General features: G+C 59.2%; 55 protein-coding genes and 2 pseudogenes (1 of these 57 running past the window's edge). 17 read left to right on the top strand and 40 right to left on the bottom strand.

Translation table 11 applies throughout. The features are described from left to right. Positions 1-180, bottom strand: the beginning of a protein-coding gene (locus DK391_RS16055) for a hypothetical protein (RefSeq protein ID WP_239482848.1). The gene continues 279 nt to the left of window position 1, outside the view; the window shows 180 of its 459 coding nt (coding positions 1-180); its start codon is at positions 178-180; its stop codon lies beyond the left edge, outside the window. 139 nt (positions 181-319) lie between these two features. Here DK391_RS16055 and DK391_RS16050 point away from each other — a divergent pair, with 139 nt between their 5' ends. Further along, on the top strand, positions 320-1420 hold the full coding sequence (locus DK391_RS16050; RefSeq protein ID WP_109478955.1) for a glycosyltransferase: 1101 nt from the start codon (positions 320-322) through the stop codon (positions 1418-1420). A 54-nt stretch (positions 1421-1474) separates the two neighbouring features. Here DK391_RS16050 and DK391_RS16045 read toward each other — a convergent pair whose 3' ends face one another. The 6 genes from DK391_RS16045 to DK391_RS16020 all read right to left on the bottom strand — a co-directional run bounded on the left by DK391_RS16045 (position 1475) and on the right by DK391_RS16020 (position 9411). Beyond that, the gene (locus DK391_RS16045; protein WP_109478987.1) at positions 1475-3364 is read right to left on the bottom strand and encodes a nucleoside-diphosphate sugar epimerase/dehydratase; all 1890 of its coding nucleotides are present in this window, start codon (positions 3362-3364) and stop codon (positions 1475-1477) included. 5 nt (positions 3365-3369) lie between these two features. Beyond that, the gene (locus tag DK391_RS16040) at positions 3370-4398 is read right to left on the bottom strand and encodes a glycosyltransferase family 4 protein (RefSeq protein WP_109478954.1); all 1029 of its coding nucleotides are present in this window, start codon (positions 4396-4398) and stop codon (positions 3370-3372) included. An 8-nt stretch (positions 4399-4406) separates the two neighbouring features. Then, on the bottom strand, positions 4407-5363 hold the full coding sequence (locus DK391_RS16035) for an SDR family oxidoreductase (protein WP_109478953.1): 957 nt from the start codon (positions 5361-5363) through the stop codon (positions 4407-4409). Further along, entirely contained in the window at positions 5360-6205 is an 846-nt protein-coding gene (locus DK391_RS16030) for a glycosyltransferase family 2 protein (RefSeq protein WP_109478952.1), read from the bottom strand. The genes DK391_RS16035 and DK391_RS16030 overlap by 4 nt, the downstream gene beginning before the upstream one ends. A 198-nt stretch (positions 6206-6403) precedes the next feature. Then, positions 6404-8425 carry a hypothetical protein gene (locus DK391_RS16025; RefSeq protein WP_162600816.1) on the bottom strand — a complete coding sequence of 674 codons (2022 nt, stop codon included), beginning with the start codon at positions 8423-8425 and terminating at the stop codon, positions 6404-6406. Beyond that, positions 8416-9411 carry a glycosyltransferase family 2 protein gene (locus DK391_RS16020; protein WP_204117372.1) on the bottom strand — a complete coding sequence of 332 codons (996 nt, stop codon included), beginning with the start codon at positions 9409-9411 and terminating at the stop codon, positions 8416-8418. Before DK391_RS16020 ends, DK391_RS16025 begins: the two co-directional genes overlap by 10 nt. Positions 9412-9953: 542 nt before the next feature. Here DK391_RS16020 and DK391_RS16015 point away from each other — a divergent pair. The 11 genes and pseudogenes from DK391_RS16015 (at position 9954) to DK391_RS15965 (ending at position 19543) form a co-directional block, all read left to right on the top strand. Next, positions 9954-10799, top strand: coding sequence for a sulfotransferase family 2 domain-containing protein (locus DK391_RS16015; protein WP_109478950.1), 846 nt, complete (start codon positions 9954-9956; stop codon positions 10797-10799). A gap of 268 nt (positions 10800-11067) precedes the next feature. Beyond that, a complete protein-coding gene (locus DK391_RS44290; protein ID WP_162600815.1) occupies positions 11068-12006 on the top strand; it encodes a methyltransferase domain-containing protein in 939 nt (312 codons plus the stop codon). 154 nt (positions 12007-12160) lie between these two features. Further along, positions 12161-12283, top strand: coding sequence for a hypothetical protein (locus DK391_RS45605; RefSeq protein ID WP_275426825.1), 123 nt, complete (start codon positions 12161-12163; stop codon positions 12281-12283). A gap of 287 nt (positions 12284-12570) precedes the next feature. Then, positions 12571-13917 (top strand): 2OG-Fe(II) oxygenase, encoded by a 1347-nt coding sequence (locus DK391_RS16000; protein ID WP_109478947.1) that lies wholly within the window; start codon positions 12571-12573, stop codon positions 13915-13917. 154 nt (positions 13918-14071) lie between these two features. Continuing rightward, complete coding sequence (locus DK391_RS15995) at positions 14072-15805, top strand: hypothetical protein (RefSeq protein ID WP_109478946.1); 1734 nt, start codon at positions 14072-14074, stop codon at positions 15803-15805. 227 nt (positions 15806-16032) lie between these two features. Further along, complete coding sequence (locus DK391_RS15990) at positions 16033-16461, top strand: transposase (protein WP_109478945.1); 429 nt, start codon at positions 16033-16035, stop codon at positions 16459-16461. Beyond that, positions 16406-16621, top strand: a pseudogene (locus DK391_RS15985) (transposase); the annotation flags it as partial. The gene DK391_RS15990 and the pseudogene DK391_RS15985, both read left to right, overlap by 56 nt. Positions 16622-16675: 54 nt before the next feature. Beyond that, positions 16676-17134: a transposase gene (locus DK391_RS15980; protein ID WP_343225424.1), complete on the top strand. Its 459-nt coding sequence runs from the start codon at positions 16676-16678 to the stop codon at positions 17132-17134. Next, complete coding sequence (gene tnpB, locus DK391_RS15975) at positions 17131-17478, top strand: IS66 family insertion sequence element accessory protein TnpB (RefSeq protein ID WP_109478944.1); 348 nt, start codon at positions 17131-17133, stop codon at positions 17476-17478. The genes DK391_RS15980 and tnpB overlap by 4 nt, the downstream gene beginning before the upstream one ends. A 29-nt stretch (positions 17479-17507) precedes the next feature. Further along, positions 17508-19100 (top strand): IS66 family transposase, encoded by a 1593-nt coding sequence (locus DK391_RS15970; RefSeq protein WP_109478943.1) that lies wholly within the window; start codon positions 17508-17510, stop codon positions 19098-19100. Further along, entirely contained in the window at positions 19097-19543 is a 447-nt protein-coding gene (locus DK391_RS15965; RefSeq protein ID WP_275426826.1) for a transposase, read from the top strand. Before DK391_RS15970 ends, DK391_RS15965 begins: the two co-directional genes overlap by 4 nt. A 379-nt stretch (positions 19544-19922) precedes the next feature. Here DK391_RS15965 and DK391_RS15960 read toward each other — a convergent pair whose 3' ends face one another. The 21 genes from DK391_RS15960 to DK391_RS15860 all read right to left on the bottom strand — a co-directional run bounded on the left by DK391_RS15960 (position 19923) and on the right by DK391_RS15860 (position 40999). Continuing rightward, on the bottom strand, positions 19923-20852 hold the full coding sequence (locus tag DK391_RS15960; RefSeq protein ID WP_109478942.1) for a glycosyltransferase family 2 protein: 930 nt from the start codon (positions 20850-20852) through the stop codon (positions 19923-19925). Beyond that, on the bottom strand, positions 20849-21250 hold the full coding sequence (locus DK391_RS15955) for a GtrA family protein (RefSeq protein ID WP_109478984.1): 402 nt from the start codon (positions 21248-21250) through the stop codon (positions 20849-20851). The genes DK391_RS15960 and DK391_RS15955 overlap by 4 nt, the downstream gene beginning before the upstream one ends. 11 nt (positions 21251-21261) lie before the next feature. After that, a complete protein-coding gene (locus DK391_RS15950; RefSeq protein ID WP_109478941.1) occupies positions 21262-22179 on the bottom strand; it encodes a transketolase C-terminal domain-containing protein in 918 nt (305 codons plus the stop codon). Next, positions 22179-22988 (bottom strand): transketolase, encoded by an 810-nt coding sequence (locus tag DK391_RS15945; protein WP_109478983.1) that lies wholly within the window; start codon positions 22986-22988, stop codon positions 22179-22181. The genes DK391_RS15950 and DK391_RS15945 overlap by 1 nt, the downstream gene beginning before the upstream one ends. Positions 22989-23002: 14 nt before the next feature. Then, positions 23003-24037, bottom strand: a complete 1035-nt coding sequence (locus DK391_RS15940) for an NAD(P)-dependent oxidoreductase (RefSeq protein WP_109478940.1) — start codon at positions 24035-24037, stop codon at positions 23003-23005. A 22-nt stretch (positions 24038-24059) separates the two neighbouring features. Continuing rightward, the gene (locus DK391_RS15935; RefSeq protein ID WP_162600814.1) at positions 24060-24950 is read right to left on the bottom strand and encodes an aminoglycoside phosphotransferase family protein; all 891 of its coding nucleotides are present in this window, start codon (positions 24948-24950) and stop codon (positions 24060-24062) included. Beyond that, a complete protein-coding gene (locus tag DK391_RS15930; protein ID WP_109478938.1) occupies positions 24940-25893 on the bottom strand; it encodes a sulfotransferase in 954 nt (317 codons plus the stop codon). Before DK391_RS15930 ends, DK391_RS15935 begins: the two co-directional genes overlap by 11 nt. Before the next feature lie 39 nt (positions 25894-25932). Continuing rightward, positions 25933-27021 carry a CDP-glucose 4,6-dehydratase gene (rfbG, locus tag DK391_RS15925; protein ID WP_109478937.1) on the bottom strand — a complete coding sequence of 363 codons (1089 nt, stop codon included), beginning with the start codon at positions 27019-27021 and terminating at the stop codon, positions 25933-25935. Then, positions 27000-27779 carry a glucose-1-phosphate cytidylyltransferase gene (rfbF, locus tag DK391_RS15920; protein ID WP_109478936.1) on the bottom strand — a complete coding sequence of 260 codons (780 nt, stop codon included), beginning with the start codon at positions 27777-27779 and terminating at the stop codon, positions 27000-27002. The genes rfbG and rfbF overlap by 22 nt, the downstream gene beginning before the upstream one ends. 358 nt (positions 27780-28137) lie before the next feature. Further along, positions 28138-28689: a D-glycero-beta-D-manno-heptose 1,7-bisphosphate 7-phosphatase gene (gene gmhB / locus DK391_RS15915; RefSeq protein WP_109478935.1), complete on the bottom strand. Its 552-nt coding sequence runs from the start codon at positions 28687-28689 to the stop codon at positions 28138-28140. 2 nt (positions 28690-28691) lie between these two features. Beyond that, positions 28692-29399 (bottom strand): nucleotidyltransferase family protein, encoded by a 708-nt coding sequence (locus DK391_RS15910; protein WP_109478934.1) that lies wholly within the window; start codon positions 29397-29399, stop codon positions 28692-28694. After that, positions 29396-29977 (bottom strand): D-sedoheptulose 7-phosphate isomerase, encoded by a 582-nt coding sequence (locus DK391_RS15905; protein WP_109478933.1) that lies wholly within the window; start codon positions 29975-29977, stop codon positions 29396-29398. Before DK391_RS15905 ends, DK391_RS15910 begins: the two co-directional genes overlap by 4 nt. Further along, positions 29974-31020 carry a dehydrogenase gene (locus tag DK391_RS15900; protein ID WP_109478932.1) on the bottom strand — a complete coding sequence of 349 codons (1047 nt, stop codon included), beginning with the start codon at positions 31018-31020 and terminating at the stop codon, positions 29974-29976. The genes DK391_RS15905 and DK391_RS15900 overlap by 4 nt, the downstream gene beginning before the upstream one ends. After that, positions 31013-34276: a methyltransferase domain-containing protein gene (locus DK391_RS15895; protein WP_109478931.1), complete on the bottom strand. Its 3264-nt coding sequence runs from the start codon at positions 34274-34276 to the stop codon at positions 31013-31015. Before DK391_RS15895 ends, DK391_RS15900 begins: the two co-directional genes overlap by 8 nt. After that, a complete protein-coding gene (locus tag DK391_RS15890) occupies positions 34276-35658 on the bottom strand; it encodes an ABC transporter ATP-binding protein (RefSeq protein WP_109478930.1) in 1383 nt (460 codons plus the stop codon). The genes DK391_RS15895 and DK391_RS15890 overlap by 1 nt, the downstream gene beginning before the upstream one ends. Next, positions 35648-36472 (bottom strand): ABC transporter permease, encoded by an 825-nt coding sequence (locus DK391_RS15885; protein WP_239482845.1) that lies wholly within the window; start codon positions 36470-36472, stop codon positions 35648-35650. Before DK391_RS15885 ends, DK391_RS15890 begins: the two co-directional genes overlap by 11 nt. 31 nt (positions 36473-36503) lie before the next feature. Continuing rightward, positions 36504-37397, bottom strand: coding sequence for a dTDP-4-dehydrorhamnose reductase (gene rfbD, locus DK391_RS15880; RefSeq protein ID WP_109478928.1), 894 nt, complete (start codon positions 37395-37397; stop codon positions 36504-36506). Beyond that, positions 37394-37945 carry a dTDP-4-dehydrorhamnose 3,5-epimerase gene (rfbC, locus tag DK391_RS15875; protein ID WP_109478927.1) on the bottom strand — a complete coding sequence of 184 codons (552 nt, stop codon included), beginning with the start codon at positions 37943-37945 and terminating at the stop codon, positions 37394-37396. Before rfbC ends, rfbD begins: the two co-directional genes overlap by 4 nt. Continuing rightward, complete coding sequence (gene rfbA, locus DK391_RS15870; protein ID WP_109478926.1) at positions 37930-38823, bottom strand: glucose-1-phosphate thymidylyltransferase RfbA; 894 nt, start codon at positions 38821-38823, stop codon at positions 37930-37932. The genes rfbC and rfbA overlap by 16 nt, the downstream gene beginning before the upstream one ends. An 11-nt stretch (positions 38824-38834) precedes the next feature. Beyond that, the gene (rfbB, locus tag DK391_RS15865) at positions 38835-39896 is read right to left on the bottom strand and encodes a dTDP-glucose 4,6-dehydratase (protein WP_109478925.1); all 1062 of its coding nucleotides are present in this window, start codon (positions 39894-39896) and stop codon (positions 38835-38837) included. 200 nt (positions 39897-40096) lie between these two features. Continuing rightward, the gene (locus DK391_RS15860; RefSeq protein WP_109478982.1) at positions 40097-40999 is read right to left on the bottom strand and encodes an NAD-dependent epimerase/dehydratase family protein; all 903 of its coding nucleotides are present in this window, start codon (positions 40997-40999) and stop codon (positions 40097-40099) included. 383 nt (positions 41000-41382) lie between these two features. On the opposite strand from DK391_RS15860, the gene DK391_RS15855 reads away from it, so the two are divergent. Further along, positions 41383-42231 (top strand): symmetrical bis(5'-nucleosyl)-tetraphosphatase, encoded by an 849-nt coding sequence (locus tag DK391_RS15855; RefSeq protein WP_109478924.1) that lies wholly within the window; start codon positions 41383-41385, stop codon positions 42229-42231. A gap of 21 nt (positions 42232-42252) precedes the next feature. Here the strand turns inward: DK391_RS15855 and DK391_RS15850 are convergent, their stop codons facing one another. From DK391_RS15850 to DK391_RS15815, 8 genes are all read right to left on the bottom strand, one after another. Next, positions 42253-43104, bottom strand: a complete 852-nt coding sequence (locus DK391_RS15850) for a lysophospholipid acyltransferase family protein (protein ID WP_109478923.1) — start codon at positions 43102-43104, stop codon at positions 42253-42255. Positions 43105-43152: 48 nt separating this feature from the next. Beyond that, positions 43153-44430, bottom strand: a complete 1278-nt coding sequence (locus DK391_RS15845) for a dihydroorotase (protein WP_109478922.1) — start codon at positions 44428-44430, stop codon at positions 43153-43155. Positions 44431-44490: 60 nt separating this feature from the next. After that, positions 44491-45531, bottom strand: a complete 1041-nt coding sequence (locus tag DK391_RS15840; RefSeq protein WP_109478921.1) for an aspartate carbamoyltransferase catalytic subunit — start codon at positions 45529-45531, stop codon at positions 44491-44493. 95 nt (positions 45532-45626) lie between these two features. Beyond that, the gene (gene pyrR / locus DK391_RS15835; RefSeq protein ID WP_109478920.1) at positions 45627-46139 is read right to left on the bottom strand and encodes a bifunctional pyr operon transcriptional regulator/uracil phosphoribosyltransferase PyrR; all 513 of its coding nucleotides are present in this window, start codon (positions 46137-46139) and stop codon (positions 45627-45629) included. Continuing rightward, positions 46126-46566 (bottom strand): Holliday junction resolvase RuvX, encoded by a 441-nt coding sequence (ruvX, locus tag DK391_RS15830; protein WP_109478919.1) that lies wholly within the window; start codon positions 46564-46566, stop codon positions 46126-46128. Before ruvX ends, pyrR begins: the two co-directional genes overlap by 14 nt. Further along, positions 46563-47141 (bottom strand): YqgE/AlgH family protein, encoded by a 579-nt coding sequence (locus tag DK391_RS15825; protein WP_109478918.1) that lies wholly within the window; start codon positions 47139-47141, stop codon positions 46563-46565. Before DK391_RS15825 ends, ruvX begins: the two co-directional genes overlap by 4 nt. Positions 47142-47390: 249 nt before the next feature. Further along, positions 47391-48800: a hypothetical protein gene (locus tag DK391_RS15820; RefSeq protein ID WP_109478917.1), complete on the bottom strand. Its 1410-nt coding sequence runs from the start codon at positions 48798-48800 to the stop codon at positions 47391-47393. 289 nt (positions 48801-49089) lie between these two features. Beyond that, positions 49090-49260, bottom strand: coding sequence for a rubredoxin (locus tag DK391_RS15815; RefSeq protein ID WP_109478916.1), 171 nt, complete (start codon positions 49258-49260; stop codon positions 49090-49092). Positions 49261-49523: 263 nt separating this feature from the next. Here DK391_RS15815 and DK391_RS15810 point away from each other — a divergent pair, with 263 nt between their 5' ends. Together DK391_RS15810 and cysC are read left to right on the top strand one after the other, a co-directional pair. Further along, positions 49524-50384, top strand: a complete 861-nt coding sequence (locus DK391_RS15810) for a hydroxymethylpyrimidine/phosphomethylpyrimidine kinase (RefSeq protein WP_109478915.1) — start codon at positions 49524-49526, stop codon at positions 50382-50384. Positions 50385-50792: 408 nt separating this feature from the next. Then, a complete protein-coding gene (gene cysC, locus DK391_RS15805; RefSeq protein ID WP_239482850.1) occupies positions 50793-51380 on the top strand; it encodes an adenylyl-sulfate kinase in 588 nt (195 codons plus the stop codon). Positions 51381-51513: 133 nt separating this feature from the next. On the opposite strand, the gene groL is transcribed toward cysC, so the two are convergent. Continuing rightward, on the bottom strand, positions 51514-53154 hold the full coding sequence (groL, locus tag DK391_RS15800) for a chaperonin GroEL (RefSeq protein WP_109478914.1): 1641 nt from the start codon (positions 53152-53154) through the stop codon (positions 51514-51516). A gap of 44 nt (positions 53155-53198) precedes the next feature. Next, entirely contained in the window at positions 53199-53489 is a 291-nt protein-coding gene (locus DK391_RS15795; protein ID WP_028372031.1) for a co-chaperone GroES, read from the bottom strand. A 585-nt stretch (positions 53490-54074) separates the two neighbouring features. Here DK391_RS15795 and DK391_RS15790 point away from each other — a divergent pair. Further along, the gene (locus DK391_RS15790; protein ID WP_109478913.1) at positions 54075-54896 is read left to right on the top strand and encodes a GAF domain-containing protein; all 822 of its coding nucleotides are present in this window, start codon (positions 54075-54077) and stop codon (positions 54894-54896) included. Positions 54897-55155: 259 nt separating this feature from the next. Then, positions 55156-55368, top strand: coding sequence for a hypothetical protein (locus tag DK391_RS15785; protein WP_109478912.1), 213 nt, complete (start codon positions 55156-55158; stop codon positions 55366-55368). A gap of 85 nt (positions 55369-55453) precedes the next feature. Here DK391_RS15785 and DK391_RS15780 read toward each other — a convergent pair whose 3' ends face one another. Continuing rightward, entirely contained in the window at positions 55454-56512 is a 1059-nt protein-coding gene (locus tag DK391_RS15780) for a hypothetical protein (RefSeq protein ID WP_109478911.1), read from the bottom strand. A gap of 453 nt (positions 56513-56965) precedes the next feature. Continuing rightward, positions 56966-57671, bottom strand: a pseudogene (locus DK391_RS44880) (hypothetical protein); the annotation flags it as partial.

The raw sequence follows: 57671 nt of genomic DNA, 5'->3' as shown, positions 1-57671 counted from the left end.
GGACTTCGACGGCAACGCGTCGAAGCGCAATTCGACTGTGTCGCCCGTGTCGGAGACACCCGTCATGGAGATGGGGGCAAGCGGTTGTGCGGCGGCGGCCACGGCAGCAGCCGCTTTCGCTTCCGTGAGCGGCAACGCGAACAGCGCGGCGCTCAGGCATGCAACAAGTGTGGTGCGCATCTTCGGCAAGTCCTGCTCAAGCATGCTGGGCATTATCGGCGAAAACTTCTGTGCGCGCCGCGACGGCGCCGTCAACCCGTCCGGGCGCGCTGCGTTTCATTTGTATAATCCTTCGTTTGCCTTTTGTGGTCCGACCTTCATGCTTAGTTTCGCGCTCGGTTTCATAGTTTCCTTGCTGATCACACTCGTGATCGTGCGGTATGCGCATCTGCATGAAACGTTTGCGGACAACGATCTGGCGGGCGTGCAGAAATTCCACGCGCGGCCCGTGCCGCGTATCGGCGGAACTGGGATTCTGGTTGGCCTGATCGTATCGGCGATCCAGCTGTATGGCGCGTATCCGGCCGTTTCGGCGGGGATTCTCGGTGTGGTTGCTTGCGGCTTGCCTGCGTTTGCATCGGGTCTGATCGAAGATCTGACGAAAAAAGTGTCGCCGCTTGCACGGCTGATCTGCACGATGATCGCGGCGGCGCTCGCTTACTTCGTGATGGGTATCGCTGTCACGCGCATCAGCGTGCCGCCGCTCGATTTTCTGCTGTCATATGCCGCTATTTCCTGCGCGGTGACGGTGTTGGCCGTCGCGGCGCTGGCCAACGCGATCAATATCATCGACGGTTTCAACGGCCTTGCATCGATGGTCGCGTTCATGATGTTCGCGTCGCTCGCGTATGTCGCGTTCCAGGTGCATGACCCGATCGTGCTGTCGGCGTCGCTGATCATGATGGGCGCGGTGATGGGCTTCTTCATCTGGAACTTCCCCGCTGGCCTGATCTTTCTCGGCGACGGCGGCGCGTATTTCATCGGCTTCATGCTCGGCGAGCTGTCGATCATGCTCGTGATGCGCAATCGCGATGTGTCGGCGTGGTATCCCGTGCTGCTTTTCATGTATCCGATCTTCGAGACGTGTTTCTCGATCTACCGGAAGAAGTTTATTCGCGGGATGTCGCCAGGCATTCCAGACGGCGTGCATCTGCATATGCTCGTGTACAAGCGGTTGATGCGCTGGGCCGTGGGTGCAAGGACTGCGCGGGAGCTCACGCGGCGTAATTCGCTGACGTCGCCGTATCTGTGGCTGCTATGCCTGATTGCCGTGGTTCCCGCGACGCTGTTCTGGCGGCATACGGTGCATCTGTTTTGTTTCGTGGTGGTTTTTGCGGCGACGTATGTGTGGCTGTATGTGAGTATTGTGAGGTTCAAGGTGCCGCGGTGGCTGGTGGTGCGAAAGCGGCGGCATTCGTGATGACCGCTTAAGCGGGACATGAAAAAAGGCGCCTCGGCGCCTTTTTTTGTCACATCACATCGAAGCCCGCTGCCCCGGAAGCGAAGGCACGCTACGTAAGACGGGCGCAGTCAAAGCCGGCTGATACTCCGCGACCCAGCGGCGCAGATCGCGACGCACTTCATCATCCGTCAGCACGCGATGCTGCATGAGCCCCGGCAGCAACTCATCGAGCAGATTGTCGGGAACGCCGCGCGCAAGCGCCGTGCGCAACTTCGGATGCGGCGTGCGCGTGGTCGTCTCGTCATCGGCGAGCAGTTCTTCGTACAGCTTCTCGCCGGGCCGCAAGCCAGTGAACTCAATGCGGATCTGCTCTTCCGTAAAGCCATAAAGACGAATCAGATCGCGCGCGAGATCGACGATCTTCATCGGTTCGCCCATATCGAGAATAAAAATTTCGCCGCCGTGACCCATGCTCGACGCCTGCAGCACGAGCTGCGACGCTTCGGGAATCGTCATGAAGAAGCGCGTGATTTCCGGGTGCGTGACGGTAACGGGACCGCCCTTCGCAATCTGCTGCTGGAACTTCGGAATCACGCTGCCCGCGCTGCCGAGCACGTTGCCGAAGCGCACGATTTCGAATTGCGTGCGGCCGCTGGTTTGCTGCAGCGCCTGACAGGCCATTTCCGCGAGACGCTTGCTCGCGCCCATCACGTTGGTCGGATTGACCGCCTTATCCGTCGAGATCAGCACAAAGCGCTTTACGTCGTGACGAATCGCAGCACGCGCGACGCGGTATGTGCCGAGCACGTTGTTGCGCACGGCTTGCCACGCGTTCTGCTCTTCCATCAGCGGGACATGCTTATACGCTGCCGCGTGATACACGATGTGCGGCGTAAAGCGCGCCATCACCTGATCGAGCAGCAGCGAATCTTTCGCGTCGCCGATCACAGGCACGATCGATACGCCCGGAAAACGTTCGAGCAGTTCTTCGACGAGCTTGTACATCGCGTACTCGGAGATATCGAATGCGATCAGTTGCGCGGGATTGAAGCGCAAGATCTGACGGCACAGCTCCGAGCCGATCGAACCGCCCGCGCCTGTGACCATCACGACGCGCGCATGCAGCAGCGCTTCGACGTGCGGTGTGTCGATATGCACCGGCTCGCGGCCCAGCAGATCTTCGAGATCGATATGACGCACCTGCGACAGCGACGCCTGCCCTTCCGCAACATCCGTCAGCGCCGGCAGCACCATCGCGCGTACGCCGGCGCGCACGCACAATGTCGCGGCGCGACGCTGCTGTTCGACGGGCGCCGAGGGAATCGCAATGATCGCGTACTCGGCCTTGGTCGACTCCGCGATCTCCGGCAACTTGTTGATCGGACCGAGCACCTTGTAGCCGTAAATCTCACGGCCGTGCTTGGAGACGTCGTCGTCGAGCAGACCGATCAGGCGCCATTCGCTGGTGCGAGACAGTTCGCGCGCGAGCATCGCGCCCGCCGTGCCAGCACCGATCACGACAACCGGCTTGCCCTGCGCGACGAGGCCGCCGTACAGATAGAACTCTTTGGCCGCGCGATACAGCGCGCGCGAACCACCCATCGCGAGAAACAAAAACAGCGGCGACACGAGCAGCACGGAACGCGGCACGATCGGCACGGGCTGGATCATCACAGCGAGAATCATCGACAGCAAGGCGCCCGTCGCAACCGCCTTCGAGATACGCATCAGGTCAGGCAGGCTCGCGAACACCCACATGCCGCGATACAGGCCGAAGATGCGGAACATCACGCCATAGACGGGCAGCACCCAGATGAGCGCGTGCAGCGCGCCGTCGCGGAAATCGACGGGCATCGCGCCGTTGAAGCGGATCAGATACGCGACGAGCCACGCGCCGGCGACGGCGGCGAGGTCGAACAGGAAAGCGCTGAAGGATAGCCAGCTGGCTTTGGATCTGAGCATCAGCGTCATACCTCGGATTGTTTGGACAGTGTTGACTGGAACCGGCGCCAGCGCAGATCGACGATGCTTCCGATGACGACCAGCACGGCAGCCCAACCAGCGACGATGCCCCACTGAGCGGCCGCAGAACGGCCTAATGCGATTAGAGCAAGACCTATACCGATCACCATGATCGCGTACCACGCCCACGCGGTGCCCGCATGGCCGACACCCGAACGCACCATGCGCTGATAGTAATGCTCCCGGTGCGCTTGCCAAAACTTTTCGCCGCGCGCAAGCCGCCGCGCGAGCGTCACCGACGCGTCGCCGATGAACGGCGCGAACACCAGCGCCGGAAACCAGATGGGCCATGCGCCGCCGCGCCAGCCCCAGTAACCGAGAGCGCCTGCCAGGTAGCCGAGCGAGATCGAACCCGCGTCACCCAGAAAGATACGCGCCGGATGGAAATTGAAGAACAGAAAACCGAGCGCCGCCGCCGCGACAGCTAGCGACGCCAGCGCCAGTTCGGGCATCGGATGATCGGACAGCAGCGCGGCCGCCGCGTAACCCGCGAAACCGAACAGCGCCATGCCGCCCGCGAGGCCGTCCGCGCCGTCCATGAAATTGTAGAGATTGACCAGCCAGATCATCAAAAATGCCAACGCGCACAGCAGCCACCACGGCGCCGCAGCCGGAAACAGTGCGACCAGCGCGATCACGGCGACGGCATGCGCGGCGAAGCGCACGCGCGCGGGCAAACCGCGGCGGTCATCGACCTGCGAAACGGCGGCGAGAAACGCGGTGGCCAGCGCAGCGAACCACAGCGACGGCGCGGCCAGCAACATCGCCACGACAGCGACCGGGACGATGCCCCAGCCGCCGACGCGCGGCGTCGGACGGACGTGCAGCGAGCGGTCATTGGGGATATCGGTTGCGAGGCGCCAGGCGAGGCCCGTGCGCAGCAACAGGTGCAGGATCGCCGCGCATGCGCAGACGGCCGCGCCAGCGACGATCAGGAGTGTCCAGGGAGCCATCGGTGAAGCTTGCATCTGCATGAGCGGGCTCAATGAGTCGAACGGTACCAGTCGGCGGTTGCCGACAGGCCTTCGTCCGTTGAATACGGCGGTTGCCAGCCGAGGATGTCGTGAATTCGCGACGTATCGACCTGCAGACCGCCGATCAGACGGTCGACCTGCGCCGATTTGCCCGTCAGCCGGCCTGCCGTGCGCAGCCATGTGGCGGGAACGGGTAGCAGCCGCGCCGGCTTGCCGAGGTGGTGAGCCAGCGAGCGCACCAGTTCCGCGACAGTCGGCGCGTGGCCGTCGGCGACGTGGAAGCATTGCCCGGCCGCGCGCGGGTCCACTGCGCAATGCACGAGCGCATCGGCGAGATTGCCGACGTACACCATGCTGCGACGCGCGTTCGCCCCGCCCAGCGGCAGCGGCACACCGCGCCAGATGGCATCCATCAGACGCAGGAAGTTAGCGCGCACTTGCGGACCGTACACCAGCGGCGGCCTGACGATGACCGTTTCCAGGCCGGTTTCGCCACCCAGACGCGCGAGCGCTTCTTCGGCAGCGTGCTTCGAGCGGCCGTAGGCGTCTTCAGGACGCGGCGGACCGTCTTCACGCAGCGACTGCCCGCGATCGCCCTCCGCCACCGCCTTGATGCTGCTCACGAAAACGAAGCGGCACACGCCATGTTGCCGCGCCGCTGCTGCGAGGCGCAGCGTGCCGTCGACATTGGTCGCGCGGAATGCGGCGTCGGGGTCAGCGGCTGTGTCGTGCATCACGTGCACGCGCGCGGCCAGATGCACGACGCAGTCGGCATTCAGCCCGGCCGGCCAGTTGTGGGCGATGCCGCTGTAGTCGGTGCTGGCATCGACCCACTCCGTCACACCGTCGATACAGCCGCCGCCGCGACGCACCAGCCCCGTCACGCGGTGGCCCGCGTCGAGCAGCGCGCGGCACAGCACGCGTCCGACAAAGCCGTTCGCCCCGCTCACGACCACATGACTCATAGCCACTTCCAGCCGAAACGGTTAAAAAACTTGAACGCGGACGCGGCGAACATGCGGATGTGCGCGGAGCCTTTGCGGGCCGCGCCGCCGCCATGGTGCAGCACGCGCACGGCGGGCAGATAGGCGATGCGCGTGACTTCGTGCGTGCGCAGGCTCAGATCGTAATCTTCGAAGTAGAGAAAATAACGGGGATCAAAGCCGGCGAGCTTTTTCAGCACGCTCGTTCTGAACAGCATGAAGCAGCCGCTGACGATAGGCGGATCCCAGACGATGTCGCGTTCATTGATCACGTCCTGCATTTCGTAGCGTGCGAGGCGGCGTGTGAAAAAGCGTCGCACGCTCGCGGGCATGAAGCCACGCACGAACAGGTCGAGGAGCGTCGGGTAGCGGCGGCAGAGATACTGGATGTGCCCCGTTTCGTCGCCGATGCGCGGCGTGAGCAGGCCGACGTCAGGATGGCTTTCGAAGAACTCGACGGCGCGGATCAGCGCCTGCCCGTCCACGTCGATATCCGGGTTCAGGACGAGGTGGTAGCGGCTGGCGGCGCGCTCGATGGCCAGATTGTGGCCGCGACCGTAGCCGACGTTGCCCTGGCCCGCGATGATCGAGCTGGTGGCGCCGTGGGCGCGCAAGGCGTCCAGCGAGGCTGTCATGTCAGGCAGGCCACCGTTGTCGACGAGGCAGATGTCGAGCTCGAAGGCCGGGCGAGCGGCTTTGAGGGCGTCGTAGGCGGCGGCGAGGCTGTTCAGCGTCTGCGCGAGCTGCTGCACGTCCGGCCGGTAGACGACCACAGATACCGACAGGCTCTCGATTTCATAACCCGGCTCACGCGTAATATTCATGTGGGATGAAGCGACGTGTCTTATTGTCGACACTTGATTGTGCAACAGGGTCACATCGAAGGCGAAAGTTTGCTCAAAATGCTCGCATTCAGCAACCCGGTTTGCGATTTGTTACGTGGCGCAATATAGCCATTGTGCCCTTTATAACGGCAGGCGGGCCCTAAAGCTGAAGCCCGCTTTGCCGCGCTGCACCACGTTTTATCCCCCTGTCAGTTGCATCGAACGAAGCATGAACGTACGCAACCGGTTGTCGGAGTCGATTTGTACGATGAAGGGGACGGTCTGATCCACACTCATCGAAACCTCCAGCGGGCGAGCCTCCGGCCATGCAGCGCAAATCAACGGCACGTGAATGTCTTGCGTGGTATCCGGGATAAGGACTGTTTTCGAGTCCAGACAGCCACCGCCTGTTATGTGCAGCACTGGCGGGTTGGTGGCCCCGCCTTGGCGCAGATCGTGAGGAACATCGATTTTGATGTCCAAAGCGGTCTGCCCTTCGCGGCTCAACATGACGGCTGACTCCGGCCCCGCCCACGCATACTTGTCCTCTTCCCGTGAATAGAAGCCGCGCCGATGCGGGTAGTCGACCTCAGACAGATTGAATCCACTCGCTAGATCGGCAACGTTGACGTCGTCTTTTCCAAAGGGCGGATAAGGCTGCACAGAGCCAAGCCGGTATATCGCGCCACCCGTGTACGTCGCAATCTTGTCGTGTTGTGCGCGATCAAGCACCTTTTCGATGGAGGCCGGTGCGATGCCGGACGTGTACATATCCGCGACAAAATACTTGTCATCAACACCGTTGAGCCGAGCGTTGCGCCAATGCTCGAAGTTCGAAAGCTTGCGCCCGGAGAACAATGCGACGGCGGGCGCTTGCCACCAACCCGTTCCAAATATGGTGGCGTCCGAGGGCAACGCTTTGACCGCCTCAGCGAGTTTATATGTGTCGAGTTGATAGCCGGCCACCTGTGGCGGACGCGTGATCGACTCGCCACTGCGAATCAGCGCAAGCTGTCCAATTACGACGGGGATCAATGCAACCATGGCAAGCGCGTAGGCCGGCTTTCGGTTCGATGAACTTCCGTCGCCACGGGTGACGGACATCGTCCAGACAGCTGCGAGAACGACTGCGACCAGACATTGAAGCAGCAGCAGCGCGTCAACGATACGGCGCAGCCCCGCCATCGCGGTCGGGCTGATGAAAATCCACCAGAAGAAATACAGCCCCACGACTCCCGACAACACATATAGCGCGAGACGCAGCGAAAAGCGCGCGTTACGGTTCGACGCAAGCACAAGTCCAGCCACAACGGGCGCAACGATGGTGAAGCCCAGCAAGGCGGCTGGAACGCCCGTCAGATCCGAAAGGATCGACAGATGATGTGCTCCCTTGCGCAGTAATCCATCACTTGCACCGCCCGGCTGCGCGCCGGATTGCGCGCGCACCTGGCCCAACTGGAAACGCCACCAGTCCAGATACCCGCGGACGCTACCGATCTCTGTGAAACGGAAGATTTCCCAACACAGCACGGGAACGACAAACCCGGCACCGAGTGCAAACAGTCGTCGCCACCGATCGGGTTGAGTAACGATCACGCAGAACAGCACGAGCATTGCTGGTCCGACGCACACCAGTGCAACAACCTTCGTCAGATACGCAATACCGAACAAAAATCCCGTCCAGAACACGCGTCTGGCGGACGGATTAGCGCCGCCTCGACTCGACGCAAGCACCAGAATGCCGCTCAGGAACCACGTCAGCGCCGGGATCTCCCCGTATCCGTTCATCGCGTTCTCGACGAAACCAGGCATCGAGACGCAGGCCATCGTCGCAAACAGCGCAAGCCATACCGGTACGCCAACGCGCAGCATCAGTGCCAGAGCCACGAACACAAAAGCGGCGATGTAGATCAGGTTGACGACTTGCCCTGTGAAGGGCGTGACACCGCCAATCCAGAACGCCAACGCAGTTGGCAAGATAAACGGGCCGTCCGTTTGCGCGGGGAAGGGAAAGAATCGATCGTAGAAGAAGCCGTAACCTTCACCGTTCAGATCTGACGCTGCCGTGCGCAGATTCATCGCGCCGTCGAAGCTTGGCGGCGCAATCGTCGCGTAGCGCCACAGACCAATAAAGGTCCAGCCGATCACGCCGGCAAAAGCAAGACTGCCCAGCGCCGAAAACCACGGAAAGCGGCTTGAAGACGGTCGGTTCATCGGCACTCGTCGGTTGACTGCGGGGACTGTCCTTCCACCGGACTGTCGCTGCGAACAGCATCATCCTCGTCAGCCGAAGGGCCCGGCGTCGCAAGATACGCAAACCGTCTCGCCTCCAGACGGCCTCGCGTCACGGTATCCAGCACGAGACCGCAGATCAGGAACAGGAACCCCAGTTGCATCAGCGCGGCGCATAGCAACGCTGTGGGCATGCGCGGCACCAGGCCTGTCTCGATGTAGGTCACAAAGATAGGCACGGCGAGAATGATGGCTAACAGCGCACAAGCGGCGAAACAGATCGAAAAGAACGCCAGAGGCCTCTCGAGTTTGAACAGCTTGAGAATGGTGCTCAGAATCCTGAAGCCGTCGCGGTACGTATTAAGTTTGCTGACCGAACCCTCCGGACGGCTGCCGTAGTACGTGTCGACTTCTGCGACGGGCATGCGCAACTCGAGCGCATGGACCGCGAGTTCCGTCTCGGTCTCGAAACCACGCGCTTCGGCCGGGAACGATTTGACATATCGGCGGGAAAAAACGCGGTAACCCGATAGCATGTCGCGAAAGGTCCGTCCGAAAATCGTTGCGGCGAAACCAGTCAGCATGACGTTGCCCAAACGGTGCCCGCGCCGGTAAGCGGCCTCTTCGTCTGATACGCGGCAGCCGACCACCATGTCCAGCCCTTCGTTCATCAGCTTGTCGATAAGTTGCGGCGCGACGCTGGCGTCGTAGGTATTGTCACCATCGACCATCACGTACACGTCCGCCTCGACATCGGCGAACATCCGGCGAATCACATTGCCTTTGCCTTGAAGGGTGACGGAGCGCACCTTGGCGCCAGCAGCCAGAGCAACCGTGGATGTACCGTCGGTCGAATTGTTATCAAACACGTAGATTGCCGCGCCGGGCAAATACCGTTTGAAATCTGAAATAACCTGCCCGATCGTGCTCGCTTCGTTGTAGCACGGCAAGATAACCGCAACCTTCCGATTCAATTTGATCCCTCGAGTGTTCCGGCGGAGCACTGTCAACCGCCGTGGTCATTTTTCTCGCCGCAGGCGAGATGTAATGTTCTGCGCAATAATTGCAAGGTCGAAATGATACCTGCCCGACAGCTCGCCACGGACAAATGAGTCATCAGCGCAACACCTTTGCAGGTTTCGATATCGCCTCCTCATCGGCCACTATGGACGTGTGATCCACGGCCGCTCACGTCGAGGACTTCAGTGACTGGCTAATTTCGCCCCGGATATTGCCTGTCATTTGGTAATTATCAATAGCGCAAAATACGCTGTAAGGATAATTGACGGCCGGACCTGTTTTGCGGCGTCCGGCGCGACGGGTGTGGGTATCTCCAGACGTTATAATTGCGGCCTTCCGGCGGCGCCTGGCGAGACTCACGGAATTTCAATCCTCCTTGCGGTCTGCAGTCCCAGGCCGCCACGTCAGGTTTTCGGCAGCTGCATGTGGGACGTCTTGATACCGGCCCATTGGCTCCATTGCACCGCAATCACCCTTTCAAAGTCGTTCAAAAATCATGCGAACTGTTGTCGTCCACTATCACCTTTTCAAGAATGCAGGCACGACTATGGACGGCATTCTCGCGAAAAACTTTCCTGATGAAGCGCATGGCCATATTGAGGGCAATTACCCGTGGTCAACCGTGTCATCACAACAAGTGCTCGACTACGCTCGGGCGAACTCGCAATTGCGCGCGATTTCCAGCCATCAGGCGCGACTGCCCCTCCCGCAGGATCCGACGATCAGGTTCGTTCCCATTCTGTTTATCCGGCATCCGATCGATCGATTTGCGTCCGTGTATGAATTCGAGCGGCGGCAGCCAGCTGATAGCCTGAGTCCGAGCGTCTCGATTGCGCGAAACGGCGGCCTGGCTGCCTTCGCCGACTGGGTGGTGAGCCGCGAGGCAACTGCTGTGTGCCGCAATTTTCACGTGATTCACCTGGCGGGCGCGCAAGACGACATGCGTACTGCTCGGGCTACACACGCAGACTACGAACTGGCATTGTCGCGACTCGACGATTTGCCATTCTTCGGGATTGTCGATCGATTCGAGTCGTCGCTAGAGCAATTTGAACGGGTCGCGGAGCCGCTTCTCGGAAAGCTTGATTTCAATTACGTGTCCGACAACGTTACTCCCGGACGTCACGCGACGCTCGACGAGAGACTTGCGGCCGTCGAAGCTGAATTGGGCGTGTCGCTCTACCGCGAACTACTGGAGTGCAACGCGTTGGACATGCTTTTGTATCGCGAAGCACTGGCCCGATTTGAGAAGGTTGAAAAATCGGCAATAAATACATCCCTCCAAGTGACAAACGGAAGAACTTTCAGTTCTCGACTGATCAATGCCATTAAAAGGAAGTGAAATTGCCAGGTGCGCCGCGTTTGTAGCGCCGTGCTAACTCGAAACGCAATTGTTCAAAAGGGGTTTTTGTCCGCATATTTATTGTCACAACTTCCTTGTAATATGAGGCAACTATTTGCAAGGAGGCGCCGTGACGCAGTGTGCCGTTTGCTCGTTTCCGGATTCACAGCCGTATCGCGTTATCGATCAGGTCCAATTCCATGAGTGCCGGTCGTGTGGGTCGCTGTTTGCCGATCCCGCGTTCCTTGCAGATGTTGAAAGTGGAAAGGTGTCCAACTATCAACACGCCTATTGGGCGTCGGAAATGAAAGCTGCGCGAGAGCGCTCTTACGGCGCGTCGCTGCAGCGGATCGCGGAAACTTTTCTGTATTGCCGCATTCCAGTCAAACGATTTGTCGATATTGGCTCGGGCCCCGGCTATCTTCTCGACGCCATTTCGGACGCGTTGCCACAAGCGGCCGATACATTTTATGGCGTCGAGATGTTTCCTCCCGAGCAGGAGCTTCGCTCTCGCCATCCGAACTACAAGGTCTGCTCGATCGGGGATTTGAGCGAAAAGTTCGATGCCGGTGTGTGTATCGAGGTGATTGAACATCTGACACCTGCCATGCTGAGCGGACTCGCTGCACAACTCGCCAAGGCATCTACACCAGGCGCTCTTTATCTCATCAATTCAGGGCAACCGGAGTACGTCAAGACAGAAGATCCCGACTATATGGATCCACATGGCCGAGGCCACGTCGTTTCGTATTCACTGGCTGGCGCGGCTGCAATATTTAAGCCGCATGGTTTTTCGGTTGTTCCTCTACCCGGACGGCATTGGGCGTTCCTTATCGAATATTCGAACACCGCGGCGAAATATGAATCGCCCATAGAAGCAATCGAGAAACGACTATGGGCGCCCCTCGCGGAGAATGCGGAGACGCTACGGAACGGCAGACTCGGATCATTACTGCACGATGCCGGGCGCGACGCGGCCCGTGCATATCTGGAATATGCGACCGTCGTTCAACGGACCGAATGGGCACAGTCTTTACAGGTGCAAGTCGAACGACTCGAAGCTGAAGTTCGTCGGCTTCAGGCCAGCGCCGGGCGTGCGGACAGGATGGATGCCAGCGAACATTTCACTGGCGATAACCTCGGGCCTTCCAACGCCCACAATCTGTTTTCACGAGCGCGACGCTGGCTGGCGACTCATACTATTTGAGTGCTTTCAGCGCTCGATGCTAGCTACAGCGTCGGTTGAGGCGCTGTTATAACAGCGCAGTCAAATGGCAGCGCTGTTTTCGTTATTGAACTCACCCACATGCATTAAGTACTTCGACGAGCGCTTCCGGCGGCGACCGATCGGAGAGCGTCTCATGGCGCTGGCCAACAAAAACGAGTTCACCTCCCAAGGACAACGTGGGAGGGTTGATAATCGCGCGCTTCCCCGCGACAGCAAGCGGGTCGGCGGACAGGCAAAAGAGGTCATTGGCCGCTGATCAAGACAAATCCGCTCGTCGTGGCCATCCAGCGGGGGGCTACGGTTTGTCGGTCACACATCAACGCTCGGACATTCTCACGACTCTTTAACGGTGCTCGACGCTCACTGACGAGATTCACCCTAACGACGTGCGCTACCAGACCAAGGCACAAACCCCCCTTGAAGTGATAACGCCGATCTTCAAATCTCGGCACTGATACACCCTCGCGTGTCGAACCTATCCTTCCAGAGCCACGCTTGTTGTAATATTTCGTCGAAACAAAACTCGACTTGAGAGCCCCCTTCATGATTAGTAACGAAGTCCTTTTAGATTCTGCGAAATTTGCGCCTCAGTTTCAATCTGCCCAGCCGTTCAAATACCTATGCATTGAGAATTTTTTCGATATTGGCGCCGCGGAGCGCCTCCTAGCCGAGTTTCCTTCCTTCGACCCGACCAAGGCTTTGAACGAATTCGGTGAAGTTGGGAAAAAAGCGGTGCACACCGCTCTGAAAGACATTAGCCCATTTTATTCAACGGTCTATGACTACCTGTTGTCACGCGAATTTCTCGACCAGATGTCCGCGCTAACGGGTGTCCCCGATCTATTGCCCGATCCACGCATGTATGGCGGCGGCACGCATGAGAATGCGCACGGGCAGGAGATGGATCCGCACGTTGACTTTAACTATGACCAGGACCATGGCTTTCACCGTCGCCTCAATCTGATCCTGTACCTCAACAAGGACTGGGACGAATCATGGGGAGGTGCCATCGAACTGCACTCTAACCCGCGAAAGCCAGAGACGAACGAGATATCCTCTTTCAACTGCATTTTCAATCGTGCGGTGATATTCGAGACCAATGAATATAGTTGGCACGGGTTCAAGCGCGTCGCGCTCCCCCATTCGGAGCGCCACCGCTCGCGCAAATCCCTGTCGATCTATCTTTATACCCGCTCGCGTCCGCAGGAGGAAATCGCACCGTCACACGGGACCTTTTACGTTCCCCGTCCACTTCCCTTTGAAGTTTCGAATCACAAGCCACTCGCGAATGATGAGATCGTCGAACTCAACGCTGCGATAAAACACCGCGACAATTGGATCGAACATTATCAGAAATTGGAACTCCAACTGGGCGCACAGCTTGCATCTCATGCAAACCATATCAAGCAGCTGTTGAGCGAGACTAAGCCTATCGTCAGTGGGCCAGCGCGCCCGCACGGGAGCAGTGCAGGGATCTACCCAGACGGTTGGGCTTCACCCAATGCACAGTTTTCCATCATGCAAAAAGCGCGGCTTTCCAGCATTAGTATCCACGGCTGGATCCCTGACCATTTTGCGGTGCCTATGTGTATTAATGTTACTGTCGATGGAACAACCCGAGCCGTGACGGTAGATCGATCAGGTGAATTCTCTGTAAAAATCGAAGAGATCGATGATGTGGTCATGCATAGCGTGTCGATTATTGCCGACCGCTCGTACAATTCAGCCAAGCAAACTGGTGAGGGAGACTCCCGCGATTTGTCGTATGTGCTGATAGACGTTGAATGCACGATATCGGGTTCTTCGCAGCGAACGCCTGCAAACAAGAATCACCTGTTTCGGAGATTAGGCACACCATTAGCTAAGTTACGTAGGGCCTTAGATTATTAAGATCACTATGTCTGAAGACAGGCAATAACTGACTCGCAAGTTATTTGTAAATCCGTGAATAACCTTTCTGATCGGCATACTTCTCCTCAGTCTGTGCGTGGCCGTGCAACTCACGATAGTCCGAATGCGGCCTCCCAGCCATTAAAGCAAAACAATGATAGAAACTCGCCGTAAGCTCACCGCGCCAGATATTCTTATTGTCGGCGCGGCAGGGTCGATCTTTCTCGCAGGCTTTGTAGCCTACATGTTTGAGTTACACCCGATGGCAGTCTTTATGGACACGCTACGGTTTCTCGGCTACTACGATGATTCGATGTCCGGGCGTCATTCGCTCTGGACCACTTGGAATCAAGGTCAACACCGTGGCATCCTCCCACAGGCGGTCGTCTACCTCAACGCGCGTTTCTTTCACTTGAGCATCTTCGGCTGCACGATGCTCAGCGGTGCGTTTATTGGTCTGACAGGCTTTGCTATTTGCCTTGAGATGGCGCGTAGCGGACTTTCAAAGCTAGCACTTGCGTTCCTGTCGATGCTGACATATGCCTCGCTCTTCAGTCTTTCCAACTGGGAGCTATACAGCGTCGATGTCGGCGTCGCGCTGTTCGCGAAGAACCTAGCATTTGTTCTTTACTGGATCTTGCTTGATCGGGCAATACGCGGGGAATCAAAACGAGCGCTGGCACTATGTCTGATTACTGCACCACTGATCGTGCTGCTCGTCGCCTTCGGATGGTCGTATGCGTTCGTCGGAGCGTCAATTTTTGCTGCGGTTGTAGCTGGCCTGAGGACGGCACGAATCGGATCAGTCCGTCTCGTTAGCGCTACGCTCGTCGGATCGATGGTGCTTTACGTGGTACTCGGCGCAATATTCCCCACGGCCCGCCTTGCTCCCGAAACGCCCGCTACTGCCGCAAACCTCTGGCATCTGATCGAAGGGACAGTGCTCGCGGTAGCGTCTATCTTCATAAGCCGTGAATCGATTGATATCTACAGTATCCCGTTTGATCTGCTCACGTTGGCTGGTATCGCGATGCTGATTGCGGCCGCCTACGCCGTTATTGGAAATATCATGACGCGGCGACAGGAGTCGATCGTCACAAACAGCCTCATCGTTTATGCACTCCTAGACGCAGCCGCGGTAGCAATCGCACGTGGAATGATAGACCCGTATCAGGCGATGGCGCCGCGCTATTTCGAGGATCTGTCTCTTCTGATGGTCGGCACTGTGTGGTCCATCTATCAACTGTCGATCATTGGGCGCCTGCCGGCTCGCAGATTGGCCGCCGCGTTGTCCATTGTCTTGTCTGCACTATTTCTCGTCGGACAGGCCGCAACCGCTTCAGATGAGTGGACAAAAGCACCCTACCGTCACGAGTCGTTTTCAAAGATGGCCGCAATTACGATGTCGGGGCCTACAACATCATCTGATGCCAGACTGTTACAACAGCCTCTCGACTCCGCCGTCCGGGCGAGTGCTATTCAGAAAAAATATGGTCTTGGCCCATTCCGCCGAATTGCGTGCGAAATTGGCCCTGCTATCAGTGGCGATGGCTGGTACGCAAACAACGATGGCGGTAGTAGCTGGATGGCTCGTTCGGCATCGGTCACAATCCGCAATTGCGGTAGCACAGTGCATGTGCAGGCATTTGCCCCAGATTCTTTCCCTGCTCGAACGGCAATGCTGTCTATCGACGGCAAACCTGTGAAATCTTTCAACATAACGCCTGGGCACGTTGAAGATCTCGTGGTGCCTGTGAATACCGCAGATCGTTATGTGACGTTGAACATTGAGGTCGACGGCGTGACAGTTCCGTCCCAAGTCTTACCGAACTCTCACGACAGTCGTGAACTCGGCTTGTTGGTATCGAGCGTGCGGTCGGTGCAATAACTGCCATGGAGAGCATGCTTTAAGCTCTTTCTGCGAAACCTGATAGGGCAACCTCTCGACGAGAAAGACGCTTATCAGCGTCGGACACCATGCGCCAGTTGGATCAGATTATCTCTCGCTGTCCATGTGTAATAACGAACCGGCGAACGTAAGCGCTCGGCAAACCCATCTTGAGTCTGGCTGTAGCGCTTGGGAGTATCGTGTCCACTTAACGAATAAGCGGACACGTGAACACTATCGAATCGGAATCACTCCCGGAGCGTCGTCGTCAACGGTACAGCGAGGAGTTCAAGGCCAGGGTCGTAGCGACCTGTCAGGGAGTCGGCGTATCGGTTGCGGCGGTCGCGCTGGAACACAGGCTTAATGCAAATTTGCTTCGACGCTGGATCGATCAGGCAGAAGGTCGACTTCCCAGAAGACCGTTGGGCCGCCCGCCGGCCACACCACCGTCGCTGCCAGCCTTTGTGCCAGTGGCATTGACAACCCCAAGTCCACAATCGTCTGAGATCCGCATCGATGAGGCGTGGCTGGCGGTCGATCCGCTGGACATGCGCGCCGGCTTCGATACGGCACTGGCGCGTGTCGTCAAGGTATTTGGTGCTGCGTTGCAACGATTACAGCGGGTACAAGGCAGGATTCCAGCAAGGCATCACTGAAATTGGCTGTGCGGCGCACGCGAGGCGCAAGTTCTTCGATCTGCACGCCAATCACAGCAGCCAGATCGCCGGGCAGGCTCTGCCTTACTTCGCCAGGCTTTACGAAATCGAACGCGACGCGGCCATGCTGGATGCCGAAGCACGCCGAAGGCGACGTCAGAGTCTTGCCAAACGTAAGCGTTGCCCCAGCACCGTCTAGACCAATGTTGCCAAAGTGGACACAGTAGGCCCCACCAAACGAGTGGTGGAGACTACTTTGTCACCTGAGGTAACAACAGCAGCGAGACGGACGCGTAAAGGTACCCCCAACCACCCCATCGAGTTTCGGCGTGAACTCGCTAAGCTGGCATGTGAACCGGGTGTCTCGGTCGCACGACTGGCTTTGGAACACGGGCTCAATACGAATCTTTTGTTCAAATGGCGCCGAGCCTATCAAGCCGGGCAGTATGAGCCGCCGACACTGCTGCCCGTAGAAGTGGTGCACGAGGAGCGCACAATTGAGAACGCGGCTGTATTGCCGGCTCAGTCGCAGAGCAAGGCCCATCCAGTCGTCGCGGGTGTGATTGAGGTAAGCGTAGGCATCGCACGCGTGCGTATCGAGGGCACGCCCGACGCGGCCACGCTGCGTGTTGTGTTACGTACGTTGCGTGCCGCTGCGGAGGCTGAAACGTGATTGGTCTTCCTGTCGGCACGCGTGTCTGGCTGGCTGCCGGCGTGACCGACATGCGGGCCGGATTCAACAGCCTCGCCGCCAAGGTGCAAACCGTGCTTGAACGGGATCCGTTCTGCGGGCACGTCTTCGTGTTTCGCGGCAAACGCGGCGACCTGCTCAAGGTGCTGTGGTGGAGCGGCGATGGCATGTGCCTGCTGATGAAGCGACTCGAGAAGGGGCGCTTCGTCTGGCCTCAAGCCGACGGTGGTGTTATCTGCCTGAGCCCGGCGCAACTATCGATGCTGCTGGAAGGCATCGACTGGCGGCATCCGACGAGAACGGCGCGCCCGACTTCAGCGTTGTAAACGTCGCTGCTCGCGCGTAAACTGCCTGCATGACGCGCGCGAATCCACTTCCCGACGATGTCGAAACGCTGAAGGCCATGCTGCTCAGCCAGGAGGCGGCACTTCGCGAGCGCGACGCGCAAGTGCTCAAACTGCAGGAAATGGTCGACTCGCAACAAGCCGCGCTGGCTTCGCGCGCAGCGGAAGTCGAACACCTGAAGCTGCTCATTGCCAAGCTGCGCCGTATGCAGTTCGGCCGCAAGTCGGAGAAGCTGGACCGTCAGATCGAGCAACTCGAACTGCGTCTCGAAGAGCTCGAGACTGACGAAGGCGCGGCACCGGTCGAAATCCCGAAGACGCCGCGCACGGCTGTGGAACAGGCACCGCGTAAGCCACTGCCCGAGCATCTGCCGCGCGAGATCCAGACGCACTTGCCCGAATCCGTCGGGAAGTGCACGCAGTGTGGTGGCCTGATGAAGTCGCTGGGCGAAGACGTCGCCGAACAACTTGAGTACGTACCGGCAAGCTTCCGTGTCATCCGTCATGTGCGCCCGAAGTTTGCCTGCGTGTGTTGCGATCATATCTCTCAGGCTCCTGCACCGAGCCGTCCCATCGAGCGTGGTCTCGCCGGCCCAGGGCTGCTGGCACACGTGCTGGTCTCAAAGTTTGCAGACCACTTGCCGCTTTACCGGCAGTCGGTCATCTACGCGCGGGGAGGCGTCGAGCTTGACCGCTCGCTACTTGCGAAGTGGGTCGGTCATGCGGCGACGCTGCTGCAGCCACTCGTTGAAACACTACGTCGTCACGTGATGTCGGCGACGAAACTGCACGCGGACGACACGCCGGTTCCCGTGCTTGCGCCAGGCAATGGCAAGACGAAGACCGGTCGCTTGTGGGTGTACGTGCGTGATGATCGTGCATCGGCCGACATGACGCCGCCGGCAGTCTGGTTTGCCTACACGCCGGATCGAAAGGGCATCCATCCGCAACAGCATCTCGAAGCATTCAACGGTACGCTGCAAGCCGACGCGTACGGTGGATACCAGGCTATCTACGAAACCGGGCGAGTTAAAGAGGCAGCTTGCTGGGCGCATGCCCGACGACAGTTCTATGAGTTGCACGTAGCGCGCCCCAATGCGTTGAACACCGAAGCGCTCGAGCGTATCGGCGCGCTATACAGGATTGAGGAAGCGATTCGGGGCAAACCGCCCGACGAGCGCCGGGCGCATCGCCAGGAACATGCACGACCGCTACTCGATCGCTTTCATGCGTGGCTCACCACGACGCTGGAAACACTCTCGCGCAAATCGGATACGAGTCAGGCGATCCTCTATGCGATGAATCGGTGGGAAGCGCTCACACGCTATTGCGATGATGGCCAGCTCGAGATTGACAATCTGCCCGTCGAGCGCGCGCTACGCGGGGTGGCCATCGGTCGACGCAATTACCTGTTTGCCGGTGCAGATTCCGGGGGGGAGCGCGCCGCTGCCATCTACAGCCTCGTTGGCACCGCAAAACTCAACGGCATCGATCCTGAGGCCTATCTGCGCTACGTGCTCACGCGTATCGCCGACCACGCGATTAACCGCATCGACGAACTCACACCGTGGGCCGTCGCCGATAACCTCCGCAGCCCAGCCTGACAATCACGCTCTCCAGTCAAGACGTTGCTGTTGCCACGCTTACTGCCAAACCGGTGTGCGACGCCTTTTACGAATGGATGGTGGTACAACGAAAGCTGGTTTCGGAGGGCTCGGCGATTGCGAAAGCGCTGGATTACAGTCTCAAACGCTGGGAGGCGCTCACGCGCTATCTCGACGATGGGCTCGTGCCCATTGATAACAACTGGGTCGAAAACCAGATCCGTCCATGGGCCCTCGGCAGGGCCAACTGGTTGTTCACGGGCTCACTACGAGCAGGCCAGCGCGCTGCCGCAGTCATGAGCCTGATACGGTCGGCACAACTTAACGGGCACGAACCGCACGCCTACCTGAAGGACGTCCTCACGCGGCTGCCGACCCATAAGGCCAGCGACATCTCAGCATTGCTGCCGCATCGCTGGCAGCCAACGTTGATCGCCGCCTAGCCCAATTCGTCAAGATGGGTTTGCTGCGCGCTTACGAATTTCTCTACCGAGATTTCGCTTGGCCTTAGCAGCGCAACTCACAGTCTGAGAGTCGCGCCCCTATATTACGCAATCAAGTCCGTCTCTAAGTGGAAAAAGCCGGGCCGGGCATCGACAGACCGTCAATGCGAGGCAAGACCAACGTATCAATCGAAGGCCGACGCATATGTTCCCGCACCGAAAAGTCGCGATTCACGTGTGATTGGCGACTTTCGATTGCGGATACAGAGCTAAGAAGATCACATGCATTGGCTAAAGCGATCATTTGTGCCTTTGAGCACGACAGCGCCATGCAGATTCACGTACGTTGAACCAAAAATCTGAGTCTGGGCCGCATCGCTCAAAAATTAATTCTCTCCGCCTCAATAACATGCGGTAAGTTACGGACCTGTGTCTGGATTGCGCCAATGTACTCACCCAAAAGACCCAAAAAAATCATCTGCAGCGCACCAAAAAAGAACATCCCAATCAAGATTGGCGCGGTTCCGAGTACAAAGGCATTCCAAAACAACAGCTTAGCTACAAAATAACCTAGCGCAATGACTAAACTCACTCCTGCAAAAACAAAGCCGGATAGTGTCATCAAACGAAGAGGCACCTTAGAGTGCTTGGTTATCCCAAGCATAGCCATATCGTAGAGCGAGTAGAAATTTTGACTACTGACACCCCGAACTCGCCTTGGGTGTTTGAACGGTACTGTCGCAATCGGGAAGCCAACTTCACAGACGAGACCCCGGAAGTACGGATACGGGTCTTGAATAGACCGCAAGACGTTGACGACCGCACGAGCAAACAGGCCTGAACCCGTCGCATTTTGAACTAACGGGACCTCCGAGATTCGAGTAACAATCTTGTAATAAAGTTTTCGTATCCGGAACATCACGGCAGATTCTTCGCTGACCGGCTTAATAGCCATAACAGTCTTGTAGCCCGCTTCCCACTTCTTCACGAACTCTTCGATCATTTCAGGTGGATCCTGCAGATCGGATGCGATCAGCACTACCGCGTCACCCTGTGCTTGTAATAAGGCGTGGAACGAGGATCGGATGTAGCCGAAATTGCGCGCGTTCACGATGACCCTCAGGTTCGGGTCCGTCGCTGCTATACCACGCAAGATCTTTACCGTGTCGTCAGTAGAGCAATTATCGATGCAAAGATGCTCGTAGTCGTACGGCAGTGACTTCATAACCTCGGCCACTCGGTTGCAAAGCTCAACAACATTACTTTGCTCGTTGAATAGCGGCGTTACCACGCTAATACGTTTTCTCATGTTTTGAACACAAATTGGCTATTTAACCAGTAAGCCAGAAGGGCAAGTGGCAGTACCATTATCAAACCACCGTAATAGGCATTGAATCCTACGTGCATCAACAGACCCACGCTAAGCACATTGACTCCATAGACAACGGCGTAGACCAACAGGAATCGTACGAGCCGTGAGTTGTCGCGCGATTTGAAAACGAGTGCTCCAGTACTCTTGAAGTTGAAAAGCGTACCTAACACTGTTGCCACTGCGATGGCCAGACTGTAGTGCAGACCAGCCCATACCATCGCAGTAAACACGCTATACCCGAACAAAGTATTCAATCCGCCGACAAGCAAATAGTTGGCGAACCGCACCCGTCCTCGTAATAACGCACTAACCAAAGCAGATAAGCGATCCAGCATGTCGCGCCCGATCACTCCTGCGACTCAAGCGCACCAAGCGTCAATCGAGCCTGCGAACGGAGATACTCTTGGCTCCCGGAAACGCCAATAAAACGATTGTCAATCCCGATACGCCGCACCTTAGGCATATGCGCAATTCCGCCCATACTGTAGAGGTCACTCAATGCCTCGACAACAGAGCTGCCGAACCCGCCGTTCAATTGGTGCTCTTCGACCGTGATCACCGTGTCGAACTTCTCCGCCAGCGCCGCCAGTGCATCACGCGAATACCGACCGATGAACGGCACACTATAGACAGCGTAATCCCGATCGCTATCTCGCACCTCTTTCAATATGTTTCCGAGAAGCGCACCAGTGACCAGCACTGCGGTGTCTCGTCCAGGACGCACTTGGATAAACTCGCCTGGCGTGAGTACAAGGGGCGTATCTGTGACGTGCACCGTTGGCTCTCCGGCCTTGTTGATCCGCACGTATCCGGGGCCTCGATGTCGAACCATGAACTCTGCGGCAGCTCGAGCTTCGACAGGATCGGCAGGAGCACAAACCGTCATGTTCGGGATGGCCCGCAACATCGCTATGTCTTCGGTTGTGTGGTGTGATACACCCTGCGGCCCGTACGCGTATCCTGCTCCAACGGCGATAACTTTTACGCTCGCCTCGTGATAGCACACGTCGTATCGGATCTGCTCCATGCATCGAAGCGTCGGGAAGTTACCGATGGAATAGGTGAAGACGTTATAACCTTCTCGCGCTAATCCTGCAGCGACCTGCGTCATGTTCTGTTCGGCGACCCCAACGTTTAGAAAACGATCGGGAAATGCTTGGGCGAACGGTTCTAGAACTGAATAACCCAGATCTCCACACAGTAAAAACACGTCCTCGTGCGTGGCAGCAAGGGAGCTCAAGGTATTGATGAATGTATTTCGCATTACTTCGCTCCCAGCTCAATACGAGCATTCTCGTAGTCGGTCTGGCTCGGTGAGCGATAGTGCCACGCAAGACTTTCTTCCATGAAGCTCACACCCTTGCCTTTGATCGTGTGAGCAATCACGCATTTGGGCTTTCCTGCACGTTCCGTTTTTGCATTTAGCAAGGTGGTCGACAAGTCTTCGATACTGTGGCCGTCCACTTCTTCCACAGCCCAGTTGAATGCGCGAAATTTGTCGGCTAGCGGCTCAAGATTCATCACGTCCGCCACCGATCCGAAACTTTGGATCTTGTTGTAGTCGACAACTACGACCACGTTGTCGAGTTTCTGGTGGGCAGCAAACAAGATCGCTTCCCAGTTTGAACCTTCGTCTAGTTCGCCGTCGCTCACGATAGTGAATACGGTATAGGGCAATCGCCTACGTAATCCTGCCAGTGCAGTCCCACAAGCAACGCCTAATGCATGACCGAGGCTACCGGTGGACAGCTCAATGCCAGGCACTCGGTGATTGACGTGTGACGTGAAATAGCTGCCATCAGCAGTGAACCCTTGCGTCAAATCTTCCGCATCAAAGAAACCGCGCAACTCCAAAGATGCGTACAACGCAGTACACGCGTGTCCTTTGCTGTAAAACAATCTGTCGCGCGTGGGAGATTGCGTTGTTGCGGGATCGACCTCAAGAACTTCGTTGTAAAGCACCGCGAGGATATCGGCTACGGAAAACGCGCCTCCAATATGAGAGGTTCGTTTAAGATGGCACAACTCGAGCGCTCGCAAGCGCACGGCGTTCGCAAAAGAAGCAGTATCCATGACAAAGAATGACATCAACGTTGATGAGAACGATACCAGTTGTATGTTCTCCGAATCGCTTCGTCGAGCGGCACACTAATCCGCGCGGCGAGCTCGTTTGCAGCCCTACTAATATCCGGAACGTAGCGATCAGGCGCGGCGCCTAGGGCGGCTTGGCCAAGCACCTGAATCCTGTCTGAAGATTGCCCCGTTTCGCGAGCTATCGCCTCGGCCAACTCACGAATCGAAACACCGTGATCGGAGCCAACATTGTAGGCACGACCCGCGTGACCCCTTATGAGAATTGCAAGAAGCCAAGCTACGAGGTCCGTCGCATACATGTATGACCGTCGCGGCGTGCCGTCTCCCTTAATAACGAATGGCTCGTCACGTAGCGCGTTGAGTAGAAAATTGCCAGCGGCAAATTGTTTGTCCAGCGCCAATTTGGGACCAATTTGCGCAAAGATCCGCGCCGATGAGCACGACATTACTCCTGGCTCGCTGAAGACCGTGCCTAACCATTCAGACGCTAGTTTTCCAATTCCGTAAGCCGACGCCGGCGTTTCCGAAGAGAGCGATCCTACGCAATCCTCGGGTATCCTATCGATAGTCCGAGGAATTCGGCCATAAACGGCACCCGAACTCATGATCAAGACTTTTTGCGCGCCGCGACTTCTTGCAAACTCAAGCACTTTGCGCGTACCTGCAACTGTTACATCGAATGTCTCGATGGGAGCTTGCTGGGCGATCACGTCTGTCGCGCCATGAATCACATGAGTGTACTGTCCAAGGGGTGCAGAGAAAGTCCGAATGTCTCCTTCGACCATTTGCACTGAATCATGATCCGCTAATAGTGGACACTGTTCGGCGAAACTCTTAGGATTGCGCGAAAGTACGGTTACGGCCAAGCGCAAATCCAATGCGGCATCGGCATGGAGCAGGCTATTCAACAGCCAATGCCCGATATAGCCGGTTCCTCCAGTAAGGAACACACGTGCGCCTTTCAAGGCGCGAAGATCATTCTCTGCCGCCACGAGTACTTCATTGAGATCGTTGTGACTAATCTGCATCGACTGCAATCCTTTCTGAACTTCACGCGAGCGCGAGCACTTCACCGATTCGCTGCTCAACCGTTAGCAGATTTCCGATCAAACCATTCGCACGGCGCGATAGATCGCTCTTGAGCACAAGAATCATCACCAATAACGCCATTTCGGCGTCTACACCCAAAGACGTTTGCCCGAGAATTTCTTTGCCGTAGTAAGAACGATTCTCAAAGAATGTAAGCCAATACAAATAGTCGTAACCTTCGACCCCAAGGAATGCATCCTCCCAGTCGATCACAACCAGGTTATCTTCACCGACCATGATGTTGCGAGGCCCTAGGTCACCGTGGGCGACCGCAGTAGGGAATCTCTGCCATTCGCGTGCGAGATACGCCAAGCGCGCATGCAAATCGTCAAACATCGGCTGACTAATTTCGCCCGCCGAGGCCAAGTCGGAAAGTCTCAGGATTGCGTCGTCGATCAGCGTGCCAAGCGTATCTGCGGTCTCGAGTGACTCGACCGAAAAAGACGAAAGCCGAGACCGAAACTGCCGAATAAGAGCGAACACTTTATCCGGCGTTAAAGGTTTATCCCTAGGATTAAGCGCGTCCATGACAAGCCATACGCGGGAAGAAGCGGCACTCTCCGCCACTTCAAGACGTTGGATCGCCAACATCTCACCATAGAGGTGAGACAAAATGCGAATTTCTTTCTCAAGATCCGCCTTACTGCTTGCAGACGCGTAAGACTTAAGAAATCGCTTACGACCATCCACCGGTGCGATAAATCCGACGCCTAGCGTGCCACCGCTAACAGCGACGAATGAAGCATCGGGCGCTCCTAGCATGTGCAGAGCTGGCCGCACATCGACGAGCGCCCTAAGACTCTCCAGATCGCTCGAATCACTGCGAGCGAAATGCCTAAGCTTACTCAGCACGATAAAACTGCGCGAGATAAGGCACTTGGTCATACTTAAAGTGCCGCGCAAGTGCAGTCGTGCCTTGAACGATTTGTGCTTTTTCTGCGTCGCTCAACTCGTTAATGATCTCTTCGTTATAGTCTACAGTGCTCTTGAGCACAGTACCCCAAGGGGCGATGTTGTCCTTGATCTCGACTCCGTTCCAGCTCGGATACAGCATCGATTTCTCAAAGCCAACACCGATAAACTCAGCGACGTCATGCATAAACGCCTCCTTGTTTCCAACGAGATCCTCATATCGGAAGATCTTCACGTTACGCGGGTGCATGCGTGCGTACATCTCTACCGTTGAATGGTAGATATTCCAAGTAATGAGGTATTTGCTCAGTGACTGCGGAAACGGACGACGCTTCGTGTCGCGGTACGCAGAGAACGGATTGCGCACAATATGCATGATCTTCGCATCGGGGAAATCACGCACGATCCGATCCGCATCGATCCCAATCGCAGGCGAATAGCCGACATAGGTCATGTCGCCCTCAGGCTTCGTATAGTAATTCTTCCATGCGGAAAACGTGGAGCGGAAAAAAGCTTCAATAACTTGTCGACGCGTGAAAGGAGCGTCGCCGAGCAACTTTTGGAAGTCAGCGATACGATCGGCCTCATTAAGCACCAGGTCCGCGTCCTTAAATTTCGAACCGTTCTTTTTGCGCAGGAACGTCTTCATTTCCTCATCGATCATTTGCTCATAGAGCTCGATCGCGGACAATCCCTCAGGAAATTCTGGATAGCGATATTGCACACGCTCCACTGACGCCAGAAAATCGTTGAAATTGCGATTTCCCAGTTGTGATTCGAACGGATATACCAACAGCTGGGAATGACCGTCCAAGTGACGGTGGGTAACGTTGCCGCCGTGCTCAAAGCCAGCGGATACCATAACGAAATTAAACTTGCTCATATCTATAATTTCCGTATTGTCCAAATGCACGCCCGATTATCAGACGTGGCGCATGTAATCCTCAATCTGCGAGATTGTGCATGCTCGCATATCTCCACCATCGACCCAAGCACGATGCCAGTCGACTATGCGATGGATCGTTTCGTCCAGCGACCATCGCGGCGTCCATCCAAGCACTTGTCGCGCCTTCGACGAGTCCAATTTTAAGTGAGCTGCTTCGTGCGGATGATCTCCCTCATCGATGATCCAGCCTGCCCCATCACCCCAGCGGCGGGTCATTCGCTCCACGATCCACTCCACAGTACGGACATCTGTATCGGACGGACCGAAGTTCCAGCCCTCCGCATAGGCAGCGCCTTCATCGTGAAGGCGCTCCGCAAGCAATAGGTAGCCGGACAACGGTTCAAGAACATGTTGCCACGGCCGAATTGCCCTTGGTGAGCGAACCTGAACCGGCTCACCTGCAGCAATCGCGCGAAGAATATCCGGTATTAGCCGCCCCTCCGCCCAATCGCCTCCGCCAATCACGTTCCCGGCTCGCGCAGATGCGATTGCGCAACGATGCTCAGAATAGTCGCCGGCTGGAAAATACGAATTGCGGAATGCAGAGGTAACAAGCTCCGCACACCCCTTGCTATTGCTGTACGGATCGAACCCGCCCATCGGATCTTGTTCCCGATAACCCCAGACCCACTCGCGGTTTTCATAACACTTGTCGCTCGTAACATTCACAACGGCGCGGACACTCGAAACGCGCCGCACCGCGTCGAGCAAATGCACGGTGCCGAGCACGTTCGTGTGGTATGTCTCAATTGGATGCTCGTACGAGTATCGCACCAATGGCTGCGCCGCCAAATGGAAGACGATTTCCGGTTGAGCATCCGCCATGAGGGTCGCGACTACAGATGGATCACGGATATCTCCGATCTCAGAACGAATCCCATCGGCGGCCCGCGCGAGTTCGAACAGACTGGGTTGTGTGGACGGGGAAAGCGCAAAACCCGTAACATCCGCTCCGAGTGATCGCAACCACAGCGACAGCCACGTTCCTTTGAAACCAGTGTGTCCCGTTATTAGGACGCGCTTACCGCGCCACCAATGCGCATTCATTTTTGCCATACCTTCCATGGTGCCTCGCCCGTACGCCACAAATCTTCAAGAAACGTCTTGTCGCGCAACGTATCCATGGGTTGCCAGAATCCATGATGTTGAAAAGCGGATAATTGGCCCTGCTTTGCAAGCGTTTCGAGAGGCTCACGCTCCCATACAGTGGCATCGTCGGCCAAAAGGTCGAGGACCTTTGGAGAAAGTACAAAGAACCCACCGTTGATCATACCGCCATCGCCTTTCGGCTTTTCCTGAAACGTCATCACTCGATGATCGGCGTGAATGTCCAGTGCGCCGAAACGACCCGGTGGATACGTCGCCGTCAACGTTGCGAGCGTCTTTTGCTCGTGATGAAACGCAACCAACGCAGAAATATCGACGTCGCTCACGCCATCACCATACGTGAAGCAGAAAGCATCTTCGCCACGGATATAAGGAGCAACTCGCTTAAGGCGCCCACCTGTCATCGTGTCTTCGCCCGTATCTACAAGAGTGACACGCCACGGTTCGGCGTGCTGCTGATGTACATCCATTCGATTATTTGCCATGTCAAACGTGATATCCGACATATGCAAAAAATAGTTGGCGAAGTACTCTTTGATGATGTAGCCCTTGTATCCACAGCAGATCACGAAATCGTTAATCCCATAATGCGAGTAGATCTTCATGATGTGCCACAGAATCGGCTTTCCCGCGATCTCAATCATCGGTTTTGGACGCAGATGCGTTTCCTCCGAGATTCGGGTACCAAGACCACCCGCGAGAATGACCGCTTTCATTTGACTGCTCCTCCTCTGTTCCACACTGCATCCGTTGCAATGGGAAGCACCCAAAGCGACACCGATATTTCGTTTCACGCAGAATGTGATGTGCACGCTGACGCGCTTATGGGCTGCCAATCACGCGAAATTTAAAGCGCGCGCCATTATAAGCACACATTTTAACAACTCTCCGCCGACACAATGCACCTCGTGGCAACCCAATAGTCATGGAATTTCACATAGCAAAAACGATGCAACTCGCAACGTGCTGACGCGAGCATCGTGCCATGCGCCCAGCCGTTCGGTTGAATGTGTGTTGTACGGAAATCTTGACGCGTCATGTGACGAGGATTTCCGTGACAATCACTGTCGATCTTTACAGCCAGTGAAGAAGGGTCGCCACTTCGCTCAATTCATTGATCGACATGTAGCCATCGTGACCCGAAGCCTTAGTTTCTCCGCCCAAAAGAAACCGATGCTTTACGCCGGCCGCCCTCGCCGCCTGCATATCAGTCAAGGAATCCCCAACCATCACAGACGCCGAAAGATCGACATCATGCTCCCGTGCCGCCTTGAGCAGCATCCCCGGCTGAGGCTTCCTGCATTCACACGCAATCTTGTAGCTGCCGATTCCCGCATCCGGATGATGCGGACAGTAATACACCTGCGTGATCGGCGCGCCTTCTTGCGCAAACTGCTCCAGCATCCATTCCGTAAACCCGGCAAACGTCTCCTCGGTGTAATACCCCCGAGCAATCCCCGCCTGATTCGTCACGACAAACACATCAAAGCCCGCACGCCGCGCACGCCGCACCAACTCAAAAATCCCCGGCAAGAAAACACAATCTTCCTTGCGATGCAGATAACCAATATCGACATTGATCACCCCATCGCGATCGAGGAACAGTGCGCGTTTCTTCTCGCCCATCGTCAGGCCACCATCTTCGGAACAAGCGTCTGCGCAAGCGCGTAATCGTCCGGCACACCGATATCGATCAGTTGACTCACAGCCGGCACCGCACTCACGCGCAGTTCAGCCAGATGCGCATGCAGTAAATCCTGTTCGAACGAAAACTTCTCCGGCAGCGGATAGCGCTTCAAAGCCTCACGCTTGACCACATACACGCCTGCATTGATAAAGCCCGCGCCCGTCTGCCCTTTCTCGCGAAACGCCGTCACGCGACGCATCGGCGTCGTGTCGAAATCCACCGCACCGTAGCGCGCGACATCATCGAGCTTTGCAACAGCCATCGACAGATCGACATCAGCCGATGCCGCAGCCGAAGCGAGTTCAGCAAACTCGACGATCGTCATCGTGTCGCCATTGAGCACGAATGCCTCATCGCCACTGATCGCTTCGAACGCCTTCGCAATCGCGCCACCCGTGCCGAGCGGCTCGTCTTCGACGACATAGTGCACATTCAGCGCACCGAACTTCGCGCCAAAGTACCCTTCGATCACTTCACGCTTGTAGCCAACCGACAGATAAACGTCACCAATGCCCTGCTGCTCCAGACGCCGCAGCACCCACCAGAGAAACGGCTTACCTGCCACTTCTGCCATCGGCTTGGGAAGGTCGGGCACGACCGAGCGCAGTCGCGTGCCAAGACCGCCAGCCAGAACGATTGCGGGAATCATGCGCGCGGGAAAATGCTGGATTCAACGAGTGCGCAGACGATATGTCCGAGCAGGATATGCCCTTCCTGGACCTTCGGCGTCTCGCGCGACGGCACTTCAATGCACACGTCAGCCAGTTCGCCCATCAGGTTGGCGTTCGCACCCGTGAAGCCGGCCACGTACAGCCCGTTCTTGCGTGCTTCCTCCATCGCGGCCAGCACGTTCGGCGACTTGCCTGAAGTCGAAATGCCCCAGAAGATGTCGCCCTTCTTGCCGACAGCCTGCACCTGGCGCGAGAACAGCTTTTCGTAGCCGTAGTCATTGCCGATCGCCGTCATCACCGACGTATCGGTTGTCAGCGCAAACGCCGGCAGGCCCGGACGGTCGTAGTTGAAGCGGCTCACGAATTCGCCCGCGATATGCTGGGCGTCGGCAGCGCTGCCGCCGTTACCGGCGATCAGCACCTTGTTGCCCGCGTTCAGCGCGTCGACGATGGTCTGCGCGAAACCCGCGACCTTGTCGAGCAATGCGTCGTCTGCATGGATCGCGGTGAAGAGATCGATCGCTTTCGAGATCTCCTTGCGGATGGTGTCCTTCATTGCGTTCTCCAGGAATACGCACCGTGCTCTGTGAAATTGCAGGTAAAGACCTGGCCATTGAATGCTTCGAGCGCGCGAATCACGTTCGGGCGTTTCGTCGGATCGACGACGAACATCATGAAGCCGCCACCGCCCGCACCGGACACTTTGCCCGCCAGCGCGCCTGCCGCAATCGCTGCGTCATAGATCGCATCGATGCTCGAATTGCTGATGCTCGTCGCCATCAGTTTCTTCGACGCCCACGAGAGCCGCATCGACTCCGCAAAGCTCGCGAAATCGCCCTTGAGCACCGCTTCCTTCATGCGCGTCGCTTCCTGCTTGACGCGATGCAGCGCGTCGAGAGACGTGTTGTTGCCGCTTTTCACGCTATCGGTCTGCTGCTGGATGATCTTCGCGGATTCGCGCGACACACCGGTGTAGAACAGCACCAGCGACGACTCGAGCTCGGCACGAATCGACTGCTTGATACGCAGCGGATTCACGATCACGCGATCGCCGTAGAACTCCATGAAATTGAAGCCGCCGAACGCAGCGGCGTACTGATCCTGCTTGCCACCCGCGAAAGCGAGATCGACACGTTCGATGTCATACGCCAGATGCGCGATGTCGTACTCGCCCAGCGGAATCTGCAGATATTCGGCGAACGCGTGCACGAGCGCGACGACCATCGTCGATGAAGAACCCAGGCCCGATCCCGGCGGCGCTTCCGAGTGCGTCGTGACCGTCACGGCAAGCGGACGGCCCTCGTTGTAGTCACGCACGATGCGGTTGTAGACGCCAACGTGCAACTCGAGACCCTTGACGAGATCGAGCTTCGAGGTCGAAGCGCCCGACCATTGAATCGAATTGTCGGCAGCGACGAGTTCGATCGAATCGTCGTCGCGCGGCGTGATGGTCGCGTACGCAAACTTGTCGATCGTCGCGTTCAGCACGAGACCGCCAAAGTCGACCGAGTACGGCGACACGTCCGTACCGCCGCCAGCCAGGCCGAGGAGCAGCGGAGCGCGTGCGCGCACCGTGCCGGGTGTGTAGGTATTAGCCATGTGTTGATCCAACCTTGATGTCCATGTCGTGTGCGAAGACGGCGCGAATCGCGTCGCTCGAGAAGTTGGCCGCCACGTAGTCGCGCCCGGCGTCCGACACGGCGAACCAGCGCTCGTCGTTGCGCAGCAGGTCGATCACGTAATCGGCCAGCACGGCGGGATCGTCTGAGATCGGCAGGAACGCGTCGAGGCCGGGCATGCCCTGCACGCCAACGGATGTTGTCACTAGCGGGGTGCCGAAGTTCATCGCTTCCACCACCTTGTTCTTCACACCGGCGCCGAAGCGCAGCGGCACGATCGCCACGCGCGCGAGATCGTAAAGCTCTGCAAGACGCTCGTCGCTGACATAGCCCGTCACGTTGACAGCGGGGCCAGCGAGCGCCTTCACTTCGTCGGTCGGGTTCGAGCCGACCAGCATCAGATGAACGTTCGGCACGGCCGTCCTGATGCGCGGCAGGATTTCGCTGACCAGCCACTTCGCTGCATCCACATTCGGCGGATGGCCAAAGCCTGCAACGAAAATGATGTGCTTGCGTTCGCCAAGGCTCCCGGCCACGTCCATCGTCGGACGGCGTTCGAAGAAATACGGCGGCAACGTGCGTGCGTTGATCTTCGGCGCCATGTGCAGCACAGTGTCGGTCTCCGCTTGCGACGGGTAATACACGACGTCGACGGCGTTCCAGACGGACAGTTCTCTCGATCGCTCCGTTTCAGCCTGACGCAACAGCTTCTGGTTGCCGGACACTTCGAACTCTTTTTGCAGACGCGCAAAATGAAGATCGTGGCCGTAGTACAGCAGCTTGGCATTCGGCCGGAACTTGCGCAGCGGCTTGATGAACGATTCGCTCACATGCGGACGGTTCAGCAGCACGTAATCGAGCTTGAGATCGGTCTTTTCCAGCCAGTCGTCGAAACCATCGAGGAACTCGGCGCCGTAGAACACTTCGACGCCCATCTGCTGCAAGGGACGCACGTAGGCCTCGTCGTACCAGAGGTTCTGCGGCCAGAACTTCACGTTCAGGCCCATCTCCAGCAACACGCGGATGAAGCACACCACCGAGCGCGAACCCGCATCGCGGTCGGGTTGCGGCACGTAGTGATCGACGATCAGCACGGTTTGCTTGCCAGCCGAACGCTCCGACGCAGCCACGACATTCGTGCCGTTATCGAAGTGTTGCGACTCCAGTACGCTGCGCCAACGCTCGTGGAATTTCTTCTGGTTCTCGACCTGATAGGCCTTCACGCCCGAAGCCGTGTCAGTGCCGTTCGAAATACCTTCGTAGTGGACGATGACGGATGCCGGCTGGTAGTACAGCTTCTTGCCTGCCTGGCGGACCTTGAAGGCCAGATCCGAGTCTTCGCAATACGCGGGCACGTAGAGTTCGTCGAAGCCGCCCAGCTGGTTGAAGAAGTCACGCTTGATCAGCAGCGATGCGCCCGACGCATAGTCGGTTTCGCGCACGTAGTTGTATCGGCTCTTCGATGCATCATCCAGGCGGCCGTAGTTCCACGCCGAAGCGTCCTTCCACAGAATGCCGCCGGCTTCCTGCAGGCGTCCGTCCGGGTACACGAGTTTCGAGCCGACCATGCCGCAGTCTTTACGCGTGTCGAACACGGCGAGCATGGTGTCGAGCCAGCCCGGCGTGACTTCCGTGTCGTTGTTCAGGAAGTAGACGTATTCACCACGCGCATGCGACGCCGCATAGTTGCAGCAGCGCACGAAGCCAAGATTCTTCGGATTTTCGATGAAACGAAGGCCCGGAATCTCCTTCATGCGCAGGATATTCGGATCGCCCGACACGTCTTCAGCGACGATCACTTCGATCGGCACACCCGGCATATGATCGACGATCGAGCGTACGCATGACAGCGTGTGCGGCAGGTTGCCGTACGTCGGAATAACGACGGACACGCGCGGGTTATCGACCTCGGGCAGTCGCAGGCCGGCGATGACGCTGTCGGCTTTCTCGAGCGGCACCGTGCCGCGTCCGAGGATCTGCGGCAAGGGCTTACCCTTGCGCTTCCACGTTTCGTAATAGACCACGCCTTCGAACAGCGGACCGGCCACGCGGAACACCATCTCTGCCATCCGCGCCTTGACGCGCGGGCTGAACGGCATGGCACGATAAGCGGCGTAGCCCCAGCGCTTCGCATACGGACGCAGCGGTCCGACATACGGTCCGATGTCGCCGCGCGCGATTCGAACGGCAGCGCGCAACGGACGGGTGATGCGCCAGGACGTCGACGTATGAATGGCGATCATTTCCGCCTGCAATACGCCGATGGCTTCCTGGAGCTCGTCCAGTTCGTGGCGCATGCCTTCGTATCGGCGGTTGAGAATAGCGTGAACCTGACCGGGCACGCGGCTGGTCATCGACTGCTTCAGACTCTGCAACTCGGCATCGAGCGAAAGCGCCCACTGCGTGCGCTCTTCGAACTCGGCTTGCTGCTTACGGATGAGCTCGTCACGGGCTTCGATTTCGACGGTCTGCCGCGTTGCCCAGGCAATGACTTCACCCTGGCGCGCGTAGAGATCGCTGCCCTGTTCGAAGAACACGGACGAATGCAGTTGCGGCAACGCACCGCCTTCCTTGAAACACACCGCGAGGAAGTACATCACCCCATCGAGTTGGGGCGTACGGACATCGACGATATCGCCTTCGAGCGTGAGTGCCGAATAGGTCGAGTCTGATCCCTCGGTAGGCAGGATGATCGAACTGGTCGCAATGCGCTGGCCGTAGTATTTGACGGACGCGAAATGCCGCTTGACGAGCGCATCCAGTTCGTCGAAATACAGTTCCTTGACGTGGAATTCGTTGTGGAAGTTACGGTCGTCGGAGTAGACCTTCTTGTTCGGCGACGACAGAATCAGAAATCCGCCCGGCTTCAGAACGCGGTGAATCTCCGACAGCATTTCTTCGTGCAGCGTCAGATGCTCGAGTGTCTCGAACGACACTACGGCGTCGAACGTCGCGTCAGGCAGCGGAATGTCCGCGGCGCTACCCTGCACGAACGACAGGTTCGAAACGTGTCCGTAACGGCCCGTCGCGGGTGCGACGGCTTCGTCGGAAATGTCGACGCCCGTGACCGATGCAGCGTACTTCGACAGAATGTTCGAGCCGTAGCCTTCGCCGCACGCGATATCCAGAACCTTCAGACCCTTCAGCGCCTGCGCGGCCCAGCCGTACCGATGCCAATGTTCGTACCGCATGTCACCGGCTTCGGTCGGTATGTAGCGTTCACCCGTGAATTCCATCAGACCATTGACCTCTCTTTTTCTACACCGATCCGCAGCATGGGAATGCCGACCAGACCGTGCCGCATCGTGCTATCGACGGTGCGGAATTGCAGCGCATCGTGAACCCAGTGCTGCTGCGTATGATCTTCCTGCGTACCCGACGCCACGGCAGCGTCGATCGAATACGCGCCCACAGGCAGAATCGGCATACGGAACTGGAACGAAGCGCGGAACACGTCATCCGGCTCGCCGTCCAATACGTCTTCGTACGCAAGGTGCGTGTTGTCGCCGAACAGACGCTGACCCAGACGGGCTTTCAGATAGAAGCCGAAAATCAGCCCAGGCAACGCGCTGTTCACTTCGATCTTCAGTTCGAGCGTGACCAGTTCGCCGCCTTGCAGCAGTTGAGTCTTGTTGCCGCTGTCATCGAGAAGCGACACGTCGACGATCTTTGCACCGCCCGCACCAAACTCGCCGGCATGCGCATCGGGATCGAACTCGAACACGCGAATCTGATTCGCCGCGCGCAGTTGTTCGAGACGCGGATCGATCACGTCAGCCGCGACCATCTTCGCCCGCGCCCGCTCCGCCTTCGCCGCCGTCACCGTCACACCTTGCGCCTTGCGATCGAGCACATGCTGTTCCGCCAGATACGCCTCGACCACTTCTTTAGCCGGCCCATCCAGCCGCACCGACCCGCGATCCAGCCACAAGGCACGCGAGCACAGACTCGTCACCGCACCCACGTCGTGACTCACGAACAACAAGGTGCCCGTCTTCTGAAACTCGCGCAAAAACCGCAAGCACTTCTGCGTAAACCGCACATCGCCAACCGACAACGCTTCATCGACCACCAGCACATCGGCATCGACGTGCGCGGCAATCGCAAACGCGAGACGCACATACATCCCGCTCGAATACGTCTTCACCGGCTGCGACACGAAATCGCCGATCTCGGCGAATTCGATAATCGACTTGTAGCGCTCCTTCAGTTGCGCTTCCGTGAGCCCGTAAAGCATCCCGCTGAGGTAGACGTTTTCTTCGCCCGTGAACTCCGGGTTGAAGCCCGCACCCAGTTCGCGCAACGCAGCAATACGCCCGCGCCGCTGCACTTCGCCTTGTGTGGGCGACAGCGTCCCGCACACCAGTTGCAAAAGCGTCGACTTACCCGAGCCGTTCTGCCCGAGGATCGCCACCGTTTCGCCAATATCGACGTGCAGGTTCACATCCCGCAGCGCCCAGAACTCGCGAAAATACTCTTTCGGCTGACGGCCGAGCAGCCGCGAAAGGCGCGGCAAGACCATCTGCTTGAGACGGTCTTGCGGCGCTGCGTAGATCTCATAACGCTTGCCGAGGCCATGTACCTCGACAGCGGTTTGCTTGACGCTGTCAGAGCACATCGGCGAATCCCTTGCGAGTTTTCTGGAACCACAACAGGCCCAGCGACGCGATCACGTACGCGACAACCGAATACACCAGCAGGCCCAGCCAGTTAAGCTGACCGCCCCAGATTGCAACCGTCCGGAACTGATCGATGACGAAGGTCAGCGGATTGAGCATGATCACGGCCTGCAGCTTCGGCGGCACCGAGCTCAACGGATAGAACACCGGCGCCATGAACATCAGCAGCGACGACACGATGCCCATCACCTGACCAAGGTCGCGCATGAACACGCCAAACGATGCCAGGAACCACACCAGCCCCGCGATCATCACGACGAACGGCACCAGAATCACAGGCACGAACACGACCGTCCATGGAATGTGGCCTTGCCACGCGAAAATCGCGACCAGCAGAATCAGGAACGCGACCAGCATGTGAAACAGCGCGGTACCGATGGCGATCCACGGCAGCGTCTCCAGCGGAAACACCACCTTCTTCACATAGTTCGGGTTGCCGACCACGAGCATCGGCGCGCGCGTCAGACACTCGGAAATGAGGTTATGGGACAGCACGCCCACGAACATCACCACCGCGAACTCGATATGCGAAGTCGATTCCGCGCGCCAGCGCGACTTGAACACGAAGCCGAACACGAACGTGTAGATGCTGAGCATCAGGAGCGGCGTGATGAACGACCAGAACAGACCGAGGAACGAGCCCTTGTAGCGGCCCGCCACTTCGCGCTTGACGAACTGCACGATCAGCGGCCAGTTATCGACGAGCGAATAAACGACCGCGAGCGGATGCGCATGCCGTTTCGTTGTTCCCAATTGGGTTGCCATATTCGAATGTGACGCCAGATTAAAGCGTGAAGAGATCGTCGAGTGCCAGCGCGAGACCGGCTTGCCAGCTGGCCCGCGTCAAACCGAAACGCCGATCGAACGCGCCGTTGTCCAGCACCGAATACTGAGGCCGGCGCGCAGGCGTCGGATAGGCATCCGACGGGATCGGCTCGACACTCGTTGTCTTGACAGGCACCTTCTCCGACGCGCGCGCCGCGTCGATGATCGCGCTGGCAAAGCCATGCCACGAAGTCTCGCTCGCTGCCGTCATGTGATAGATGCCCGACTTGAATTGCCCTGCGGCGCGCTCGCGCTGCGCCTGTGCCACGACATGCGCGGTGAGATCGGCGATCATGCGCGCCGGTGTCGGCGTGCCGATCTGATCGGCGACCACGCGCAGCGTCTCGCGCTCGGCTGCCAGCCGCAGCATCGTGCGCAGGAAATTGCGGCCACGCGTCGCGTACACCCACGTAGTACGGAACGTGAGCCAGTCGCCGCCAGCTGCCTCGATTGCCTGTTCGCCCGCGAGCTTGGTGCGGCCATATGCATTCAGCGGCGAGACGGCAGCGTCTTCGAGGTACGGCGTGCGCGCCGTGCCGTCGAACACGTAGTCCGTCGAATAGTGCAGGAACAGCGCGCCATGCTTGCGCGCGGCTTCGGCCAGCACGCCGACCGATTCGCCGTTCACACGCTGCGCGAGTGCTTCGTCCGTCTCGGCGTTATCGACAGCTGTGTAAGCCGCAGCATTCACGATGACATGCGGCTGCACGTCCGCGACGAGCTGCGCCAGCGTTTCGGGTTTCGCGAGATCGGCGCGTTCGCGATCGCACGCGATCACCTCGCCGAGCGGCGACAGCGCGCGGCGCAACTCCCAGCCGACCTGCCCGTTTCGACCCGTCAACAGAATTTTCACGCGTACACCTCGGCTTCACTCAACGGACGCCCGGCCGCATCTTTCGCTGCGACCTGAGGCGCGCCGTCGACAGGCCATTCGATGCCCAGCGCAGGATCGTGCCACAGCAGGCTGCGTGCGTGTTCGGGGAACCAGTAATCGGTTGTCTTGTAGAGGAAGTCGGCGCTATCCGAGGTCACGCAGAAGCCATGCGCAAAGCCCGGTGGCACCCACAACTGCCGCTGATTCTCCGCGGACAGCACCACGCCGACCCATTTGCCGAAGTTCGGCGAGCTCTTGCGAAGATCGACGGCAACGTCGAACACTTCGCCCTCGACAACGCGCACGAGCTTGCCCTGAGCATGCTCGATCTGATAATGCAGGCCACGCAACACGCCCTTCACGGAGCGCGAATGGTTGTCCTGCACGAACAGTGCATTGCCATCCACCTGTTCCGCGAACTCACGCGCGTTGAAGCTTTCGTAGAAGAAGCCACGCGCATCGCCGAACACCTTCGGCTCGATAATCTTGACTTCAGGAAGCGCCGTGGCGGTTACCGTGATGGCCATGCAACTTGGTCCTTCAAGAGATTCAGCAAATATTGGCCGTAGGCATTCTTGGCGAGCGGCTTGGCCAGCTTCGCCAGTTGCTCGTCGTCGATCCAGCGGCGGCGATACGCGATCTCTTCCGGACACGCCACCACCAGCCCCTGCCGCTTCTGCAGCGTGGCGATGAAAGTAGCCGCCTCGATCAGCGAATCATGCGTGCCCGTGTCGAGCCACGCGAAGCCGCGGCCCATGATTTCGACGTCCAGCTTTTTCTGCGACAGATAGCGCGAGTTCACATCCGTGATCTCGAGCTCGCCGCGCGCCGAAGGTTTGATATCGGCAGCAATATCGCAAACTTGATTGTCGTAGAAGTACAGGCCTGTGACCGCGTAGTTCGAACGCGGCTGCGCGGGCTTTTCTTCGATCGACAGCGCGCGGAAGTCCTTGTCGAACTCGACCACGCCGTAACGCTCCGGATCCTGCACGTGATAGGCGAAGACCGTCGCGCCGTCCGTGCGCGCATCGGCACGCTCGAGCTGCTTGACGAGGTCGTGACCGTAGAAGATGTTGTCGCCGAGAATCAGCGCCGACGGATCGTTGCCGACGAATTCCTTGCCAATGATGAACGCCTGCGCCAGGCCATCGGGCGACGGCTGCACCGCGTACTGGATATTCATGCCCCACTGGCTGCCGTCGCCGAGCATGGTCTCGAAGCGCGGCGTGTCCTGCGGCGTGGAGATGACCAGCACGTCGCGGATGCCCGAGATCATCAGCGTCGACAGCGGGTAGTAGATCATCGGCTTGTCGTACACGGGAAGCAGCTGCTTCGATACGACGTGCGTGATCGGATAGAGCCGCGTGCCCGAACCGCCCGCGAGAATAATGCCCTTGCGCGCCATGGTTGCCGCCCTTACGCGCGTTGCGCGTAGTTCGTTTCGACCCACTTGCGGTACTCGCCCGAAGCGACTTCATCGACCCATTGCTGGTTGTCGAGATACCACTGGACTGTTTTCGCGAGACCCGTTTCGAAGGTTTCAGCCGGCTTCCAGCCAAGCTCGCGCTCGAGCTTGCGCGCATCGATCGCGTAACGGCGGTCGTGGCCCGGACGGTCGGTCACATAAGTGATCTGATCGCGGTAGGAGCCTTGCGGCTTCGCGCGCTTTTCGTCGAGCAGGTCGCACAGCGTGTGCACGACTTCGAGATTCTTCTTCTCGTTCCAGCCACCGACGTTGTATGTCTCGCCCGGCACGCCGCGCGCGAGCACTTCGCGGATCGCGCTGCAGTGATCGCCGACATACAGCCAGTCACGCACATTCTGACCGTCGCCATAAACCGGCAAAGGCTTGCCCGCGAGCGCATTGGCGATCATCAGCGGGATGAGCTTTTCGGGGAACTGGTAAGGGCCGTAGTTGTTCGAGCAGTTGGTCGTCAACACGGGCAGACCGTACGTGTGGTGATACGCGCGCACGAGATGATCAGAACCCGCCTTGGTCGCCGAATACGGGCTGTTCGGTGCGTAAGGCGTGGTTTCGGAGAATTGCGGATCGGTTGCCGACAGCGAGCCGAACACTTCGTCCGTGGAGACATGCAGGAAACGGAATGCTGCTTTGTCAGCATCGTTTAGCGTGTTCCAGTACGATCTTGTTGCTTCGAGCAAGGTGAACGTGCCGACCACATTGGTCTGCACGAAATCGGCGGGACCGTGAATCGAGCGGTCGACGTGGCTTTCGGCGGCGAAATGCAACACCGCGCGCGGCTTGTGTTCGGCAAAGAGTGTGTCGAGCGCGGCGCGATCGCAGATGTCGGCGCGCACGAACACATGGCGAGGATTGTCCTGTTGAGACTTCAACGTGCCCAGATTGCCGGCATAGGTGAGCTTGTCCAGATTCAGGACTGGCTCATCGGAGGCATTCAACCATTCAAGCACGAAATTGGCGCCGATAAAGCCGGCACCGCCCGTTACCAGGATCATGGGATTCCTTCTTGAGATTTTCTTTAGCCGAGTGGACCGCGTACCGAGACGGCAGCGATCTGGCAATTATTGCCTGACCGGCCGAAACCGCCGGCAAAGCTGACCGGGCGTCACACGGGCGCACGTGGGTTCATAACCGGCCATTATAAAGGTGTCGAAGAGAAACTCCAGCGCACTAACAAACTGAGACAGTTTGTAAATCAGGCCAGAGATAGCATCCAGCCGATGGTGTCTTCGAGCTCGATGGCGGGCATGTCAGGCACCACGCGATTCAGCCTTTTAGCCGAACCAACCAGCACCTTGACTTCATTTTGACGGACGAAGGCGGGATTTACGCGAATTTCCAGATCGTGGCCGGAAGCCTCGCGGACGATATCGAGAATATCTGTCAGGGTGCGCGGACTGCCGCTGCAGACATTGAGTGTTTCGCTTGCAACGGGCGCTTCAAGCAGCGCGCGATAAGCCCGCGACACCATACGCACATCAGAAAAATCGCGTGCAACGTTGATATTGCCCAATTCGATAAAGGGCCGTCGACGGACAAAATGGGAAACGATTTTCGGGACTAAGAACCGCTCGGATTGACCGCGCCCCGTGTAGTTGAAAGGCCGTGTGACAACGATAGGAAGCCGGTCGAACCATGTCCGCACCAGATGTTCCATCGCCAGTTTGCTCGCCGCGTAGTGATTGACGGGCGCGGCGGGCACGTCCTCGTCGACTACCCCTTCCGCGTTGCCATAGATGTTCGCGCTGCTCGCAATCAGGATCTTGCGCGGCTCGTGACCGACATCGACGCAGGCTTGCAGCAGATTCGTCGTACCGATCACGTTGACGTTGTACATTTCCAACGGATCGTCATGCGCGACGAAGCTGATGGCCGCCAGATGGACGATGAATTCCGGCTTCAGTTCGCCGATCAGGCGGCGGCAATCCGGCAGCGACGTGATGTCGAGTGCCCGTTCACCTGGCTGCGGCTCTCCGGCCGTCGTGCCAATGACCTCGTAGCCCGCATCGGCGAGTTCCTCGCGCACGTAGGCGCCAGTGAAGCCGCTCGCTCCCGTGATGAGAACGCGATGGATGATCGGCTTAGACGGATGCCGCAAACCCTTTCCTCCCTGATGAGTGCCTGTGACTGCGCGGTGCGCCGGCGGCGGGCGATCATATCTGACGAATAAATCGACCCCGTTCATTCCGGACGCTCGTGGGAGGCTAGTTTGGCGGTGAGAAATTCGCGCAAAAATCCGAAAAAAATCAAAATAATTCCGCGCTTGCGGTGGGATCGTCGACGTGGCGGCACCTGTACGGGCATCCTTGCACGCTTCTTTCGTCGCGCTTTCGCTCAACTCGCGGCCGACGTCGAACCTGGTAACAGTTCGCGCGCTATCATGTCGCGTTGTGCAATGCAGCTTCGAATCCCTTTACGGGCAACCGGCGGTGCAACCAGACGCGTCCGCCGCCGTACCCTTCGGACCACCACTTCTTGCCGATGACCGTTTCCATCCCTTCCGCTCCCCTCGCTTTCGGCGATCTGCAGGGCTGCCGCACCCAGTTCCAGCAACTTCTCGCGAAGGCTGCGCCGCCCGCCGACGCGCCGCTCTGGTTCGCGGGCGACCTGATCAACCGAGGCGGTGAATCGCTCGCGACGCTGCGCGACATCATCGCGTTCGGCGAGCGAGCGGTGCCAGTGCTGGGAAATCACGATCTGCATCTGCTGTCGGTGTCGGCGGGAATCCGCAAATCGAAGAAAGGCGACACGATCGATGAAATCCTCGCGGCGCCTGACGCTGAAGATCTGCTGCACTGGATCCGTCATCGCCCGCTGGCCCACTACGAAAACGGCATGCTGCTCGTGCACGCCGGCGTGCTGCCGCAATGGGACGTCGATCTGACGCTGGAACTGGCCGACGAACTGCAGCGCGCGTTGCGTGCGCCGAAGTGGAAAGAGACGCTGGCCGGCCTGTACGGTAACGAGCCGAATCGCTGGAAGCCGAGCCTGAAGGGGATCGACCGCTTGCGCCTGACCTGCACGGCGCTGACACGCATGCGCTTCTGCAACGCGGACGGCACGATGGATTTTTCGTCGAGCGGCGGCATTGCTTCCGCGCCGTCGGGTTTCATGCCGTGGTTCGATGTACCGGGGCGCAAGACGGCCGACATTACGGTCGTCTTCGGGCACTGGGCCGCGCTCGGTCTGACCGTTCGCGATAACCTGATCGGTCTCGATTCAGGCTGCGTATGGGGCGAGCAGTTGTCGGCCGTCCGGCTGGCGCAGTCGCCTGCCGAACGCACGATCACTCAGGTGGAATGCGAAGGTTGCCGCGCCGACGTGCACTGAGCAACTGAGTGACACGACGCGCTACGCGTGGCGCGTCAGATCGGCGTCTGATCCGGTGAGCGGTTCTTGCGGATTACTCGCGGCAGCGTCGATGAACTGCTGCGTACGGTCAGCGATCTGACCAGAACGACGCGCCTCCGGGTCTTGCAAAGCGGCAAGCGCAGCAGCAACGGAAGCTTGCGCCTCTGCCGCCAGCAAACGCCTGTCCGCGCCCGGGGCGAGCGGCGCACCGACATACACGTGCGCCGTCAGCGGACCTCCACGGAGCAACGCATCGAGCGATTGCCCAAGCGTCAGGTCACCGATATACGCAGGCGCTGTCGACTGACGGCCCTGCGCATCCTCATACATCATGCACACGGGCTGCACCGGACGCGAAGCCGATACCGCCGCCTGAAACATGTTCGAGTGAAACGGCAGCAACTGAAGACCGTCCGACGTTGTCCCTTCCGGAAACACGCACATCAGTTCGCCCGCGTTCAACCGGTTAGCAAGCTCATGCATGATGCGCTTCGCGTCACTGCGCTTCTCGCGCTGGATAAACACCGTGCCAAGCTGCTCCGCCAGCCAGCCAACCACCGGCCACTTGCGGATCTCGGCCTTCGACACGAACGGCGTCGGACGCCACGCATTCAGCACGTAAATATCGATCCACGAAATGTGATTCGCGACGACCAGCGCGCCTTCGTCAAGCCGTGCGCCGTCGTTATGCACGACAAGACGCATCCCGCACAACTGCAGCATGCGCACCGACCATGCGCGGTTCAGTTCCAGACGCTGCTGCGCGCTGACGCGCGAAAACCGCGTCCAGATGACCCACATGCCGTACAGCAGATGCATGACCAGACGAACCTTGCGAACCGCGAGCTTCATGTTGCAAATCTTCCGCTTAACTTGCCGATCTCAACCGATGCGCAGCGCTCAACGCTGCTCGAACGCGACCTGCCCCGACACGACCGTCGCACGCACGCGCGCCGGCAGTTCGTAGCCGAGGAACGGCGTGTTGTGCCCCTGACTCTTCAATGCACGCGGCTCGACGCGCCAGTGTCCGTTGCGGTCGAACACGCAGAGGTCCGCCGTTGCGCCCGTTTCGATGCGTCCAACAGGCAGCTTCAACACGCTGGCAGGCGCCGCCGTGATGCGGTTCAGCGCTTTCGCCAGCGGAACGCGTGCTTCATCGGCCCACTTGATCGTCAGCGACAGCAGCAGTTCGAGGCCCGTCGCGCCTGGCGTCGCTTCGGCGAATGGCAGCAGCTTTTCGTCGTCATCGACAGGTGTGTGGTCCGAGCAGATTGCATCGATCGTGCCGTCCAGCAAACCCGCACGGATCACTTCCCGGTCGCGCTGCGAACGCAGCGGCGGATCGAGGCGGAACTTCGCGTCGAAGTAACCGATATCGATGTCGATCAGATGCACGTGATTGATCGTGACATCGCAAGTGACGGGCAGACCTTCCGCTTTCGCCGCACGCATCAACTCGACACCCGCCGCCGACGAGATATGCGACAGATGCACGCGCGCACCCGTCACGCGCACGAGTTCGAAGATGGTATGAAGCGCGATCGTTTCCGCCGAAACAGGCACGCCCGACAGACCAAGCCGCGATGCCAAAGGACCACTCGCCGCAACACCACCCTTCGCAAGATACGCGTCCAACGGACGTAGCCACACGGTAAAGCCATACGTGTTCGCGTATTGCAATGCGCGCAGCAGAACCTGCGTATCGACGATCGGATTGTCGGCTTGCGAAAAGCCGATACACCCCGATTCCGTCAACTCGACCATTTCGGTGATCACCTGCCCTTTCAGGCCGACCGTCAGCGCGCCGAGCGGATACACATGCGCACGGTTCAGATTGCGCGCGCGGAACTTGAGCATCTCGACGAGGCCCGGCTCATCGAGCACGGGATCGGTGTCGGGCGGACAAACGAGTGTCGTCACACCGCCCGCGAGCGCCGCGGCCATTTCCGATTCGAGCGTCGCTTTGTGCTCGTAGCCGGGTTCACGCAGCCGAGCCGACAGATCGACGAAACCGGGCGCCACGTAGAGGCCGTTCGCATCGATGGTGCGCGCCGCGTTGAAATCAGCGGGCGCGTTGCCGAGCGCGACGATCTTGCCCGCCGCGATGAACACGTCCTGTTGCTGCTCGGTGCCCGCTACCGGATCGATCAGCGTGCCGCCTTGAATATGAATCTTCATGCGCTGCCTTTATGCCTGCGTGTGCCTGATGTGTTTGCGTGTACGTGAGTCGAACGCGGATCAGTCGTTGTTACCCGCGACGATACCCATCACCGCCATGCGCACCGCAATGCCAAATGTCACCTGATTGAGAATCACCGATTGCGGACCGTCCGCGACCTGCGAATCGATTTCGACGCCGCGGTTCATCGGCCCCGGATGCATCACAATCGCATCGGGATTCGCGAGCGCGAGACGCTCGGGCGTCAGTCCCCAGCTCTTGAAGTACTCCTGCGCCGACGGCAGCAACGCGCCGCTCATCCGCTCGTTCTGCAGACGCAGCATGATGATCACATCGACGTCCTTCAAGCCTTCGTCGAGGTTGTGGAACACACGCACGCCCATCTGTTCGAGACCGCCCGGCAGCAGCGTGCGCGGACCGATCGCGCGCACTTCGGGCACGCCGAGCGTAGTCAATGCATGAATGTCAGAACGCGCAACGCGCGAATGCAGAATGTCGCCGACGATCGCCACGCGCAGATTCGTGAAATCCTTCTTGTAGTGGCGGATCGTGTACATGTCGAGCAGCCCCTGCGTGGGGTGCGCATGACGGCCATCGCCGGCATTGATCACGTGCACGTGCGGCGCGCAATGTTCGGCGATCAGGTACGGCGCACCGCTCGATGCATGACGCACGACGAACATATCGGCATGCATTGCCGACAGGTTGTTGATCGTGTCGAGCAGCGACTCGCCCTTACTCGTCGACGAAGCATTGATGTTCAGATTGATCACATCCGCCGACAGCCGCTTGGCCGCGATTTCGAACGTGGTGCGCGTGCGCGTCGAGTTCTCGAAGAACAGGTTGAACACCGATTTGCCGCGCAACAGCGGCACTTTCTTCACTTCGCGATCCGTCACGCTGACGAACTGCTCAGCCGTGTCGAGAATGTGCGTGACGATCGAGCGCGGCAAGCCTTCGATGGTCAGCAGATGCTTCAGCTCGCCGTTTTTCGTGAGCTGCGGATTGCCCTTCAGGAAACCGTAGCGAAACCGCTCCGCTGATGCGGCGTTGTCGGTCGTATCGGTGGAACCTTGGGGAACCGGGTTGGGCGTGTTCATGGTCTTCCTGAATCAAGACTTGGGACTGCGGGTATTGCGGATTGCTGGTGAGCGATGCTGCGCGCTGTTGATATGCACGACGCTGAAGCGTTCGCTCAATCTGCGCGCGGCTCGGTGTGAAACGCGAAGCGGTCGCCGTCGCGCGAGAGCACGAGCGTCGAGTTGGCGGGCACGTCGATCGTGCCACCGACAAAGCGCGCTGCCACCGGCAACTCGCGCCCGCCGCGATCGGCGAGCACCGCGAGTTCAACCGATGCGGGACGTCCGTAATCGTACAGTTCGTTGAGCGCCGCGCGCACGGTGCGGCCCGTGTACAGCACGTCGTCGACGAGCACGATGCGGCGGTTGTCGACTTCGAATGGCAGCGAGGTCGGGCTGGCCTGCGTGTGCAAACCTTTCTTCGCGTAGTCGTCGCGATGCAGCGCAACGTTGACGACGCCGAACGTCGCTACGTTCAGGTCTTTGGCGAGACGCTCGACGAGCCATGCGCCGCCGCTATAGATGCCCGCGAGCACCGCGCCGTCCGGACCACCCAGCGCGTCGCCATAGGCAGCGCGAATCTGTTCGAGCACGGCGCGATACAGCGCCTCGGCGTCAATGGAACTCATGATCGTCGGTCAGTCCGTCCAGATATTGCTGAAGAATGATGCACGCGGCTTCGGCATCGAGCATGCCGGCCTGACGCGATCCATTGCGGATACCCGCCTCCGCTTCAACCGACGAGTAACGTTCGTCGACCCACGAAACGGGCAGATTGAAGCGTCCGTTCAGCTGGTTGCCAAAGCGTTTGGCGAGTTGGGTTCTTTCGTGCGGCGTGCCATCGGGATGCATCGGCAGACCGACGACGAGCGCGTCGGGCTTCCACTCGTCGATGAGTTTGCCGACGGCTTCGAAGCGATATTCGCGATTGCGGTTTTGCAGCACGACGAGCGGGCGCGCGCTGCGCGTGAGCGAATTGCCCACCGCTACACCGATACGTTTTTCGCCGTAGTCGAACGCAAGCAGCGTCGCTTCACGTCCGGCTACACCGCTCATGCGTGACCCGCTTCGCCGGAGAGCATCGAAGACGAAATGCCGAGCAGCGCGAGCGCCGCTTCGAAGCGGTCTTCGGCGGGTACGTCGAACACGATTTTCGGATCGGCCTGCACTGTCAGCCAGCCGTTCTTCGAGATTTCGTCTTCCAGTTGGCCGGCGCCCCAGCCGGCATGGCCGAGCGTCAGCAGAAAACGGTCCGGACCCCGACCGCTTGCGACGGCTTCGAGTACGTCCTTCGACGTGGTCATCTCGAGCCCGCCCGGCACCTGCATCGACGATGTATACGTCGTGCTTTCCGATTTGTCATGCAGCACGAAGCCGCGCTCGGTTTGCACCGGACCGCCGAAATACACGGGAACATGCAGCAGAGGCTCGATTTCGAGCTTGAGATCGATGCGATTGAAGAGCGCTTGCAGATCGATATCGGTCGGCCGGTTGATGACGAGGCCGAGCGCGCCGCGCTCGCTGTGATCGCAAAGATAGACCACCGTTCCTGAAAACGTAGGGTCCGCCATGTTGGGCATGGCGATCAGGAACTGGTTGGTCAGATTGATGCGATCGTTACTCTTGGACATAGGTCGAATTTTAGCAAAGACGGTGCGCGACTGCGGGGCCCGCGCCATGCGCCGGAATCATGCACCAGACTGTATGCAGAAGCGCGCGGCCGACAGGATCGCAGTCCATGAAACTGCACTCTATCACGCGCTCAGGCCTCACCGGGAACGACGAGCGTGCGCTATCGCCGGCACGGTTGGCATAGTGTGAAGAAGAGGGCTAGAGCGCTCTCGTTGGGCTGGGTGTCGTGCGCGTCGGGCGCCCGTCGGCTAGGCGCTGCCCTGCTCGATGGCGCGTGTGAGCGTGGCCAGCACGGTTGTTGCGGATTGCGGCGCAATGCCCGCCGCGACCTTGTGCAGCATTGCGCGCAACGCCTCGGCGGCAGCCTCGAGCGAGCGCGCATCGGGCGGTTCCACCACGATGTGTGCACGCACCGCAGGCGTCGACACGCCCGCATGCGCGCGACGGCGCCACGCGAGGCCGAGCGCGTCGGCGAGTAGCGCGACCTGGCCAAGTCCAAGCGCCGATGCCGCCGCGCCCAGACGGTACGCCGCGTCGCCTGCCTGCAGCGCGGCGCTGGGATCGGCTTTCTGCGGATTGTCGGCGGCGCGCGCGTGATCGGTCAGCGCGGCAATGGCGACGTCGGCCGTTTGCAGGAAATCTTCGTAGGCGTTGGCGTTGACCGTCAGCACGCCGAGGTCGCGCGTCATCGCGACATGCGCTGCCAGCGTTTCGGCTTGATGCGCACCCGCTTCCCACAACGCTTCCGATGCCTGCGTGCCCGCGATGTGCCAATCCACTGTCAGGCCATAGTCGCGAAGCAGTTCGACATGCTCGGTGTCCTCGGCAGCTGCGCCGAACAGCGCGTAGTCCCGCCACAGCAGCGCGAGCGTCGCGCGCACCAGCGAGCGTGGCGCGAGGGGGATGCCGCGCTCCTCATCGGCGAGCGCCATATTGCAGCGCGCGTAGAAACGGCGCGTGTCGAGGTCTTCCACACTGCGACCGCCCGCACGCAGCGCGCGCGAACATGCCAGCGCGAGACGCCAGAAATCGTAAGGATCGGGACCGGACAGATCGACGAGACATCTGTCGAGATCGTCGAGCGCGGCATTGACGGCGCTCGCCACGGCACTCGTGCTGACATTGCCCTTGGAACGCAGCACGGGTAGCAGCGCCTGTTCGTAGCGAGCACGCAAATGCGCAAGGCGCGCCGCCGATTGCGAACGCAGCGACACGGGCGGAATCGGCCGGCCAGCGAGCGCGATGTCTTCGAACGTGACGCTGTAGCCAGGCGTGTGCTGCGCGATATGCGTGCTGAGCGCGCGGTAGTGATCGAAAAGTGCAGCCGAACAGTTGAGCTCGCGCAGATTGCGCCGCTCGAGCGCCGCGCGGAACGCGCGCAACGCCGCGCCGAAAGTGGCGCGCGCGGCCGCTTCCTCGGCGAGACCGCTCGCGGCCATCGGTGAAACGAGCAGTAAGGCGTCGGTGAAACGTTGCGAGGCGTGCCAGCCTGCCTCGCGCAACGCGCGCCCGGCAGTCAGCAGTTGTGCCGTCATGTCGCGACGCTGGCCGAAAGCGTCGAGCGCGTCGGCAATCGCCTGCTCCGCGGGGCGAACGGCGCCGCCGCGGGGATTGGGAAGAGCGTCGAGCGTCTCGGGCGATGCGGATCGAAGAGTCATGAGCAGGCTGCGTGAACGCCGGCGTAGTCAGGCGGCATCGATACTGCGCCACCGGAACAGCCGGTATGGCGAAAGTCGTGCAGTAGTGCAATTGCCGGGCCAGGAACCGGATTGCTCCGGCATAGCCCCAAACAGTGCCGCCCGCGATCAGCTGCGAGCAGAGCTCAGTGACGAGTATTCTTGCGACAGCACGCGCGCGCGGATGTTCCATCGCGCGCGCAAACGATTCATTTCAGATCGGTCTTCCTTGCACGGCGCGCGAAGACAGCGCGCCGCCGCGAGGTGGAGATCAGATCTCCACCATCTCGAAGTCTTCCTTGCGCGCGCCGCACTCGGGACAGGTCCAATTGATGGGAACATCTTCCCAGCGCGTGCCCGGCGCGATTCCTTCCTCTGGCAGACCGGCTTCTTCATCGTAGATCCAGCCGCAGATCAGGCACATCCAGCTCTTATATTCCATTCTTGAGTCGCGTCGAAAAGTCCGTGGAAACGGGAGCCATGATGGTACCGTGTTGCCGCCCCCATGCCTAGCGGATGCGGGGTCCGAGCGGCCAGTTGCGACACTTTGCGACGTTATGTGTGGCCGCACGCGCCGACAGATGCGAAAAAGTGCCTCGCCAGCCTATAAGGCCGCATAATTGAGCCGGCTGTGGGCGGCTTGCGGGCGCGTGTCGCGCGCGTGGCGGCCCACGAACATTCCGTTCATCGACCAACCAAAATTTCATGGCCAGCAACACCCCTCCGATCGTACTCACCTTCGGCCTGTCCGACCCGACGGGCGGCGCCGGACTGCAAGCCGACCTGATGACGCTTGCCAGCATGGGTTGCCACGGCGTGTCCGTGCTGACCGGCTATACGGTGCGCGACTCGGCGAGCTGCGACGAGGTCACCGGGCTCGACCCGGAAGTCGTCGCAACCCAGGCGCGGATGCTGCTGGAAGACATGCCGATCGCCGCCTTCAAGGTCGGCGCGGCCACGCGCGCTGAAGTGGTCAGCGCGATCGCCGAAGTCGTCGCCGATTACGACGACATCCCGCTCATCCTCGCGCCCGACTTCACGCTCGACGACGAACACGTGCTCGCCGCCGACGAACTGCGCGAGGCCATCGCCGATCTGCTCGCGCCGCAAACCACCCTGCTGGTCGCCGACACGTCCGCCCTGCTCGCGCTCGCGCAACCCGACGGCGACGCGGAAGCGCCCTCGCTGGATGCCGCGATTTCGCATCTGCTGTCGCAAGGTTGCGAATACATCCTGTCGACGGAAACGGGCACGCACCGATTGGTCAATACGCTTTATAGCGAAGACGGCCAACTGCGCCAGGATATGTGGGACCGCGGGCAGCAACGCATCATGGGTATCACCGATACGCTCGGCGCTGCAATCGCCGCGCTTCTGGCGAACGGTCAGGAACCGGCTGAAGCAGTGCGTGAAGCGCAGGAGTATCTGTTCCAGGCAACGCAAGCCGCATTTCGTCCCGGAATGGGCGCATATCTTCCCGATCGTTTCTTCTGGGCGCGCAGCAGTGAAGACGAAGTGCCGCTGGGCGGCGGCACGGATGCGTCGCCGGGAGAGGCGCGGCATTGAATGTTCATGGCACGCCGTATCCGGATAGCGCATTGATATTTGCTTACGTCTAGCGCCGATTTTGATACGGGCGTATTACAGTGGTAATCATCTGTTACAGCAGTAAGCATGCTTAGATAGTACAATTACGGACTGTAAAGTTTCCTGATTGACCGTTTGGTTGACACCGATTGATGAGCGCGGCGTCCAGACTCGCGCCATCCATCAAACGCGTAACGAACGGCAAACCGCTGCCTCCCCCCGGCCGCAAAACACGGAAAAACCGAATTGGACGATCTTCGCCACAGCGCTGCTGATGCCACGTCCGAGCCGCTTGCCCACAGCATCTCAGGCAGCACGACGACGCTCCCACGCCCGGCTCGCGACGAGCAGCAAAGCCGCTCCCCCTCTGAGCGCATTCAACCTTTCATTCAGCGTTTCAACAGCACGATCTCTGGCGCAGACCGCTCGGTGATGCTTGGCCACAAGCCTGTCACCGTCTGGCTGACGGGCTTGTCGGGCGCAGGCAAATCGACCATCGCGTTCCGCCTGGAACGCGAGCTCATGGCAATGGGACGCTTGTGCTACGTGCTCGACGGCGACAACGTCCGCCATGGCCTGACAAGCGATCTGGGATTCTCGAAGGAAGACCGGCGCGAAAACATTCGACGCGTCGCGCATGTCGCGCGTCTGATGAACGATGCCGGACTGATCGTCATCGCCGCGCTGATTTCGCCGATGCACGAAGACCGGGACATGGCCCGCGCCATCGTCGGCAGCGACAGATTCGTCGAGACTTATGTGTCCGCTTCAGCAAACGATTGCGCTAAGCGGGACCCCAAAGGGCTTTATGCAAAGGCCCAGGCGGGCACCATCGCTTCGTTCACAGGCGTGTCCGCGCCGTATGAGCCGCCGCTTCATCCCGAAGTACTCGTCGACACAACCGCGTTGACGGTAGCGGATAGCGTATCGCGTGTGCTCGACCATTTGCGCCTGCACTTCCTGCTGAAGCGCTGACCGCTTCCCGCGCGACCAAAGGCGCGATAACAGAAGCACCAAAAGAAAAACCCGCATCGCTGCGGGTTTTTCTTTTGGCACGAGAAGCACGCCTCTCAGCGTGCCTCCCACATGCATTCCAGTTACCTGGAAATTACATGTCCATGCCCATGCCGCCCATGCCGCCGGGCATGCCGCCAGCCATCGGTGCATCTTCCTTCGGCAGTTCGCAGACAGCTGCGTCCGTCGTCAGCAGCAGGCCAGCAACCGAAGCTGCGTTCTGCAGTGCCGTACGCGTCACCTTCGTCGGGTCGACAACACCGGCTTCCACCAGGTCGCCGTACTCGCCCGTTGCTGCGTTGTAGCCGTAGTTGCCCTTGCCTGCTGCAACTGCTGCCACCACGACGCTGGCTTCTTCGCCGCCGTTCGTGACGATCTGGCGCAGCGGCTCTTCCATTGCGCGCAGAACGATCTTGATACCTGCGTCCTGGTCAGCGTTGTCGCCCTTCACGCTGCCGATTGCGCTGCGTGCACGGATCAGTGCCACGCCGCCGCCAGCCACGATGCCTTCTTCCACAGCTGCGCGCGTTGCGTGCAGTGCGTCTTCGACACGTGCCTTCTTTTCCTTCATTTCGACTTCGGTCGCAGCGCCAACCTTGATCACTGCAACGCCGCCTGCCAGCTTGGCAACGCGTTCTTGCAGCTTTTCGCGGTCGTAGTCCGACGTCGCTTCTTCGATCTGCGTGCGCACTTGCTTTACGCGCGCTTCGATGCTTGCTGCTTCGCCAGCGCCGTCGATGATCGTCGTGTTTTCCTTGCCCACTTCGATGCGCTTCGCTTGACCGAGTTCGTTCAGCGTTGCCTTTTCGAGCGTCAGGCCGGTTTCTTCAGCGATGACCTGGCCACCCGTCAGGATAGCGATGTCTTCGAGCATGGCCTTGCGGCGGTCGCCGAAGCCCGGAGCCTTGACAGCAACCGTCTTCAGGATGCCACGGATGTTGTTGACGACCAGCGTAGCCAGTGCTTCGCCTTCGACGTCTTCAGCGATGATCAGCAGCGGACGGCCAGCCTTCGCGACCTGTTCCAGTACCGGCAGCAGATCACGGATGTTCGACACCTTCTTGTCGTGCAGCAGCACGAACGGGTTGTCCAGAACGGCGACTTGCTTGTCCGGGTTGTTGATGAAGTACGGCGACAGGTAGCCGCGGTCGAATTGCATACCTTCGACAACGTCCAGCTCGTCTTGCAGCGACTTGCCGTCTTCAACCGTGATGACGCCTTCCTTGCCAACCTTGTCCATGGCTTCAGCAATGCGATCGCCGATCGACGTGTCGCTGTTTGCCGAGATCGCGCCGACCTGTGCGATTTCCTTGTTGGTCGTGCAGGGCTTGCTGATCTTGCGCAGTTCTTCGATCGCTGCAGCAACAGCCTTGTCGATACCGCGCTTCAGGTCCATCGGGTTCATGCCCGATGCAACGTACTTCATGCCTTCGCGAACGATCGACTGGGCCAGAACCGTTGCCGTCGTCGTGCCGTCACCGGCGTTGTCGCTGGTCTTGGAAGCGACTTCCTTGACCATTTGCGCGCCCATGTTCTGGAGCTTGTCCTTCAGCTCGATTTCCTTCGCGACCGAGACACCGTCCTTGGTGACCGTCGGGCCGCCGAACGAGCGCTCGAGGACCACATTGCGGCCCTTCGGACCCAGCGTGACCTTCACTGCATTGGCGAGAATGTTCACGCCTTCAACCATCTTGGCACGGGCGGAATCGCCGAACACGACGTCTTTAGCTGCCATCTTCTAACTCCTTGAATTCTTGAGAATGAACCGGAAACAAGTGATTACTTGTTGACAACGGCCATGATGTCTTCTTCGCGCATCACCAGCAGTTCGTTGCCGTCGACCTTGACGGTCTGGCCTGCGTACTTGCCGAACAGGACGCGGTCGCCGACCTTCACGTCGAGCGCGATGGGAGCGCCCTTGTCGTCACGCTTGCCCGGACCGATAGCCAGCACTTCGCCTTGATCCGGCTTTTCTGCTGCTGCGTCGGGGATCACGATGCCCGATGCGGTCTTGGTTTCCTGATCCAGACGCTTGACGATCACGCGATCATGCAAAGGACGAAGGTTCATGGATAGATCCTCTCTTGATTGGGACTGAAGAACGCTGAGGTATGCCGGCTGGCAATGCCAACCGGCGGTGTTGTTAGCACCGGCAGTGTTGTTAGCACTCTCGTGCGGTGAGTGCTAATTATATGGACGGGGAATTACAAATTCAAGAAGGGTACTGACGGATTTATCGAAATTCGTCTAACCCCATGTTTTTTCTACAAAAACATCGTCTGGACCACATTGCCCGGGCGCTTCCGGGCCTGCGCACCGACCATCTCACGGAAACGGGCCGCAATGTGGTGGCACGAACTTAACGCCCGCGAATTTGTTGGTTAAATCGGTCAGGTCCGTCGAAATCGATCGCAAGAAGCCGTTGTCCGATGCCGGAAAGCCGCTCGTCAGTGCGGTGGGAAGCCAGCCTCGTACTCCCGCATGACGGCGCATGTCGAACACGCGGCACGACGCTTGCGCCGACCGGATAGCGCCGACCTCCGCGCATCACTCAGTCTTCAAGTCGCACGTCTGCTCGCGCCCAGCGGCGCGTGTAAGGCGATTCGACTTCTAGCTGGATCCGAACTGGTCTGATTCGAATGCTGGGGAACAGCGATGCACAACCCGGATAAGGTCAAAATCCGCGATTCGCGTGGCGATGCCGTTGACGGGGGCAGTCTGGACGAACTCCTGTCTGAACTGTCGTCCATCGTGGCGAGCGCACTGGACGCACGCCATTGCGTCATCCATTTGCTGACCGAACGGCAGGCGGCTGAAATCGGTCTGCGTCAACGCGCCGGATTCGTCGACAACGCCAGCGCCAGCGCCGGCTCCGACGTCGTGAACGTACGCGAGAGCGACAGCCGTGGTCCGTACACGATGGTGCTCGAACGTGCGAGCGTCGCCGCGCGCGCAACCGCGATCGAAGTTACTGGTGAATGCCAGCTCAGCGACAGCATGTTCGCTCCCCTGCTGCTGCGGGGAAAGACCATCGGGATTGTCTACGCCTATCGGCCGCTGAAGAAGCCATGCTTTGACGCCGATGATCTGCGTCTGCTGGAAAACCTCTCGCTGCTGGTCGTCAAGGCGCTGCACGTCAACCAGATCCAGCAGTTGATGAAATCCCGCTTTACCCAGGCGGCGCTGACCCGGTCATCGGAAAAGACCGTGCGGGAAATCATCGCGGGATCGGCGCAGAACCCGAACCAGATTGCCAAGATTCTCGCGAAATCGTTTTACCGCGAAATGACCAATGCGGGCTTCAATTTCAGCCAGATCATTCATGCCGCGTCGGAGATCATCTCCGAGCTGAGCAACAGCGTACGCAAGCATAAGAACTCACGTAACCGACGGGTTCAGACTGCAAGAGCATCCGACGAAGGATCTTTGTCGCGCGAGGCCGAACTGGCAAACGAGATACTCGATAGGACTGGTTGATTGCCTGCACTGTTGGGCAAGCTTCGCGCCGATACTTCAGTACTCCAATCAAATGCAAGCAATGGATCGCTTGCTGTTCTGCGATCGCATGCGCCTTCTTTTCTCCGCTTTTTTGCAGGTCGTTCGCAATGGCGCGACGTTGCGCCGTGTTCTGTGCGACGCCGTACAGCCTCCATTTCTGCGCCCGCCTAGACTCCCGAAAACATCGCCGAATTGAATGAACTGGCGAAGAACATCGTGAAGCTTTTCGGGTTGAATCATGACTAACGCTATCCATGCCGTACGTCGTTTCCAGTCCCTGTCGGACTTCGTGAAAGAAGCTAGGGAAAAGCCCGCTTCGAATCCTCGCATCGAGAAAGCCTTTCTCATGCCGATAGAGGCATCGAGCCATGTAGTCATTTCCCAGGAAGCTAGCCGGCGGCTAGCGGCAGAACAACAGATGGAACAGCAACAGTGGGACTGGGAAATCTAGCGAGCGGCAGCGCCTTCGTGGAACCCTAAAAGGATGCCGCTGCGATAGTAACGCGACCGCAACGAATCTGACGAGTCGAATCGCCCTACTGCTGAACCCCGGGCGCATTGGCGTCGCTGCTGCCGCCCGACACGGGTGCGTAATCTGGATTGATCGCCGTCGACGTGCGTCGCGCCACAGCGTCTGTTGAAGGACGCGTCGCATTATCGGCGGGGATGCCGGGCGGTAGAGGAGGAAGCGTCGGCAAGGCCATCGCATTGGTCGCGACACGTTGCTGCGGCGGCGCACGCCGCGTCGGTGCTGCTGCCGTCGCGCGCGCGGGAGCGCTCTCTGAAAGCGGCTTCCAGCCATTTGAAACGATTGCGCGCTCGAGCAGAATCTGAGCGTCCTTGCTACCGGAATCGGCGGCGAGCGCCTGATTCGCCTGCTTCACCACGCAACTCCAGATCACGTCTTTTGCGCAGATGGTGGCCACGCGCAACGCCGCATCGCGTTCGTTCTCGCGATCCGCGATGTCGGCTTGCATCCGTAACGCGTCGGCATTGCGAGGCGCAACAGCCAGCACCTGGGCGACGGCCGCCTTCGCAGCAGCCAGATTCCTCTGTTCGAGACTGGCGCGCGCGACGCCCAGCGCGGCGGACACGTTGTTGCCGTATTGCCCCGCGGCAGGCGCGGCACCTGTCATCGCTGGCGAATTGGACATGCGCGCAGAAGCGTCAGCGCCTGACGGCATCGTGCTGGGTGGCAGCGCGCTGCTCGCGTCATTGACGCCCGTTTTCATCGGTTCGACAAAGTCGTCGTTCCGATGACTGGCGCCGAGTCGCTGGAAACCAACTCCGGCGAGCACGACCATCAACGCGAACACCGCGCCGCCCACTACGATGCGACGCGGCGGCTTTCTCCAGAACGGGTATTGAATGGCGGGCAGCGTTTCCGGCAGATCGGACCAGCGAATTTCAGGCAGCGATGCGTCGTCGGAATCGTCGTCGGCAGCCGGCGACGGCGCCTTCCTGACCGCCCGCAACTGGGTTTCCGCGCGTTTCGGCTGAGCGCTTGCGATGGGTTGACTGACGCCGCAATACGGACAGAACGCGACGTGCTGATACAGGACGCCGCCGCAACGCGTGCACGGTGTCGGGAACATCTGGACGGATCTCATATCAGCGGACATGCCTGAACCCTTAGCTGTTGTGCGCGATGCCATCCACATGCTGAAGATCGAAGTTGATGCAAACGGCCGGGTCGGCGGAACTTGCGATCCAAATCCGCTGATAAGCGGTACGCCCAGTTCTTTCGTCGTGGGCATGCAGGGTGTGCAATGTTTGATTTTTCGCACGGACCGTGCGGTCGTGTTTGTTGTCTCTCACACACATGCGCCGCGATTCCGTCCGAATGTCTGCGGCGACGGGCGTTCTGGCGGATTCGGGCGAAGTTCGAGCCGCGCGCCCGTGCGCATGAAACGAGCGCGCGTGCTTCTTCGTCGGGAGCGGCATCGAGCAGTGGACCTGCAGACGTGGCGATGCGTCGATAAACCGTACCCGGTCAACCGACGCATCTTTCGAACCCGACGACAGATGCCGTCAGCCCGCACACACGATCACTTTTTGCCCGTGAGACCGGAAAGCGGCGCGAGCAGACCTCCGCTACCACCACTACCGCCATTGCCTGCCGCGCCCGTCAGCCCGTTGAGCAGGCCCGCGACAGGTGCGAGCAGTCCCGAAGCGCCATTCGATGAACCCGACGTTCCGCCGACGGCGCCCGACACCGGCAGGCCCGCTAGCAGGCCGCCGCCCTTCGATCCACCTGACGCGCCAGACGCATGATTGCCAGTAAGCGATCCAAGCAGCGACGTGACAGGCGCGAGCAAGCCGCCTGAACTATTGGCGCCAGCGCCCGGCTGTTGCGCGCCGTTATTGTTCGCGACACCGTTGCCGTTTCCGCTTCCGCTGTTGTTGCCAACGGTGATCGGCACGATGGGGACGCTGATCGCGCCGACGTTGACGGCGAGATTGACGATGGGATCGAGCAAGCCCGTCGTCAACTGGTTGATGCCGGAACCGTTGCCCGATCCCTGACCGGTGGTGGGCGGCGTTCCGCCCGTACCGCCAGTTCCACCAGTGCCGCCGGTGCCTCCGCCGCCTGAGCCTGGATTGCCGCTTCCGCCTCCGCCACCTGGATGCCCGCCGTAGCCGCCATCGCCGCCTGAGCCGGAACCTCCGCCACTTCCGCCTCCGCCACCCCCCCGCCCACCCGACGCACGGCGGCCACGTCGGCCGGCTGCTGCGCGCAATCGGCAAGGGCGG

The sequence above is a fragment of the Paraburkholderia sp. C35 genome, assembly GCF_003121405.1.
Taxonomy (GTDB): domain Bacteria; phylum Pseudomonadota; class Gammaproteobacteria; order Burkholderiales; family Burkholderiaceae; genus Paraburkholderia.
The sequence above is the reverse complement of the archived record's forward strand: the minus strand, read 5'-3'. Positions and strand labels throughout refer to the sequence as shown.

What these genes read in the sequence shown, in the direction of transcription:
- DK391_RS16050 (WP_109478955.1), top strand. Translation starts at nt 320, where the DNA reads ATGCTTAGTTTCGCGCTCGGTTTCATAGTTTCCTTGCTGATCACACTC.
- DK391_RS16045 (WP_109478987.1), bottom strand. Translation starts at nt 3,364, where the DNA reads ATGCTCAGATCCAAAGCCAGCTGGCTATCCTTCAGCGCTTTCCTGTTC.
- DK391_RS16040 (WP_109478954.1), bottom strand. Translation starts at nt 4,398, where the DNA reads ATGCAGATGCAAGCTTCACCGATGGCTCCCTGGACACTCCTGATCGTC.
- DK391_RS16035 (WP_109478953.1), bottom strand. Translation starts at nt 5,363, where the DNA reads ATGAGTCATGTGGTCGTGAGCGGGGCGAACGGCTTTGTCGGACGCGTG.
- DK391_RS16030 (WP_109478952.1), bottom strand. Translation starts at nt 6,205, where the DNA reads ATGAATATTACGCGTGAGCCGGGTTATGAAATCGAGAGCCTGTCGGTA.
- DK391_RS16015 (WP_109478950.1), top strand. Translation starts at nt 9,954, where the DNA reads ATGCGAACTGTTGTCGTCCACTATCACCTTTTCAAGAATGCAGGCACG.
- DK391_RS45605 (WP_275426825.1), top strand. Translation starts at nt 12,161, where the DNA reads ATGGCGCTGGCCAACAAAAACGAGTTCACCTCCCAAGGACAACGTGGG.
- DK391_RS16000 (WP_109478947.1), top strand. Translation starts at nt 12,571, where the DNA reads ATGATTAGTAACGAAGTCCTTTTAGATTCTGCGAAATTTGCGCCTCAG.
- DK391_RS15995 (WP_109478946.1), top strand. Translation starts at nt 14,072, where the DNA reads ATGATAGAAACTCGCCGTAAGCTCACCGCGCCAGATATTCTTATTGTC.
- DK391_RS15970 (WP_109478943.1), top strand. Translation starts at nt 17,508, where the DNA reads ATGACGCGCGCGAATCCACTTCCCGACGATGTCGAAACGCTGAAGGCC.
- DK391_RS15960 (WP_109478942.1), bottom strand. Translation starts at nt 20,852, where the DNA reads ATGAGAAAACGTATTAGCGTGGTAACGCCGCTATTCAACGAGCAAAGT.
- DK391_RS15955 (WP_109478984.1), bottom strand. Translation starts at nt 21,250, where the DNA reads ATGCTGGATCGCTTATCTGCTTTGGTTAGTGCGTTATTACGAGGACGG.
- DK391_RS15950 (WP_109478941.1), bottom strand. Translation starts at nt 22,179, where the DNA reads ATGCGAAATACATTCATCAATACCTTGAGCTCCCTTGCTGCCACGCAC.
- DK391_RS15945 (WP_109478983.1), bottom strand. Translation starts at nt 22,988, where the DNA reads ATGGATACTGCTTCTTTTGCGAACGCCGTGCGCTTGCGAGCGCTCGAG.
- DK391_RS15940 (WP_109478940.1), bottom strand. Translation starts at nt 24,037, where the DNA reads ATGCAGATTAGTCACAACGATCTCAATGAAGTACTCGTGGCGGCAGAG.
- DK391_RS15930 (WP_109478938.1), bottom strand. Translation starts at nt 25,893, where the DNA reads ATGAGCAAGTTTAATTTCGTTATGGTATCCGCTGGCTTTGAGCACGGC.
- rfbG (WP_109478937.1), bottom strand. Translation starts at nt 27,021, where the DNA reads ATGGAAGGTATGGCAAAAATGAATGCGCATTGGTGGCGCGGTAAGCGC.
- rfbF (WP_109478936.1), bottom strand. Translation starts at nt 27,779, where the DNA reads ATGAAAGCGGTCATTCTCGCGGGTGGTCTTGGTACCCGAATCTCGGAG.
- gmhB (WP_109478935.1), bottom strand. Translation starts at nt 28,689, where the DNA reads ATGGGCGAGAAGAAACGCGCACTGTTCCTCGATCGCGATGGGGTGATC.
- DK391_RS15910 (WP_109478934.1), bottom strand. Translation starts at nt 29,399, where the DNA reads ATGATTCCCGCAATCGTTCTGGCTGGCGGTCTTGGCACGCGACTGCGC.
- DK391_RS15905 (WP_109478933.1), bottom strand. Translation starts at nt 29,977, where the DNA reads ATGAAGGACACCATCCGCAAGGAGATCTCGAAAGCGATCGATCTCTTC.
- DK391_RS15900 (WP_109478932.1), bottom strand. Translation starts at nt 31,020, where the DNA reads ATGGCTAATACCTACACACCCGGCACGGTGCGCGCACGCGCTCCGCTG.
- DK391_RS15895 (WP_109478931.1), bottom strand. Translation starts at nt 34,276, where the DNA reads ATGGAATTCACGGGTGAACGCTACATACCGACCGAAGCCGGTGACATG.
- DK391_RS15890 (WP_109478930.1), bottom strand. Translation starts at nt 35,658, where the DNA reads ATGTGCTCTGACAGCGTCAAGCAAACCGCTGTCGAGGTACATGGCCTC.
- rfbC (WP_109478927.1), bottom strand. Translation starts at nt 37,945, where the DNA reads ATGGCCATCACGGTAACCGCCACGGCGCTTCCTGAAGTCAAGATTATC.
- rfbA (WP_109478926.1), bottom strand. Translation starts at nt 38,823, where the DNA reads ATGGCGCGCAAGGGCATTATTCTCGCGGGCGGTTCGGGCACGCGGCTC.
- rfbB (WP_109478925.1), bottom strand. Translation starts at nt 39,896, where the DNA reads ATGATCCTGGTAACGGGCGGTGCCGGCTTTATCGGCGCCAATTTCGTG.
- DK391_RS15855 (WP_109478924.1), top strand. Translation starts at nt 41,383, where the DNA reads ATGACCGTTTCCATCCCTTCCGCTCCCCTCGCTTTCGGCGATCTGCAG.
- DK391_RS15850 (WP_109478923.1), bottom strand. Translation starts at nt 43,104, where the DNA reads ATGAAGCTCGCGGTTCGCAAGGTTCGTCTGGTCATGCATCTGCTGTAC.
- DK391_RS15845 (WP_109478922.1), bottom strand. Translation starts at nt 44,430, where the DNA reads ATGAAGATTCATATTCAAGGCGGCACGCTGATCGATCCGGTAGCGGGC.
- DK391_RS15840 (WP_109478921.1), bottom strand. Translation starts at nt 45,531, where the DNA reads ATGAACACGCCCAACCCGGTTCCCCAAGGTTCCACCGATACGACCGAC.
- pyrR (WP_109478920.1), bottom strand. Translation starts at nt 46,139, where the DNA reads ATGAGTTCCATTGACGCCGAGGCGCTGTATCGCGCCGTGCTCGAACAG.
- ruvX (WP_109478919.1), bottom strand. Translation starts at nt 46,566, where the DNA reads ATGAGCGGTGTAGCCGGACGTGAAGCGACGCTGCTTGCGTTCGACTAC.
- DK391_RS15825 (WP_109478918.1), bottom strand. Translation starts at nt 47,141, where the DNA reads ATGTCCAAGAGTAACGATCGCATCAATCTGACCAACCAGTTCCTGATC.
- DK391_RS15820 (WP_109478917.1), bottom strand. Translation starts at nt 48,800, where the DNA reads ATGACTCTTCGATCCGCATCGCCCGAGACGCTCGACGCTCTTCCCAAT.
- DK391_RS15815 (WP_109478916.1), bottom strand. Translation starts at nt 49,260, where the DNA reads ATGGAATATAAGAGCTGGATGTGCCTGATCTGCGGCTGGATCTACGAT.
- DK391_RS15810 (WP_109478915.1), top strand. Translation starts at nt 49,524, where the DNA reads ATGGCCAGCAACACCCCTCCGATCGTACTCACCTTCGGCCTGTCCGAC.
- groL (WP_109478914.1), bottom strand. Translation starts at nt 53,154, where the DNA reads ATGGCAGCTAAAGACGTCGTGTTCGGCGATTCCGCCCGTGCCAAGATG.
- DK391_RS15795 (WP_028372031.1), bottom strand. Translation starts at nt 53,489, where the DNA reads ATGAACCTTCGTCCTTTGCATGATCGCGTGATCGTCAAGCGTCTGGAT.
- DK391_RS15790 (WP_109478913.1), top strand. Translation starts at nt 54,075, where the DNA reads ATGCACAACCCGGATAAGGTCAAAATCCGCGATTCGCGTGGCGATGCC.
- DK391_RS15785 (WP_109478912.1), top strand. Translation starts at nt 55,156, where the DNA reads ATGACTAACGCTATCCATGCCGTACGTCGTTTCCAGTCCCTGTCGGAC.
- DK391_RS15780 (WP_109478911.1), bottom strand. Translation starts at nt 56,512, where the DNA reads ATGTTCCCGACACCGTGCACGCGTTGCGGCGGCGTCCTGTATCAGCAC.